The sequence below is a fragment of the Spirosoma panaciterrae DSM 21099 genome (assembly GCF_000374025.1).
Lineage (GTDB): Bacteria > Bacteroidota > Bacteroidia > Cytophagales > Spirosomataceae > Spirosoma > Spirosoma panaciterrae.
This window is the reverse complement of record NZ_KB893172.1, coordinates 723,563-781,233: the sequence shown is the minus strand read 5'-3', so window position 1 is coordinate 781,233 and position 57,671 is coordinate 723,563. Positions and strand designations below refer to the sequence as shown.

40 protein-coding genes (2 of these 40 running past the window's edge) are annotated in these 57,671 nt (G+C 52.1%); 19 read left to right on the top strand and 21 right to left on the bottom strand.

Annotated features, from left to right (window positions below; translation table 11 throughout):
• Positions 1-146, bottom strand: partial view of a carbohydrate-binding protein gene (locus tag B153_RS0103165; protein ID WP_020595215.1) — the 5' end (the start) only. It extends 466 nt beyond the left edge of the window; 146 of the gene's 612 nt are visible here — the first part of the coding sequence; its start codon is at positions 144-146; its stop codon lies beyond the left edge, outside the window.
• Between the two features lie 2,338 nt (positions 147-2,484).
• On the opposite strand from B153_RS0103165, the gene B153_RS0103155 reads away from it, so the two are divergent.
• Together B153_RS0103155 and B153_RS0103150 are read left to right on the top strand one after the other, a co-directional pair.
• Positions 2,485-3,564 carry a sensor histidine kinase gene (locus B153_RS0103155; RefSeq protein ID WP_020595213.1) on the top strand — a complete coding sequence of 360 codons (1,080 nt, stop codon included), beginning with the start codon at positions 2,485-2,487 and terminating at the stop codon, positions 3,562-3,564.
• 93 nt (positions 3,565-3,657) lie between these two features.
• Complete coding sequence (locus B153_RS0103150) at positions 3,658-3,837, top strand: hypothetical protein (RefSeq protein WP_020595212.1); 180 nt, start codon at positions 3,658-3,660, stop codon at positions 3,835-3,837.
• A gap of 117 nt (positions 3,838-3,954) precedes the next feature.
• On the opposite strand, the gene B153_RS0103145 is transcribed toward B153_RS0103150, so the two are convergent.
• Both B153_RS0103145 and B153_RS38170 read right to left on the bottom strand, forming a co-directional pair.
• Positions 3,955-4,386 carry a hypothetical protein gene (locus B153_RS0103145; RefSeq protein ID WP_020595211.1) on the bottom strand — a complete coding sequence of 144 codons (432 nt, stop codon included), beginning with the start codon at positions 4,384-4,386 and terminating at the stop codon, positions 3,955-3,957.
• Positions 4,383-4,619 carry a hypothetical protein gene (locus tag B153_RS38170; protein WP_020595210.1) on the bottom strand — a complete coding sequence of 79 codons (237 nt, stop codon included), beginning with the start codon at positions 4,617-4,619 and terminating at the stop codon, positions 4,383-4,385. Before B153_RS38170 ends, B153_RS0103145 begins: the two co-directional genes overlap by 4 nt.
• A 351-nt stretch (positions 4,620-4,970) precedes the next feature.
• On the opposite strand from B153_RS38170, the gene B153_RS0103135 reads away from it, so the two are divergent.
• The 6 genes from B153_RS0103135 (at position 4,971) to B153_RS36460 (ending at position 19,169) form a co-directional block, all read left to right on the top strand.
• A complete protein-coding gene (locus B153_RS0103135; protein WP_020595209.1) occupies positions 4,971-6,926 on the top strand; it encodes a helix-turn-helix domain-containing protein in 1,956 nt (651 codons plus the stop codon).
• Between the two features lie 146 nt (positions 6,927-7,072).
• Positions 7,073-7,495, top strand: coding sequence for a nuclear transport factor 2 family protein (locus tag B153_RS0103130; RefSeq protein WP_020595208.1), 423 nt, complete (start codon positions 7,073-7,075; stop codon positions 7,493-7,495).
• Positions 7,496-7,561: 66 nt separating this feature from the next.
• Positions 7,562-10,609: a hypothetical protein gene (locus tag B153_RS38470; protein WP_020595207.1), complete on the top strand. Its 3,048-nt coding sequence runs from the start codon at positions 7,562-7,564 to the stop codon at positions 10,607-10,609.
• Between the two features lie 161 nt (positions 10,610-10,770).
• Positions 10,771-13,191 (top strand): FG-GAP-like repeat-containing protein, encoded by a 2,421-nt coding sequence (locus B153_RS38465; protein ID WP_083928160.1) that lies wholly within the window; start codon positions 10,771-10,773, stop codon positions 13,189-13,191.
• 109 nt (positions 13,192-13,300) lie between these two features.
• The gene (locus B153_RS34545; RefSeq protein WP_020595206.1) at positions 13,301-13,675 is read left to right on the top strand and encodes a LytTR family DNA-binding domain-containing protein; all 375 of its coding nucleotides are present in this window, start codon (positions 13,301-13,303) and stop codon (positions 13,673-13,675) included.
• A 109-nt stretch (positions 13,676-13,784) separates the two neighbouring features.
• Complete coding sequence (locus B153_RS36460) at positions 13,785-19,169, top strand: FG-GAP-like repeat-containing protein (protein WP_051097204.1); 5,385 nt, start codon at positions 13,785-13,787, stop codon at positions 19,167-19,169.
• A gap of 255 nt (positions 19,170-19,424) precedes the next feature.
• Here the strand turns inward: B153_RS36460 and B153_RS36455 are convergent, their stop codons facing one another.
• Positions 19,425-20,171, bottom strand: coding sequence for a hypothetical protein (locus tag B153_RS36455; RefSeq protein WP_020595205.1), 747 nt, complete (start codon positions 20,169-20,171; stop codon positions 19,425-19,427).
• 319 nt (positions 20,172-20,490) lie between these two features.
• On the opposite strand from B153_RS36455, the gene B153_RS0103095 reads away from it, so the two are divergent.
• Positions 20,491-21,825, top strand: a complete 1,335-nt coding sequence (locus tag B153_RS0103095) for a sensor histidine kinase (RefSeq protein WP_020595203.1) — start codon at positions 20,491-20,493, stop codon at positions 21,823-21,825.
• 129 nt (positions 21,826-21,954) lie between these two features.
• Here the strand turns inward: B153_RS0103095 and B153_RS0103090 are convergent, their stop codons facing one another.
• Together B153_RS0103090 and B153_RS0103085 are read right to left on the bottom strand one after the other, a co-directional pair.
• Positions 21,955-22,935: a UDP-glucuronic acid decarboxylase family protein gene (locus B153_RS0103090; protein ID WP_020595202.1), complete on the bottom strand. Its 981-nt coding sequence runs from the start codon at positions 22,933-22,935 to the stop codon at positions 21,955-21,957.
• Between the two features lie 243 nt (positions 22,936-23,178).
• Positions 23,179-24,510, bottom strand: coding sequence for a UDP-glucose dehydrogenase family protein (locus B153_RS0103085; RefSeq protein ID WP_020595201.1), 1,332 nt, complete (start codon positions 24,508-24,510; stop codon positions 23,179-23,181).
• Between the two features lie 363 nt (positions 24,511-24,873).
• Here B153_RS0103085 and B153_RS0103080 point away from each other — a divergent pair, with 363 nt between their 5' ends.
• The gene (locus B153_RS0103080) at positions 24,874-26,013 is read left to right on the top strand and encodes an acyl-CoA dehydrogenase family protein (RefSeq protein WP_020595200.1); all 1,140 of its coding nucleotides are present in this window, start codon (positions 24,874-24,876) and stop codon (positions 26,011-26,013) included.
• Positions 26,014-26,096: 83 nt separating this feature from the next.
• Here B153_RS0103080 and B153_RS0103075 read toward each other — a convergent pair whose 3' ends face one another.
• Both B153_RS0103075 and pgeF read right to left on the bottom strand, forming a co-directional pair.
• On the bottom strand, positions 26,097-26,339 hold the full coding sequence (locus B153_RS0103075) for a GlsB/YeaQ/YmgE family stress response membrane protein (RefSeq protein ID WP_020595199.1): 243 nt from the start codon (positions 26,337-26,339) through the stop codon (positions 26,097-26,099).
• 51 nt (positions 26,340-26,390) lie between these two features.
• Positions 26,391-27,179, bottom strand: a complete 789-nt coding sequence (gene pgeF, locus B153_RS0103070) for a peptidoglycan editing factor PgeF (protein WP_020595198.1) — start codon at positions 27,177-27,179, stop codon at positions 26,391-26,393.
• Between the two features lie 214 nt (positions 27,180-27,393).
• Between pgeF and B153_RS0103065 the strand changes: the two genes are divergently transcribed.
• Positions 27,394-27,792, top strand: coding sequence for a T9SS type A sorting domain-containing protein (locus tag B153_RS0103065; RefSeq protein WP_020595197.1), 399 nt, complete (start codon positions 27,394-27,396; stop codon positions 27,790-27,792).
• Between the two features lie 103 nt (positions 27,793-27,895).
• On the opposite strand, the gene B153_RS0103060 is transcribed toward B153_RS0103065, so the two are convergent.
• Positions 27,896-29,626 carry a hypothetical protein gene (locus tag B153_RS0103060; protein ID WP_020595196.1) on the bottom strand — a complete coding sequence of 577 codons (1,731 nt, stop codon included), beginning with the start codon at positions 29,624-29,626 and terminating at the stop codon, positions 27,896-27,898.
• 464 nt (positions 29,627-30,090) lie between these two features.
• Here B153_RS0103060 and B153_RS0103055 point away from each other — a divergent pair, with 464 nt between their 5' ends.
• Both B153_RS0103055 and B153_RS0103050 read left to right on the top strand, forming a co-directional pair.
• Positions 30,091-31,779: a helix-turn-helix transcriptional regulator gene (locus B153_RS0103055; protein ID WP_157634554.1), complete on the top strand. Its 1,689-nt coding sequence runs from the start codon at positions 30,091-30,093 to the stop codon at positions 31,777-31,779.
• 193 nt (positions 31,780-31,972) lie between these two features.
• Positions 31,973-35,545, top strand: a complete 3,573-nt coding sequence (locus B153_RS0103050) for an immunoglobulin domain-containing protein (protein WP_020595194.1) — start codon at positions 31,973-31,975, stop codon at positions 35,543-35,545.
• A gap of 113 nt (positions 35,546-35,658) precedes the next feature.
• Here the strand turns inward: B153_RS0103050 and B153_RS0103045 are convergent, their stop codons facing one another.
• The 3 genes from B153_RS0103045 to B153_RS0103035 form a co-directional block, all read right to left on the bottom strand.
• Positions 35,659-36,543, bottom strand: coding sequence for an NAD(P)H-binding protein (locus B153_RS0103045; protein ID WP_020595193.1), 885 nt, complete (start codon positions 36,541-36,543; stop codon positions 35,659-35,661).
• Between the two features lie 99 nt (positions 36,544-36,642).
• Complete coding sequence (locus B153_RS0103040) at positions 36,643-37,569, bottom strand: helix-turn-helix domain-containing protein (RefSeq protein WP_020595192.1); 927 nt, start codon at positions 37,567-37,569, stop codon at positions 36,643-36,645.
• A gap of 155 nt (positions 37,570-37,724) precedes the next feature.
• On the bottom strand, positions 37,725-38,135 hold the full coding sequence (locus tag B153_RS0103035; RefSeq protein ID WP_020595191.1) for a DoxX family protein: 411 nt from the start codon (positions 38,133-38,135) through the stop codon (positions 37,725-37,727).
• 126 nt (positions 38,136-38,261) lie between these two features.
• On the opposite strand from B153_RS0103035, the gene B153_RS0103030 reads away from it, so the two are divergent.
• Both B153_RS0103030 and B153_RS0103025 read left to right on the top strand, forming a co-directional pair.
• A complete protein-coding gene (locus B153_RS0103030) occupies positions 38,262-38,600 on the top strand; it encodes a winged helix-turn-helix transcriptional regulator (protein ID WP_020595190.1) in 339 nt (112 codons plus the stop codon).
• 683 nt (positions 38,601-39,283) lie between these two features.
• Positions 39,284-39,658, top strand: coding sequence for a DUF3244 domain-containing protein (locus tag B153_RS0103025; protein WP_020595189.1), 375 nt, complete (start codon positions 39,284-39,286; stop codon positions 39,656-39,658).
• Positions 39,659-39,709: 51 nt separating this feature from the next.
• Here the strand turns inward: B153_RS0103025 and B153_RS0103020 are convergent, their stop codons facing one another.
• Positions 39,710-40,504, bottom strand: coding sequence for a 3-keto-disaccharide hydrolase (locus B153_RS0103020; protein WP_020595188.1), 795 nt, complete (start codon positions 40,502-40,504; stop codon positions 39,710-39,712).
• A 176-nt stretch (positions 40,505-40,680) separates the two neighbouring features.
• Between B153_RS0103020 and aac(6') the strand changes: the two genes are divergently transcribed.
• Entirely contained in the window at positions 40,681-41,124 is a 444-nt protein-coding gene (gene aac(6'), locus B153_RS0103015) for an aminoglycoside 6'-N-acetyltransferase (RefSeq protein ID WP_020595187.1), read from the top strand.
• Positions 41,125-41,663: 539 nt separating this feature from the next.
• On the opposite strand, the gene B153_RS0103010 is transcribed toward aac(6'), so the two are convergent.
• Both B153_RS0103010 and B153_RS0103000 read right to left on the bottom strand, forming a co-directional pair.
• Complete coding sequence (locus B153_RS0103010) at positions 41,664-42,800, bottom strand: acyltransferase family protein (RefSeq protein WP_020595186.1); 1,137 nt, start codon at positions 42,798-42,800, stop codon at positions 41,664-41,666.
• A gap of 227 nt (positions 42,801-43,027) precedes the next feature.
• Positions 43,028-43,492, bottom strand: a complete 465-nt coding sequence (locus B153_RS0103000; protein ID WP_020595184.1) for a response regulator — start codon at positions 43,490-43,492, stop codon at positions 43,028-43,030.
• Between the two features lie 201 nt (positions 43,493-43,693).
• On the opposite strand from B153_RS0103000, the gene B153_RS37555 reads away from it, so the two are divergent.
• Positions 43,694-43,843 carry a hypothetical protein gene (locus tag B153_RS37555; protein WP_020595183.1) on the top strand — a complete coding sequence of 50 codons (150 nt, stop codon included), beginning with the start codon at positions 43,694-43,696 and terminating at the stop codon, positions 43,841-43,843.
• A gap of 49 nt (positions 43,844-43,892) precedes the next feature.
• Here the strand turns inward: B153_RS37555 and B153_RS0102990 are convergent, their stop codons facing one another.
• Both B153_RS0102990 and B153_RS37550 read right to left on the bottom strand, forming a co-directional pair.
• The gene (locus B153_RS0102990) at positions 43,893-44,918 is read right to left on the bottom strand and encodes a sensor histidine kinase (protein WP_026261875.1); all 1,026 of its coding nucleotides are present in this window, start codon (positions 44,916-44,918) and stop codon (positions 43,893-43,895) included.
• Positions 44,915-45,094, bottom strand: a complete 180-nt coding sequence (locus B153_RS37550) for a hypothetical protein (RefSeq protein ID WP_157634553.1) — start codon at positions 45,092-45,094, stop codon at positions 44,915-44,917. Before B153_RS37550 ends, B153_RS0102990 begins: the two co-directional genes overlap by 4 nt.
• A gap of 301 nt (positions 45,095-45,395) precedes the next feature.
• On the opposite strand from B153_RS37550, the gene B153_RS0102985 reads away from it, so the two are divergent.
• Positions 45,396-46,880: a cellulose synthase family protein gene (locus B153_RS0102985; protein ID WP_020595181.1), complete on the top strand. Its 1,485-nt coding sequence runs from the start codon at positions 45,396-45,398 to the stop codon at positions 46,878-46,880.
• A 36-nt stretch (positions 46,881-46,916) separates the two neighbouring features.
• Here the strand turns inward: B153_RS0102985 and B153_RS0102980 are convergent, their stop codons facing one another.
• The 4 genes from B153_RS0102980 to B153_RS0102965 form a co-directional block, all read right to left on the bottom strand.
• Complete coding sequence (locus B153_RS0102980) at positions 46,917-49,265, bottom strand: mechanosensitive ion channel family protein (RefSeq protein WP_020595180.1); 2,349 nt, start codon at positions 49,263-49,265, stop codon at positions 46,917-46,919.
• A gap of 433 nt (positions 49,266-49,698) precedes the next feature.
• Positions 49,699-51,063 (bottom strand): enolase C-terminal domain-like protein, encoded by a 1,365-nt coding sequence (locus B153_RS0102975; protein ID WP_020595179.1) that lies wholly within the window; start codon positions 51,061-51,063, stop codon positions 49,699-49,701.
• A 105-nt stretch (positions 51,064-51,168) separates the two neighbouring features.
• On the bottom strand, positions 51,169-52,083 hold the full coding sequence (locus tag B153_RS0102970; RefSeq protein ID WP_245564820.1) for a hypothetical protein: 915 nt from the start codon (positions 52,081-52,083) through the stop codon (positions 51,169-51,171).
• Between the two features lie 160 nt (positions 52,084-52,243).
• Entirely contained in the window at positions 52,244-56,470 is a 4,227-nt protein-coding gene (locus B153_RS0102965) for a hybrid sensor histidine kinase/response regulator transcription factor (RefSeq protein ID WP_157634552.1), read from the bottom strand.
• A gap of 638 nt (positions 56,471-57,108) precedes the next feature.
• Between B153_RS0102965 and B153_RS0102960 the strand changes: the two genes are divergently transcribed.
• A protein-coding gene (locus B153_RS0102960; RefSeq protein ID WP_425423139.1) for a SusC/RagA family TonB-linked outer membrane protein crosses the window boundary here: on the top strand, positions 57,109-57,671 show its 5' portion. Its footprint extends 2,611 nt past the window's final position; only the first 563 of its 3,174 coding nucleotides appear in the window; the start codon lies at positions 57,109-57,111; its stop codon lies off the right edge, out of view.

The following is a 57,671-nucleotide window of genomic DNA, read 5'->3' as shown; positions in this document are numbered from 1 at the left end:
CCTCCGGCGCTGGCAGCCGCTTCGAAGGCCGCTTGCCCGGCACTGTTGAGTGGATACACATCGGTGTCGCGTGTGGTGGTTGCCTGATAAATTTCCTGCCCATCGCTGGTGCGACGGATTCGTACTAGCTGCGTACCAATTGCCATAATAAGGTGCTTAATGTAGGTGCTGGTGGATTTGAAACCTGTGCTCTAGACACAGAGGGATTGCGAATAAATTAAAAAAGGAATTGAACGGTGTTGAATAAAGCCAGCTTGCTGCCCTGCAGATTCACCTCAATCATCACATTGGGGACCGGGTTGAGAATCACCGTCTCGTAGCTGTGCTTACCCCGGCTGGGATCGAAGACCCATACGTCGACTGCGTTTTCCTTGATGCGATACATCGCATCGGGACGACCCCGACGAGCATTGGGCGTGTTGACATACGGCCCGTCGAAGGCCGAAGCATGTTCCAGAATGGTGGTGCCGTCGGTCTTGGGTTCGACCCACACCCCACTGTCCTTGAACTGATAGCGGCAGTACTGCCAGGGGGTGCCTTCGGTGCGGGCACACTGGGCGTAGTAGTAGGCGGCTTCGAAGCCCGCATCGTGCCAGCGGCAGGGNTCGGTTGGGTAGCCNGCCGAGGTGATNGGGGCCGGGGTGTTGGCCACTTTGGGCTGCCAGGTCCAGGTGCCACTGGCTGCATTCGGGTCACCTGCTTTCACCTCATTGGGGTTAGTACCGAACTGGTCGTACTGACTTCGGACGTCGAAGACCATGTAGCCGATGGTGCGGCAGAAGCCAATGCAGAAGATGTTGCCTACCTGCCAGTCGTAGTCTACCTGCGGATGTCGGTCAGTTTTTAGCGTTCCTAACGTACCAACCGTACGGCTATACTGATAGCCCGTATGCAAGTTGCCGTCATTGGGGTCCAGGGCTTCAATTTTCCCCCAGTCGAGGTAGATTAGCTTGGAGGGGGCAATGCCGGGTCGGGTCTCATCCATACCCTTGGCCATCACTTCGGCCGCAAACGCTTTGTTGTAATACCGGCTGGCGTAGTCGGGCGTATCGGCATAGTGCTTGATGATGGCCCCCACCCCCTTATTTCTCAAAATGGAGAAATAGCTACAGGTTTGCCGGGCACCATCTACCGACAGGATTTTACTTTTAAAAAGGGGCGCGTTGGGCATGGTGTTGCCTCCTCCAGGCACCTGGTAGTTCCAGGGATCGCCATTGTAGTTGGCCGTACCACCATAAGTACCAAAATCCCGGTAGGGAATGCCCAGCGAGTTGAGGGTAGGATCAGCATATTTTCGTCTGCGGGCTTCGTACCAGGCCGAGTACTGGGGAGCGGTTTCCGGCATACCATAGGCGCCTTCCTGAATCTCGTTGGCCTCAAAGAGGGCGCAGGGAATGGTGTTGCTGGCCCGGTTGATGTCGTCGGTGCTGAGGCTTTTTCCGGGGTAGGATCCGGCTTCGGTTCCGGTATAGGGTCCGGGGGCACCGGGGATGGCCAGGTTGATGCTGTGTGTCCAGTTTACCCGTTGACTACCGCCAACATTCGTATCCATGGCAGCGACCACGCCCCCCCTGCGCGCAGACACGACACTATCGGAAGTTGTATCGAAGCGTTTGCGCACAATTGTAAAGATCCGGTTATCGGGTATGGTAAATGAAGGCGCATCTTTCGAACCGCGCGACTGCCAGATGTCGGTTGGGGCCAGCCAGGATGGTCGTGTCACCCGATAGGGCAAAATGGACGAATCGGTGGGAGACGGATCGGTACCCAGAAACAATTGTACGAACGCTCTTCGTGTCCAATTGAAGGGATGGTCGGTATTCCACGCAATAGCCAGTTGAATCGAGATACTATCTCCCGGCCTGAAGTCATAGGTGGTGGGCAGGCTCTTAACAGCGGGCATTCCCCCTATAAAGTAAAACGTAGACTCGCCAGGATTCAGCGAAAACTGGGCTGCATTTACGATACGGGCTTTGCCGTTGTTCCATTCAACAACTGGCGTAAACAGACTAGGATTGGCGACTATTGTTTGAACCGGAATCGTACCAACGGGTGTAAAATCAGCATTAGCAGCCGACACATAGGTGTCATAAACAATAGATTCGGGGGTAAATTCACTATTTAAAGCTGTTACAGATGTATCATTGGCCATATGTCGTCCTACTATTGAAAAAGAGGTACATCAATCCTGATAACCCTCCAAAAGACAAAAATTAGGCCAAATGCACATTTCCCCATAAACCTCTGATACGCAACCCATTGCCACCACAAACCTTTCTTTTCTGATTGCCGGGCTATACTAGGTGCCAGTTTCTGCCACCAGCCTGCCGGACGAATTGACTCCAACAGCCTGCAAACGGTTCCTGCTTCGTTTTCAACGAGACAGCCCGTATAAACGACACTTCATGCTGAAACCGGGTGTCGTTCTCAAAAAATAGTCTCTATTTGCAAGCCTAACCATCCGATCTGGTTAGTCAGTTGATCATGATTCAGTCCGTTGCGGCTATATATCGTCGTTTACCGCACATTCGTCCCCAGACGCAATGGCATTTTCTGCTGTTATTCCCCTGGTTCATTCCTCTGCTGACCTACTGGGTCATCGGGGAGCAATACTGGTCTGACCTAAGGACGTTTATTACGGCTACGGCCCTCAATCTGACCATTGCAGGCACCTGTCTGTTTACGCTGGATCAGCTTACTCAGCGCGTAATTCGTCGGTATCCCGATCTGGATCAAACCTGGCAGCGAGTCTGGCGCTTGTTAACGGCTTTTATGCTGGTAACCCCCTGTTTTGTTTTTGGTACGATTGGCCTTTACGGCCATTTTCACCTGTTTGGCTACACCTACGATGCTACCGTGTTACCGATTAGCCGAATCGCTCTGATCAACATCCTGGCCAATCTGTTGTCGGTAAGTATTGACGAAAGCACCTATTCACTGAAAAAATGGCGGGAGAATACATTCGAAAAGGAACAGTTGAAGAAAATCAATATTCAGAGTCAGTTGGAAAGCCTGAAGAGCCAGGTAAATCCTCATTTTCTGTTCAATAGCCTGAATACCCTGTCGTCGCTGATTGACGACGATCCCGAAAAAGCGGAAGAATTTGTTGATCAGATGGCGAATGTATATCGGTATCTGCTCCAGACCAACGCTGGTTCACTAACGACGCTGCAAACGGAACTGGCGTTTATTCAGTCCTACTTCCACCTGCTCAAAACCCGCTACGGAGCCGGTATTTTTTTAAGCATCGATGTCGCTGCCCAATACACCAGCTTTATGCTTCCTCCGCTTACGCTGCAGATGCTGGTCGAAAATGCCGTCAAACACAATGTGATTCTGGCCAGTAAACCCTTGGCCATCAGCATCAAAACCACCGATGATGGGCAACTTCTGGTTTTGAACAACCTTCAGCGAAAAACCGGCCGGGTACTCTCCAATCAGGTTGGCCTGTCGAACATAACCGCCAAATACCGGCTCCTTACGCACACCTCCCCCGTTGTTTCCGACGATGGCCATTACTTCATGGTGCGTCTGCCCCTACTCAGCCCGGCAAGAACGGTCTAGCCTGACCGGAACCTTACCGAATTATCCCTGATGCCCACCCAACAAAACCGTTTGAAGTGGGTTATCCCGTACACAACAAAACAACCATGAAGTATGCCAAGAGGAGACAAATCGGCTTATACCGACAAGCAAAAACGGCAGGCCGAACACATCGAAGAAGGGTATGAAGATCGGGGCGTATCGCCCGAAGAAGCCGAACGCCGGGCCTGGGCAACAGTCAACAAAACATCGGGCGGAGGCAAGAAAAGCGGATCAGGACGCGGCCATCACTAAACGGCTTTCAAACAGTACCTTTTTATGAAACCAACAACCAGAAAAGCCCCGGCTATCGACTTGCCGGGGCTTTTGCCACTACTACCTTAACGTCCGATGTGGATAGGGTCTTACTGATTATTTCGTTGCCGAGATGGTAAACACTTCACCCGTGCCATCTTCACCTTCCACACTCAGTTTATTTCCGTTTATCTTGGCAATCACGTTGTTGTTGTACTGTAACTCGACGGTTCCGCCATTTTCTACAACCGACACATTGCTGGCGGCATCATCGGCGTATACCGCATTGTTCGATTTCAGCAGCAGGTTCATTTTGATCGATACCGTCGTGGCTGACTGGCGGGTTACGGCAATCGTCCCTTTCAGATTGGTTTCGCTGGCCGGATAGGTTTGTCCACCGGTCGTCAATTCAGAGAAGGTATACGTACCGGCTACGCGAGCACCCAGATCAGGGTTGAGATCGGTACCCGATTTTTTACAGGCCGATAAAGAAGCGACAAACAGAATCGCCAGAATCGTAAAGAAGCGGAAAGAGAATCGTGTGTTCATAGTATTTGTTGTTTTTGGTTATAAGAGGCTTTTATGTGCCGGTTGCTGCCGGTTTGATGATACAAAGGTGGCCGATGGGTAGCGCCTGCCGAAGTAGCTTGTGCATCAACTGTAAAAAGAGGAGTCTCAACAGGAAAAACGGCCGAATGAAGCGAACGAAGAGCAACCGCTTGCTTTTTCAATTTCAGATCGGCAACAGCCAATGCCGGATACGCAACCCGACGCCAAAGCATACGTAACCGAATAACGTATTTTTGAAAATTGCCCCCATAAATTTGTCAACGTCTGTTCGTGTTTCAGCTATAAATCATTAACTTTCCTGACCCGAAAATGAACAGACATTAATTGATAGTGCGTACAACTCGTTTCTACACCGCTTTCCAACATCTTCAACCATTCATTAGCCAATATCTGGCCGATCCTGTCTTTTCGCGGGATCACTTTCTTCCGTCAGTGAGCCGAAGTCGTTCAGTCATAAATCGAGCGACGAAGCACCAGACTGACCTTTCCCACTGGTTCATGGCGCTGCTGGGAACCAATACAGGCAGGTTTGCTGAAACGAACGACCAACGCTGAGCCTGCTTATGAATACTACTGGCTCCGACCTGCTTGATGAACTCAACAAGCTGATTGATCAGCGACTCGAAGATCCGTCATTCTCCCTGGAGACTATTTGTCAGCATCTGGGGGTGAGTCGTTCGCAACTTTACCGGATCATCAAAGATGAGACGCAACTCTCCACGACGCGCTATTTACGAAAACGCAGACTATTAAAAACCAGAGAATTACTCCTCGAAACCGACCTGCGTATTTCGGAAATCTGCGACCGCGTCGGCCTCACAAGTCCACAGAACCTGAGCACCTATTTTGCCGAAGAGTTTGGGCTCTCCCCTACCGAATTCCGAAAAAACCATCGTCCCGAAGCCGCTGAGTTCCTAACGGCTCCTACCGACGTCCCTGCGCCCGATTCGCCCGTACCGACGCTGCCAGACGCTACCCAGGCCCCCATGGGTCGGATCAGAAGCCCCCGCTGGAAGCTATGGCTGGGCGCTGGACTGGGTTTGCTCATCCTGATTGTGCTGGGCATTTACGGACTGAAGCAGACTGACCCAACACCCCTCTCTGAAGGCCCGGCCATCAACTCACTGGCCCTGCTGCCGTTTGTGAACCTGGGCGATGCCGAAAGCGGCCCAGCCTGCGAAGGCGTTATGGACGAAATTTATGCCTCCGTGGCCTTGCTGAAAAACCTGACTGTAATTGCCCGATCTTCGTCGGATCAATACCGTAACACCCCAAAAACGGGCTGGCAGATTGGCGACGAGCTTCACGTGGCCCATTTACTGAAAGGAAGTGTGCTGAAAACGGGCCGTCAACTCCAGGTAAAACTCGAACTCGTTGGCACTCAGGACGACATCCGGGAGTGGCAGAAGGTGTATAAGGGCGACTATGCCACGCTGTTTTCGATGACCGATCAGATGGTGCGGGACGTGACCGCCCAACTGAACCAGCTAGTTGGTTCAGCCCGGCCTCCATCGGTTGGGGCCTCCTCTGCCGACTCGCTGACTGGAAGTGTTGCGCTGGCCCGCCAACCGGCCCGAACCCGCAATCTGGCGGCCTATAACCTGTTTTTGCAGGGCCGTCAGTTGGTAGTCGAACGCACCCATTCGGGGCTGACCCAAAGCCTCAAACGCTTTGATGAAGCCCTGCAACTGGACTCGACCTTTGCCGAGGCTTATGCCTACAAAGCCACCGCCTATATGTTGCTGTGGGTTCTGAACTATGCCGATGCCAAAGCTACGTATGGCCCCGCCGAGCAGGCTGCCCTGACGGCCATTCGGCTCGACCCTTCCAACAGCACCGCTTACGGAGCCCTGGGGTCACTCTATCACAACAGCTACCAGTGGAAAGCCGCCGAAAATGCCTTTCGGATCGGGCTTCAGCATAGCCCCAACGACGCCCAGCTTTTATACTGGTACGGTTTGCTACTGCGGTCGGTAGGTCGCCTGCCCGAAGCCGTGCGCTATAGCCAGCGGGCCATTGAACTGGACCCCTTGTACCCGGTTATGCTAACAGGCCATATCATCAATTGTGTTTTTCTGGGGGATAAAGCCAAAGCGCAGGCGGCTATACGCAGTGGCGAAGGCTTCTTCGACAAAGCCTTTATCTATTACCTGGGTAAAGGGTACTATTACCTCGGTCAGGGCGATTACAGCCAGGCCTATGCCAACTTCAACACCCTGCACCAGCTTAATCCGGCCTACAAAAACTACGAATCCGCAGCTATGTTTTGCCAGGCCCGGCAAGGCAAGCGCACCGAGGCCCTGGCCTGGTTAACCCATCTTCCCAACACACCCCGCGCCGATTATGACCGGGCGGTCGTGTTTGCCGGTCTGGCCGAGAAGGATAGCTGCCTGCACTACCTCAAAAAAGCCGCCGACGGAGGCTTCTATCACCGGGACATGAAACTGAGTCCACTCTTTAAACCCTACCGAAATCACCCCATCTTCCGGGCTATCCTGCACCAGTACCAACTCAACTAAGCAGTCTATTTGGTACACAAATGCACCAATACACGAAGTTTTTTTCGGGTATGCACCAATACTAAACGTTTTTGAACGAATAGCTAACGCCTTTTTTTTCTCCCCCCCCGAATTTGGCAGCACCCAATTAGCCCATCGTTGCTGCCATGTCACTTCGCTTTTTGACTCCCTTTTTACTAGCTCTGGGGCTAACGGCCTGTGGTGAGTTAGCCCCGCCCGACCTGCGCCGGGCACAGACCATTAACCTCCAGCTCACCCGCTCCGTACACGCCTGCATCAACCGGCAAGACTGGCCGAGTCTGGATAAACTCTTTGCCCCCCGGATACGCTACCGGGGCCGGGCGCTGGGGGCCGCCGAACAGGAAATGCCCCGCTCCAACTTTCTCACTCAGTACCGTCAGGTATTACGGATCAACCAACCGGGTCAATTTACCCTGCGGCAACTCTATTCGGCCGGGGCCTACCATGTGGTTGTCGAAGGGTTGACCACCAAGCCTGATACGGCTTATCCCATTTGCCTGATCTATACCATCGAACACCACCAGATCAGCCGGGTGTGTGCTTACTAAACGGACCCGCGTTCACGACTGATTTTACTCTTATTTCTAATTACTTACCAATTCCCAACTACTCGCATGAACACGTTACAATCGGTTTGTCAAAGAGCCCTGTTTTGTCTGGCCTTCTGCCTACTTGGTTTCTTTTTTTCGACGCGCACGGCCCGAAGTCAGGTCCTGCAACTAACAGCTACCACGACCAGCCAGACGGGTACTGTCGGCAGCTATACCGTCCCTTCTGGTGGGCTATACAAGTATCGTATCACCGCCAAAGGTGCTCAGGGTGGAAACTCATTTTCGTATAGTGGTGGTAAGGGAGCAACTATGCAGGGGGATTTTGTGTTGCAATCGGACCAGATAATCCAGGCTAATGCAGGGGCACCAGGAGGGAATACTAAGGCTCTATATTCAATGGGAGGAGGAGGAGGAGGAGGGTCTGGTGCTAAACTACAAGATGGTGCTGTACTGCTGGTTGCTGGTGCTGGTGGAGGAGCTGGGAGGTCTATTGGTGGCAGTGGCACTGTAAGTAATAACGGTAGTGGTGGAGGAAGTGGGTTTGCTCCTGGTGGGGGTGGGTTTAGTGGCAGTGGTAGTGGTTATGATAGTCCTGGAGGAGGGGGTGGTTTTAATGGCTTTGGTGGTAGTGGTGTTGGTAGTGGTGGCGGTAATGGGGGGGGTGGTTTTGGTGGTGGTGGTGGTGGCGATAGCGATAGAGGAGGTGGTGGCGGTGGGGGCTATAGTGGTGGTACCGGTGGCGGTTATGGTAGTAGCGGTAATGGGGGTGGCTCCATCAACTACGGCACCAATCAGGCTAACACGGGCGGAGCTAATGATGCCGGAGGGCAGGTTCTGATCGAACTCATCGGTCCAGCAGCCGCTTTTGCCCCCACCCTCACCGCTACCCAGCCCGCCTGTGGTTCCTTCACCGGTAGGCTCAGCATCGATCTGACGGGCGATTTCAATAACAGCACTAATAGTGTGGAGTACGCGATCGTGACGGGTGATTCGTTCAGTGGTAGCCCAGCCTTTACTACCATCACTTCCGAACCTCTTGCCGTCACCAGTGGTACCGGCATCTCGGCCGCTCCCGGTGGCAGCACCTACACCGTTCGGGTTCGGCTTATCTACAACCCCACTATTTTCTACGACTATACGTATATACTAACTCCTCCGCCCACTCGCCTGTACGTAAACGCCAATGCCAGTGGCAACAATACCGGCCTGAGCTGGAACAACGCCTTCACCGACCTGCAAAGTGCCCTCAGATACACCAACAACCAATGCCTGACCGAAATCTGGGTGGCCCAGGGCATCTACAAACCGGATAGTTTCTTCCGGATGCTAAACGGGGTGGCCATCTACGGCGGATTTGGCGGCTATGAAAACAACCTCTCCGACCGACCCAATGTCAACCCGGTGAGCGGAAGCCCGGCCAACTCGACGCTTGTGGGCGCCACTGGCTCCATCATCTTTAACTCCGATGGCACTACCAGCTCCGCCGTCCTGGATGGATTCGTCATTACTGGTGGAAAGGCTACTTTCGGGGGCGCCATGTACAATCAAGCCACTGCCGCCGGACAGGTCTGTAGCCCCACCATCCGCAACTGTGCCTTTCTGAATAACTCAGCCGATCAGGGTGGGGCCATCCACAATTACGGCTCAGGCAACAGTAGTCCCACCCTGGTCAATTGTCTGTTTCAGAACAACTCGGCCTCGAACCAGGGCGGGGCCATCTATAATCTTGGTTTGGGCAACAGCAGTCCCTCACTCATCAACTGCCTGTTTCTTAGCAACTCGGCCTCCGAACAAGGCGGGGCTATCTACAATAATGGGGCTCTAGGCACTAGCAGCCCTACCCTGACCAACTGTAGCTTCGTGGCTAATTCCGCCAAGGGGGGCGGGGCCATCTATAATTTTGGCACCAGCGGCAACAGCAGTCCCCTACTGACCAACTGCTCGTTTCTCCAAAACGCAAGCACCAGCGACGGGGGAGCGATCGTGAATTATGGCCTGGCAGGCAAAAGCAGCCCGGTGCTGACCAACTGCTCGTTTCTGTCCAATTCGGCCACGAGCCAGGGGGGCGCCCTGATCACCTATGGCACTGCAGGGGTAGCGACCCCCAGCCTGACCAACTGTGTGCTATTTGGCAATGGCGGCAGCAAGTCGATCTACAATGAGAGCGGCTCCCTGACGGCCAGCTACAGTCTGTTGGACAACACGGTCACCGGCTACAGCAATGGGGGCAATAATCTCACCACCACCACCTCGCCCTTTGCCTCCACCACCAGCGTGGCCCTGAGTGCCTGCTCACCCGCCATCGATGCGGGGCTCAACTCGGCCAGTGGCCTGAGCGGAATCACCACCGACCTGGACGGCAAGCCCCGCTTTTACAACAATGGTCGCATCGACATGGGGGCGGTGGAATTTCAGGGGGCCCCCTTCGCCGTGTCGGCGGGCTCATCCCTACCCCAGGCCAATGTGGGGGTGACCGTGAGCCTGACGGCCAGTGGAGCCACATCCTACCAGTGGACAGCCCCAGCCACCGCACCCCTCACCGGCCCCGCCAACGCGTCGATCACTTCATCCAGCCTCACCACCGCTGGTCTCCAGACCTTTACCGTCGTGGGTACCTCGGGCGTCTGCTCCCAGACCGCCCTCGTCAGCCTCACCGCCCTGACCGGACCCGACCTCTCCCCCCTGCTCCAACTGCCCAGCGGGGGCTTCGCTCCCAATCAGACCAAAGCCCTGCTCGTCCAGATCCAGGAAGTCAATGGGGGCACGGCCAGCGGTCCCATCCTGATCACCATCACCGTGCCCAGTGGCTACTCCATCAGCTTCGACAACACCCTGACCAGCATCGANCTNGGGGGNAGCCCCACCCCCGTGCTCAACGCCAAATGGCAGATCAGCAGCTCGGNGGGCAGCCAGCAGNTGCGGCTGAGTCTGACNAGTGGGGAGTCGGTGAGCCCCCATTCGACGATGAATCTGGGGGTGTGGGTCAGTCGNACCACGGCCAATACGGGCAGTTTTTCCAACATCACGGTGAATGTGGCNGATGACAGCAGTGGCAGCTATGATGTGAACCGACTCAACAACATCTACGCCCGCATCATCAACGGCCTGTAAGCCAGCGGGAGGGGTCGCAGACGATGGGATCCTGGCTTGTAGATCCTAAACCGTACGCTTCGGGTATGCACCCCTACCAAACGCTTTTGACCCAATAGCTAACGCCTTTCCTGGTGGCTGCGGCCAATTTAGTGGCATCCAATAAGCCCCTTGTTACGACCATGTCTTCTCAGTGTTCAACGCGCTTGTCAACCGTATCCAATCCATCTTATCTGCTTATGTTCTTTCAACGCTTTACTTCCATCCTCCCATCGACTCAGGCCCAGCCGTGGACGACTCCCGGGCCGCTTTCTAATGACCGATCCGCCCTGGCCCGCTGGCTGGGCAGCCTTTTACTGGTACTAGCCCTGGTGATACTGGCGGTTCCAACCGCAAGGGGCCAATGTTTCACCACCGCCACCAATTTCGCGGTAGGCGACAGGCCTTATTCGGTAGCGGTGGGGGATTTCAACGCCGACGGCAAGCCCGACCTGGCCGTCGCTAATCGGGAATCCAACACCGTTTCGGTGCTGCTGGGTCAGGGTAACGGGAGCTTTGCTACCGCCACCAACTTCGACGTAGGTAGTAAGCCGCATTCGGTAGCGGTGGGGGATTTCAACGCCGATGGCAAACCCGACCTGGCCGTCGCCAATAATATTTCCTCTACCGTTTCGGTGCTACTGGGCCAGGGTAACGGGAGCTTTGCGGCTGCCACCAACTTTTCGGTGGGCAGTGGTCCTCAATCGGTAGCGGTGGGGGATTTCAACGCCGACGGCAAGCCCGACCTGGCCACTGCTAATCAGTCTTCTAGCAATGTCTCGGTGCTGCTGGGTCAGGGTAACGGGAGCTTTGCGGCCGCCACCAACTTTTTGGTGGACAGCAGTAGGCCTAATTCAGTAGCGGTGGGGGATTTCAACGCCGACGGCAAGGCAGACCTGGCCACCGCTAATTACGGCTCCAACGACGTCTCGGTGCTGCTGGGCCAGGGCAACGGCAGCTTTGCGGCCGCCACCAAATTCACGGTGGGCAGTTTTCCTTATTCAGTAGCGGTGGGGGATTTCAATGCCGACGGCAAGCCCGACCTGGCCGTCGCTAATATTTTTTCCAGCAAGGTTTCGGTGATACTGGGCCAGGGTAACGGGAGCTTTGGGGCTGCCACCAATTTCGCGGTGGGCAATACTCCTGAATCGGTAGCGGTGGGGGATTTCAACGCCGACGGCAAGCCCGATCTGGCCGTCGCTAATTACGGTTCCAATAACGTCTCGGTGCTGCTGGGCCAGGGCAACGGCAGCTTTGCGGCCGCCACCAACTTCGACGTAGACAGTGGTCCTTCTTCGGTAGCAGTGGGCGACTTCAACGCCGATGGCCAGCCCGATCTGGCCACCGCTAATAACGTTTCCGATAATGTCTCGGTGCTGACCAACACGCTGGTGTCGGTGGTAAGCCAGCCCCCCAGCAGCTCAGCGGTCTGCGTAGGCAGTCCCGTCAGTGCGTCCGTCAGCGTATCGGGATCCGTCACCAGCTATCAGTGGTACAAAGATGGCGCCGTGCTCGCCAGCCAGACCTCGGCCACTCTGAGCTTATCGGCCGTCCAGACCACCGATCAGGGCAGCTACTCCGTGGTGGTCACCGGAGCCTGCAACAGCCTGACCAGCACGACCTTCAGCCTGACCGTCAGCTCACCCCCTTCGGTGAGCCTGACCAACAATGGCCCCCTCACCTGTAGCCAGCCCTCGATCACCCTCTCCGCTACCCCTGGAGCCGCCACCTACCAGTTTGGATCAGGCGCTACTCAGCAGGGAGGCAACGCAGGCAACTCCGCCACCGTAGCCACACCAGGCATCTACTCCCTGACCGCTCTCAGCAGCAGCGGCTGTTCGGCCACGGCCGCCACCACCGTCACCTCCACGGCCAACCTCTCCCTCGCAGCCGGGGCCTCCCTGCCCCAGGCCAATGTGGGAGTCACCCTCAGCCTGACGGCCTCTGGGGCCACCGCCTACCAGTGGACTGCCCCCTCCTCCGCACCCCTCACCGGCCCCGCCAACGCAGCCATCACCTCGGCCAGCCTCACCACCGCGGGCATCCAGACCTTTACCGTGGTGGGTACCTCGGGCGTCTGCTCCCAGACTGCCCTCGTCAGCCTCACCGCCCTGACCGGACCCGACCTATCCCCCCTGCTCCAACTGCCCAGCGGGGGCTTCGCCACCGACCAGACCAAAGCCCTGCTCGTTCAGATCCAGGAAGTCAATGGGGGCACGGCCAGCGGCCCCATCCTGATCACCATCACCGTGCCCAGTGGCTACTCCATCAGCTTCGACAACACCCTGACCAGCATCGANCTGGGGGGAAGCCCCACCCCCGTGCTCAACGCCAAATGGCAGATCAGCAGCTCGGCGGGCCCCCAGCAGCTGCGGCTGAGTCTGATTAGTGGGGAGTCGGTGAGCCCCCATTCGACGATGAATCTGGGGGTGTGGGTCAGTCGCACCACGGCCAATACGGGCAGTTTTTCCAACATCACCGTGAATGTGGCTGATGACAGCGGGGGCAGCTATGATGTGAACCGACTCAACAACATCTACGCCCGCATCATCAACGGACTCTAACTACCGATGTACCTATACCCCTGCCTGCTACCAACCGCCCAGCCGATCATGGTAGCAGGCAACCCGTACCCAGCCCATGACCTGCACAACCCGTCTTAACGCTTAAGCGATGAAACCCAATGTATACCGCTCCGCCAAAGGAGCCCAGTTCCGAACCGCGCCCGCTAAAATTCTGTACCTGATGGGCGACATTAACTATTGCCGGATTTATCTCAACAACGGCCAAACGGTGCTTATGTCGCGTACCCTCAAATGGTACGCAGCCCGCTTGCCGGGCTTCACCCGCATTCATAAGCGCGCCCTGATCAACCCCACCTATGCCCGCGCTCTGCAGCTATCGGTGCCCGTCAGCCGCTATGGCTATGTGTGCATGGACGATCAGGCGGTGCTGCCCATTGCCCGTCGTCGGCTCGCCCTAATTCAGCAAGAGTTGGCGCATCTGCCCGTCCAGAAACTAGCCTATCGCTTGACCACCAATCGCTAAGCCCCGCTTTTCACCGAACCCATACACTCATAACCTGCCCCACCAACCCGACCTCTTTCCTACTGACTATATCCTTTAATCAACCGGACCCAATCCATCTCGTCTGCTTATGTTCTTTCAACGCTTTCCTTCCATGATCCCATCGGCTCAGGCCCAGCCGTGGACGACTCCCGGGCCGCTTTCTTATGGCCGATCCCCTCTGGCCCATTGGCTGGGTAGCCTTTTGTTGGTATTAGCCCTGGGGATGCTGGCGGTTCCGGCCGCCCAAGCCCAATGTTTCGCTCCTTCTACTACCCTGACGGTGGGAAGTAATGCTTATTCAGTAGCGGTGGGGGATTTCAACGCCGACGGCAAGCCCGACCTGGCCGTTGCTAATTCTGGTTCCAACAATGTCTCGGTGCTGCTAGGCCAGGGCAACGGCAGCTTTGCCGTCGCCACCAACTTCGCGGTGGGCACGAGGCCTAGTTCGGTAGCGGTGGGGGATTTCAACGCCGACGGCAAGCCCGACCTGGCCACCGTTAATAACGGTTCCGACAACGTCTCGGTGCTGCTAGGCCAGGGTAACGGCAGCTTTGCGGCCGCCACCAACTTCGCCGTAAGCAATCTACCTCAATCGGTAGCGGTGGGCGATTTTAACGCCGACGGCAAGCCCGACCTGGCCACTGCTAATCAGTCTTCTAGCAATGTCTCGGTGTTGCTGGGTCAGGGTAACGGTAGCTTTGCGGCCGCCACCAACTTTTTGGTGGACAGCAGTATTCCTCGTTCGGTAGCGGTGGGGGATTTCAACGCCGACGGCAAGGCAGACCTGGCCACCGCGAATTACGGTTCCAACGACGTCTCGGTGCTGCTGGGCCAGGGTAACGGCAGCTTTGCGGCCGCCACCAAATTCACGGTGGGCAGTTTTCCTTATTCAGTAGTGGTGGGGGATTTCAATGCCGACGGCAAGCCGGATCTGGCCGTCGCTAATTACTTTTCCAGCAAGGTTTCGGTGATACTGGGCCAGGGCAACGGGAGCTTTGCGGCCGCCACCAATTTCGCGGTGGGCAATACTCCTTCTTCGGTAGCGGTGGGGGATTTCAACGCCGACGGCAAGCCCGATCTAGCCACCGCGAATAACGGTTCCAATAACGTCTCGGTGCTGCTGGGCCAGGGCAACGGGAGCTTTGCGGCCGCCACCAACTTCGCCGTAGGCAATCTACCTCAATCGGTAGCGGTGGGCGACTTCAACGCCGACGGCCAGCCCGATCTGGCCACCGCTAATCTTCTCTCCAGCAACGTTTCGGTGCTGATTAACACGCTGGTGTCGGTGGTAAGCCAGCCCCCCAGCAGCTCAGCGGTCTGCGTAGGCAGCCCCGTCAGTGCGTCCGTCAGCGTATCGGGATCTGTCAGTAGCTATCAGTGGTACAAAGATGGCGCCGTGCTCGCCAGCCAGACCTCGGCCACCCTGAGCTTATCGGCCGCTCAGACCACCGATCAGGGCAGCTACTCCCTGGTGGTCACCGGAGCCTGCAACAGTCTGACCAGTACGGCCTTCAGCCTGACCGTCAACGTTCCAGCAAGTGCCACTATCGCTTATGCAGGTTCACCGTTCTTTACCAACCATGGGCCCGTAGCGGTTACCCAGACGGGTACCGCTAGCGGCACCTATACCGCCAGTCCGTCCGGCTTGAGCCTCAATGCGAATACAGGCCAGATCACGCCCACCAGCAGTACACCTGGTAATTATACAGTCACCTACACCCTCCCTGCCGTGGAGGGATGCCCACAGTTTACCACGACAGCTAGTGTCAGAATTCAGCAGCAACTACCTGATTCCGATGGCGATGGAGTTCCTGATGCGTCTGATAACTGTCCGTCCGTTGCCAACCCATTGCAGGAAGACGCTGATGGAGATGGGGTTGGGGATGTCTGCGATAACTGTCCTTCAGTTGCCAATCGCAATCAGGCGGATTCCGATCATGATGGCATCGGTGATGTTTGTGATCTATGTCCTAATGGCCCGGTTTCGTTGACCATTGGAACCATACCTGCCATTTGTGCCAGTACCAGGGTAACCATACCCTATAGCAATGCCCAGCAAAGCCCCAATCAATACTCGGTTCGGGTAGGCTCAAGTCAGGCCATGCCGAATTTTGTAGCTATTACCAATGCCACATTGGGACCAAACTCGTTTTCTATCAGCATCCCGGCCAATACCAGTCCGGGTACCTATAATTTTATATTGACGGTTCAGAACGGCAGTTGTACATCGGCTGATTTGCCCTTTTCGCTGACGATAAATGCATCGGTAGGGAGCATCGTCCAGCCTATTTCAGGTACGACTGTGTGCGTGGGCGGAGCCGCCACCGCCAGTATCAGCGTATCGGGCAGCGTCAGTAGCTATCAGTGGTACAAAGATGGCGCTTTAGTGAGCGGTCAGACCTCAGCCACCCTGAGCTTATCGGCCGCTCAGACCACCGATCAGGGCAGCTACTCCGTGGTGGTCACCGGAGCCTGCAACAGCCTGACCAGTACAGCCTTCAGCCTAACGGTCAGCTCGCCCCCCTCGGTGAGCCTGACCAACAATGGCCCCCTCACCTGTAGCCAGCCCTCGGTCACCCTCTCCGCTACCCCTGGAGCCGCCACCTACCAGTTTGGACCAGGCGCTTCTCAGCAGGGAGGCAACTCAGGCAACTCCGCCACGGTCAACACACCGGGCATCTACTCCCTGACCGCTCTCAGCAGCAGCGGCTGTTCGGCCCTGGCCTCCACCACCGTCACCAGCGACACGGACCCGCCCTCGGCCAACATCAGCCCCAGTTCAGCCATACTGACCTGTGCCACGCCCAGTGTGAGCCTGACAGCGACGGGTACTGGCACCTACCGATGGGAGGATAACTCCAGTAATGCCGTGCGTACGGTGAGCAGTCCGGGAACTTACTCGGTGAGGGTGACGGGCAGCAACGGCTGTACGGCTACGGCCAGCACCACTGTTAGCAGCAACACCGATCTGACTCCCCCTACCTTACGGGCCAGCGCCACATCCAGCGTCAACCAGCCCATCTCCGTGACGGCCAGTGGCTGCTCAGGCACCCTCAACTGGAATATCCAGGGCGGCAGTGGCTCGGCCAGTGGGACGGTCTATACCCTCTCGGCGGTGGGCAGCTATACCCTGGCCGCCAGTTGCACCCTCAACAGTTGCACCAGCCCCGCCAGCAGCCCACTCAGCCTGACCATTCTGGCTCCGGCTGCGGTGAGCGGCACCAAAACCGTTTTGGGCGAGTTCACCCCCGGCAGCCTCGTCACCTACACCCTGACCCTGAACAACACCGGGGCAAGTACCCAGAACGACAACCCCGGCGATGAACTGACCGACACCCTGCCAGCCTCGCTCAGCCTGCTTTCGGCCAGTGCCACCAGCGGCAGTGTCCAGCCTACTCCCACCACCAACACGGTCACCTGGAACGGTAGCCTGGGGCCCGGCGGCTCGGTCTCCATTACCATCACTGCCCGTATTCTTACCGGTACGGCTGGCCAAACCGTCTCCAATCAGGCCCGCATCGCTTACGACAGCGACGGCAACAATACCAACGACGCTTCGGCCAAAACCGATGATCCGGGGGTGGGAGGCAGCGCCGATGCCACGAGTTTCGTGGTGGGTTGCCCCCCGCTGTCGGTGAGTCTTGGGCAAAACGGACCCTTGACCTGCACCCAGACCAGTGTTACCCTGACGGCCAGCTCAGGGGGCGATACATACCAGTTCAGTGCAGGAGCTAGTCAGCCTGGGGGTAGTTCAGCTAACGCGGCTACGGTCAGCAGTCCGGGGGTCTACACCGTCACACTCATCACCAGTAGCGGCTGTTCGGCTACGGCCAGCACCACTGTTAGCAGCAACACCGAGCTGACTCCCCCTACCTTACGGGCCAGCGCCACATCCAGCGTCAACCAGCCCATCTCCGTGACGGCCACCGGCTGCTCGGGCACCCTCAACTGGAATATCCAGGGCGGCAGTGGCTCGGCCAGTGGGGCGGTCTATACCCTCTCGGCAGTGGGCAGCTATACCCTGGCCGTCAGTTGCACCCTCAACAGTTGCACCAGCCCCGCCAGCAGCCCACTCAGCCTGACCATTCTGGCTCCCTCACCCACCTTTGCCATTACCGGCGTCAATCTGATCAGTTGCCAACCCACCCCTAACGGGCAGCGGATGATCACATTCAACCCTGTGTACAGTGGACTCACTGGCGAAAAGATCGTGCTGGCCATCGCCTACGACAACTTTATCTCCCTTCAGCCCGGGCCCTACACCCTGACGGTGCCCACCACCCAGCCCATCCTGACGCTCATCGCTCAGCAGGGTGGCAAGACGGCCTTCTTCAACTACCGCTGGCTGGAGGCCTGCCAGGCTGGACCCTCCAACCAGCCGCCCACCACCACGGGCATTTCCCCCCAGAACGCCCTGAAAGGGCAAGCCTATACCCTGAGTCTGACCAGCTACTTCGCCGACCCCCAAGCCCAGCCGCTTTCCTTTCAGAGTTCACCCCTGCCAGCGGGCCTGAGCCGCACGGGTGGGGTCATCAGTGGGGTGCCCTCCATGACAGGCAGCTTCCCCCTGTCGGTGACGGCCAGCGATCCCCAGGGCCAGTGGGTCAGCAGCAGCTTTGTTCTCACCATCACCGATCCGACCCAGCCCAACCGGGCTCCCACCACCACCGGCATTGGCTCTCGCACAGTCGTGGTGGGGCAGCCATTCAGCTTAGGGCTGCCCCCCTACTTTGCCGACCCGGATGGGGAGTCGCTGGTGTATCGGGTGGCGGGTTTGCCTGCCACCCTGAGCCTGACGGGCGGGATCATCAGCGGGGTGCCCTCCACCACGGGCAGCTATCCGGTGAGCGTGACGGCAGTGGACCCCGGTGGCTTGTTTGTGGTGACGGGTTTCGGGCTGACGGTTCGCAGCACCGCGCCGGTGACTCAGCCCTTTGCCCTGGTGAGTGTGAGCACCCAGGGGTGTCAGAATCTGGGGGGTACCCAGCGCCGGGTGACATTCCTACCCCAGTATACGGGGCTCACCGGGGAGGGGATCGTGCTGGCCATGACCAACGGCTACATCACCAGTCAGGCGGGCCCCTACAGTCAGGTTCTCTCGACGGATCAGCCCTTGCTAACCCTGATTGCCAGGCAGGGAAGTGTGACCTCGGTTTACAATTACAACTGGGTCTCGGCCTGTAGTGGAGGGGGGCGAGTTGGGGCCCTGGACGCGGGGGACGGCCTGCAGGTGCTGGTGCTGGGCAACCCGGTGGAGAGCGATCAGGTGGCGTTGCAGATCCGGGGCATTAGCGGTAGCTGGGTAGCGGTCGTTCTGCTGGACACGCAGGGTAAAACGCACCACCAGCAACGCCTGGACAATCCCAATCCAGTCGAACAGCTACGGGTGGACTTGCCAGCGGGCAAAGGCTTACAGTTGATTCAGGTGCGCACCCCTACCCAGCACCAGACCGTCAAAGTGATCCGAAACTAAAGCCTGTCCATCGTATCTGCCGACAAGGGGAGCGGGTTACCAGACCCCTGATCAGGCATCTGGTAAGCCGCTCCCCTTGTCGTTCCAGCTTCTATCGGCCCGTGGTGAAGCTGGAGGTCCGCCGGGTTGGGCGGATTACGGTCGTCTCCATACCCAGCAATCGGGAGCGCTGGGCGCTGAAAATTGTGCGAAGTTGTCGTGTTGTTGTCATGGTCTTTGTTGTTTTTGGTTTTTAGAGGAAGGTAAACGAAGTGATTAAAATTTAGCGGTTAAGCCCAGTTTTACAGCTGATACACCATAACCGACTTCAGCAAATGCACCAACTTTGGGGCTGAACATAAAGCGGGAACCCAAATGCAGGCCTACCCAAACGCCACTGTTGTAGCCGCCATAGTAATAGTAATCGGAGTAGCCTGAACCCGCATACCGGAATCCGAGCGATGCGCCAATATACGGATCGAAGCTGCTGGACTGTACATTCAGGGCTTCGCCGAGGTGATACGACCCACGGGCCCCGAAATACACGAAGTTATACCCGCTGGAGTAGTAGTAATTGTAGTGGTAGTAATCGATGGAGCCGCCAATCGAAAAGTTGTTTTTCACATCGGCTTCAACCGATACGCCCACCGGAAAACCACCCCCGTAGTAGGTTGCCAGTCCGAGCCCCAGGTTCACATACACGTTCTTGTGTCCACGTGAGTAGGTGGTGCGGGGTCGTACCGGAGCCGAGTGCGCTACGGGTTGGGGGCGTGTTTCGGCGGGTCGAGCGACCGGGGCTTCCTGTGCAGGGGCAGCCGCCTGTACGGGTTGTTGCTGGGGGCGGGCCGTTGCCGGGGCAGCGGCTGGCCGGGTTGCCGGGCTGCTGGCTGGGCGGCTGGCCGACGAATACGGACGCGCTGCCGGTTTGGTAGCTGTACGGCGAACGGGCTGCTGAGCCAGTACCGAAGAAGCCGAAAGGAGAATAGCCAGGGCCAGGCTGGCCAATTGAGTAGTCGTTTTCATGAGTCGTTGTTGTTTATGATTTTCTCTGAGGAACGATACAAACCTACAACCGCCCACCCCTGCCTGCCAGCGTCTACTGCCTGAACTGCGAAAAGAGCCCCCTGAACTGTACCGGAAGGTCTTTGAAGCGGTCTCGCTCCCGATGTGTTTATGCCGAAGCGGTTCGGCCTTTTGCCCGCAAAACAGGCAACCATTCATCGTAGCGTTTGGGCATATTTAGCCCTCTTCTTGTGCCTGCAACCGATCAATAGTTGAGATTAAATGAATACAGGTTGGTTTTCGTATCTTTGTTTACCCTCTTGAGAACCAACTAGAATCAATGACATACGAAGCCTGGTCTCCGCTCTTTCTGGGCATGGTACTCGCCATGCTTTTGGCCAATTCGGTGCAATGGTTTATGTACCGGGAGCGTATCTACGGCATTTATTCGGTATACACGCTGATCTGGGCAGTCTACTTCACCATCAACCACTTCTCGCTGCCGTACAATATTTCCAACTTTTATAAGCTGATTCTCTCCTACTCTGGCTACATCCTTTACCTGGAGTTGGCTAAGATCTTTCTCAATCTGAAAGATCGGCCTAAATTTCTCCGGTGGGTTGTGGTTGTTCAGGGAATGCTGGTGGCCTACTGCGTCGTAAAAACCTACATTTATCTGTTTACGAATTTCTGGCAGACCAAACTTCATACGATTCTGCTTCAGCCCGTTCGCTTTGCCCTGCTATCGGTTGGCGCGTATATCGTGTACTCGTTTTTCCGGTCAAAAGATGTTGTGGCCCGTTTTTTTGTAGCCGGTACGGCTTCTCTCCTGGTGAACCACGCCATTACAACGTTGTTGCTGATCCGTTCGCCCAATATTAGTGTCGACCTGCCCTTCTGGCAACATCCTGATCTGTTTATTCAGACGGGCGTTGTGCTTGATTTAATCTTTTTTTCGTTAGGGATTTCGTATCGGCACCGACGGGAAGCCGTCAATAAAGCCGTTCTGGAAAAAGATCTGGAACGAGAGCGGGAACAACACCACCGCGAATTTCTGGAGGCCGACCTGGCGCTGCGGAAAATGCAGCAGGAAAAAACGGAGATGCAAATGCGGGCTCTGCAAAGCCAGATCAACCCGCACTTTCTGTTCAATGGGCTCAATACACTTTCTTCGCTGATCGATGAAAACCCGGGTCAGGCGGGTGAATTTGTCGATGAACTTTCGAAGGTATATCGCTATTTATTGCGCAGTAACGAGGCTGAACTGACTACGCTGGGCGTTGAACTGAGTTTTATCAACTCGTATTTCCACCTGCTCAAAACGCGGTTTGGCGGTTCTGTGCATCTGGATGTTGCGATTCAGGAAACGTACAATGACGCCCTGCTCCCTCCTCTTACGTTACAGCTCTTGGTCGAAAACGCGGTCAAGCATAATGTTGTGCTTCGCCAAACACCCCTGCATATCCGCATCCGCACAACCACAGACCAACAACTGATCGTAGAAAACACGTTGCAACGGAAAACCATCCGGGTCGAATCGAACGGGGTGGGTCTGTCCAATATTGCCGATAAGTATAAGCTACTAAACCAGCCTGCGCCACGCATTGAAGAGCAGAATGGCTGGTTTCGGGTTACACTCCCGTTGCTGATGCCGCAATCCGTTATCGAATCCTGAAAAAAAAACCTGCGCGCAAAGGCCCGCAGGTTTTTATTAGACAGCTAAAGGTGTACTGCCAAAGCAGTTACTCAAGTAAAAGTACGTATTTTTTCCTGGACTGCCAAAGAATCATCGGCGCCCTGCGGTTTACTTCTTCACAAACTCACGGTGGTATGCAGCCCGGTATAATTCTTCTTCGGGCAGGCTTTTGAAATAATCGTATGTAATACGTAACCCCTCTGCCCGTGACACCTTTGGCTCCCATCCCAGAATGGCTTTTGCCTTGGTAATATCGGGCTGGCGCTGCTTCGGATCATCTTTCGGTAAGTCTTTAAAGATGAGTTGCTGGTTGGTTCCGGTTAGCTTGATAATTTCCTCGCCAAACTCCCGGATGGTAATTTCGGAGGGGTTTCCGATGTTGACCGGATAGGCATAGTCGCTCAGCAGCAATCGGTAAATTCCTTCGACCAGATCATCAACATAGCAGAAGGAACGCGTCTGACTACCATCGCCGAAAACGGTCAGATCTTCCCCGCGCAATGCCTGCCCGATAAATGCCGGTAACACCCGCCCGTCGTTCAGGCGCATACGTGGCCCATAGGTGTTGAAAATCCGAACAATACGGGTTTCCAGTCCGTGGTATGTATGGTAAGCCATGGTCATGGCTTCCTGAAACCGCTTCGCTTCGTCGTACACCCCCCGAGGACCGACCGGGTTCACATTACCCCAGTATTCTTCATTCTGGGGGTGCACCGTAGGGTCGCCGTAAACTTCCGAAGTGGAGGCAATCAGCACCCGGGCATTTTTTACCCGCGCCAACCCTAAACAGTTGTGAATACCCAGCGATCCCACTTTCAGGGTCTGAATGGGAATTTTAAGGTAATCAATGGGGCTGGCTGGCGAAGCAAAATGCAGAATGTAGTCCAGTTGACCCGGTACGTGGATGAACTTGGATACATCGTGGTGATAGAACTCGAAATTGGGCAGGTGAAACAGATGCTCGATGTTGCGGATGTCCCCGGTGATGAGGTTATCCATGGCAATCACATGATAGCCTTCCTTAATAAACCGATCGCAAAGGTGCGATCCCAGAAATCCGGCCCCGCCGGTGATCAGTACACGCTTCATTAAAGTTTGGTTTGTGAAATGAGTGGATAGATCCATATCGGCAGATTTCCCGCAGACGCTGATTTACCAGCACACAACTACTTTAAACTCGTATGTTAAAAACTCAGACTACGTAAAACGGAAATACCCAATTGATCCCCAACGACACGCGTTTGGTCCAAATTGTGGTACAAAAATAGAATACATCGCATACGATTGAGTACAAATACTACCGTATGCGATGTATAAATAATGAAATAGTCGTTAAACCTTCTGCTCGACCGGCGCCAGGATCGGCTCGCGCCCTACGGAATAATAGGTGTAATTCTGCTCCCGAATCTGGTCAAGCTCATACACGTTCCGTCCGTCGAAAATCACTTTATTTTTCAGAAGCAGGTTCATCTTCTCGAAATCGGGGGTGCGGAACAGCGGCCATTCGGTAATAATGACGAGCGCATCGGCATCGTCGAGGGCCGCGTATTGGGTATGTGCATAGGTAACCGCATTACCGATCTGCTCGCGGACGTTGTCCATTGCTTCAGGGTCATACACCGTAACTTTAGCCCCTGCCTCCAGCAAAGCCCGAATGTTATCCAGCGCGGGCGCTTCCCGAATATCATCGGTATACGGTTTGAAGGCCAGCCCCCAAACGGCAATGGTCTTTCCTTTCAGATCCCCACCAAAGTGATTCAGAATGAGCGGCACTAACTTCGTTTTCTGTAGGTAGTTCACCTCCATAACCGATTTCAACACCTTGAAATCGTAGTCGAAATCCTTAGCGGTTTTGGCCAGTGCCTGCACATCTTTAGGGAAGCAGCTACCGCCATAACCGATACCGGCAAACAGGAAGCGCTTACCAATCCGGCTGTCGGTACCGATGCCTCGACGAATATCATCGACATTGGCCCCGGCCCGTTCGCACAGGTTCGCAATTTCATTCATGAAGGTAATTTTCGTAGCCAGAAACGCGTTGGCCGCGTATTTGGTCATTTCGGCCGACCGCTCGTCCATAAAAATAACGGGGTTGCCCTGACGCACCAGAGGTGCATACAGCTTATTCATGACCGCTTTCGCCCGCTCCGATTTCGTACCGATCACGACCCGATCGGGCTTCATAAAGTCTTCTACGGCAACGCCTTCCCGCAGGAATTCGGGGTTCGAAACGACATCGAAATCAACCTTGGCGTTATCGGCAATATGAGCGTGCACTTTCTCGGCTGTTCCTACGGGTACCGTACTCTTATCAACAATAACCGCATATTGACTCAGGATTGGCCCTAAATCGCTGGCCACTTTCAGAATATACTTCAGATCGGCCGAACCATCTTCGCCCGGAGGGGTTGGCAGCGCCAGGAAGATCACTTCAGCCCCTTTTATGCCTTCTTCCAGGTCCGTAGTGAACGACAGGCGTCCTTCTTCAACGTTGCGGTGAAATAACGTTTCCAAGCCCGGTTCATAAATAGGGACAATGCCGTTATTCAACTTCTCGACTTTTCTACTATCAATGTCAACACAAGTAACCTGATTGCCGGTTTCAGCAAAACATGTTCCGGTAACAAGACCTACGTATCCGGTTCCTACAACTGCTAATTTCATAAAGTATAGTTAGCTAATTTTTGACAATGCTTTATAGACGTTTTGTTGATGTCTGTTGTCACAAAAATAGGAGTTTTTCAATAACTGACCCTACTCTTTGCCTAATAGTGATTAATCGGCAAATCAGCGACCCAGAACCAACGGCCTCCCAAAGGCTCATTTCTTGAATTGTCAATTTGACACTATAAAAAAATAAAAAGTATCCATTAGTATACGAATATATGTTTTCATAAATCAATTTACGTAAAAATAAAGAATATATAACTATAAGGTAACATATAGGGTAATTCTTAAAAAGACTTGGAATTGTGCCATATTGTCCCTAAATTTCTACTTAATCGCTTCATCAGGCGACTTTTATTTATGACGAACGAAATTGTAGAAAATCAAGAATTAATATCCCAATCCATCCGTGAACTGAGCGAGCGACTTATTCGCCCCAACAGTCGCCAGTGGGACGAAGATCAGCATTTTCCGGCCGATCTGTTTCGTCAACTGGGCGATCAGGGACTCATGGGCATGCTGGTGCCCGAGTTATACGGTGGAGCCGGACTGGGCTATCGTGACTATGTAACGGCCATTGTTGAGCTATCGCGTGTCGATGGAGCCGTTGGGTTATCGATGGCTGCTCACAACTCGCTGTGCACGAATCATATCCTGTTGTTTGGCAACGAAACCCAGAAACAAACTTATCTACCTCGTCTGGCCACCGGCGAATGGCTTGGTGCCTGGGGGCTAACCGAACCCAATACGGGTTCTGATGCGGCCAATATGCGCACAACGGCCGTCCAGGATGGCGATCATTGGATACTGAACGGGGCCAAAAACTTTATCACGCACGGCAAAAGCAGTGATGTCGCCGTAGTGATAGCGCGTACAGGTTCGCCAAATACCCAGCATAATGCAACAGCCTTTGTGGTAGAGCGAGGTACGCCCGGTTTTTCGGGTGGTCGTAAAGAGGATAAGCTGGGCATGCGTGCTTCCGAAACCGCCGAGATGCTGTTTGAGGATTGCCGCATTCCCGACAGTCAGCGGCTAGGCGACGTAGGCGACGGGTTTGTTCAGTCGCTGAAAGTGCTGGATGGTGGCCGAATTTCCATTGCAGCGCTGAGTTTGGGAATTGCTATAGGTGCCTACGAAGCAGCGCTGACCTATGCCAAAGAGCGCGAACAATTTGGGCAACCCATTGCTAATTTTCAGGGAATAAGTTTTAAACTGGCTGATATGGCTACCGACATCGAAGCGGCCAAATTACTCACCTATCAGGCTGCCGATCTGAAAGATTCCGGAAAACCCGTCACCAAAGAGTCGGCTATGGCCAAGCTATTTGCGTCGGAAACGGCCGTACGGGTGGCCAACGAAGCCGTACAGATTTTTGGTGGGTATGGTTATACAAAAGATTTTCCGGTGGAGAAATTTTACCGGGATGCCAAACTATGCACCATTGGCGAAGGTACCAGCGAAATACAAAAAATCGTGATTTCGAGGCAGATCCTAAAATAAGGAAAGGGAGAAGGGACGAACGGAGAAAGGCATGCAGTAGCAAAATCCTTTTTGTGTTCGTCCCTTCTCCCTTTTCCGTCTATCTAGACCGTACTGCTCCGGCCCTTAATCAAGGCAGCAATACCCAGAATAATCACAGCGCCTACGAAGGCCGTCAGAATCTGATCGATAATACCACCATCGCGGCCAAATATCCAGCCACCGACAAATCCCCCGGCGATACCGAGCAGGATTTCAGCAAATAATGAAAACGAAAACCGTCTGAACACGAGGTCGGCCAGCCACCCGGCTACCGCACCGACTAAAATTGACACTAAGATTCCCATGACTTTTATCGTTGAGTGAACACTAGTAGTTTGTAAAAACAGCTATATAACTCACCCCTCAACAATTTGTTCATATTTCAACCCAATCACGGCCAGCATTCGGCCAGTAGTACCGTTTTCGACCCGGTAAGAAAAGTAATCCCGATTGTCGATAACAGTTGAGAATGAGGATGTTTCGACCTGTTTTTCCGGGACACCGAAATTGACCAGTAAGTGTGCATTGGCCTTTTTCAGATCGATAAAACTTTTTCCGGTATTCGCGTCTTCCCGCTTGAACGCTGACTCAAACTGTTCAGCTACTTCCGGACCGACTTCAAAGGAACATTCGTCGATGCATGTTCCGATATAGGCAAAACAATCAGTGGCTCTGGTCCCAAACTGGTCCTGCATACGGGTCAGGGTTCTGGATACAATTTTTCCTGCCGTACCGCGCCACCCTGCATGAACAGCCGCAACAGCCTTCTGCCTGGCATCGTAAATCAGAATAGGTACACAATCGGCAACGGTTACGCCAACCAGAAGCCCTGGCTTATTCGTGATGAGGGCATCATAGCCTTCGTATCGTCCGGCCTCAGTAGCATACAGGATTTCTGTGCCATGTACCTGATACGACGACGCAAATGGATAGGTACTGGCCCCAATTGCAGCGAAGAAACGGCGTCGGTTTTCTTCCACATTGGCGGGTTCATCGGCGGTATTGATGCCCAGGTTGAGCGACGAAAAGGGAGCCGGACTAACACCCCCATGCCGGGTACTTTCGGCAGCAATGAGGTCTTCAAATCCGGTAAATAAAGCAGGTACGCGGCAGGGAGCTTCAGAATTCAAGAGTGATGAGGCCATATACAAACAGATTGCCAAACAAAATTGCAAGCTAACCACCAGCAATCCAACAGGGCCGTTTGCTCAATGCCCCCCATTTTCCAACCACTCATCCAATCGGGCAACCGTTCCAGTAGTTTGCATTACATAGTACCATCCACAGCCTATATCTTTGTTTCACCAATCGGGAATAACCCCGACCTGCTTAGAACAACAACATAAACAACATACTACTATGAAAACGCTCGTTAAAACCTTCGCTTTAGCCCTTTCGCTGGGTCTTGTTTCTACAGTTGCTACGTTTGCCGAAACCAATCCGGGCACAAAAGCGACTCAGGCAGCTACGTTCAAAACCGGCATTTACACGACGGTAAGCGGCAAACTCAATGTGGCCCTCGACAAAGAAAAAGGGGGACCTGTCGACATTCGCCTGAAAAGCGCCGATGGCCGTGTCCTGTATAACTACCGCTTGGGCAAAAAAGAAGAATCGTATCGGACTCAATTAAATCTGAATGATCTGGAAGACGGCGTATACCAACTGGAAGTGACCAACGGCGTGGAAACCACAACCCAGACGGTCAAACTATCAACCCACAAACCATCTATTGTGAACCGGGTCGTTGCTGTACAATAATCCCCCTCATCAGCATTCAGATAGACAATAGCCCTCATCAGAAGAGTTAGCTTCTTCTGATGAGGGCTATCCTTTACAGATGATACTGCCATTTGTGGAGCCGCTACAAGCCACTCAACATCTTCGCTTTAATATCCCGATCGGCCCATGCTGACGCCTGCACCAATACCACCTGCGTTTGCTGTGCTTGCGTCGTTAATCGTTGACTTACCTGTGCCTTATGCAAGCCCGCCAATGCCCAGGCATTACGTGGAAATACCGTTAGGTCGGCCCGATAAACGGCTTCGGCTTCCGGGTATCGTTTTGCTTTCAGCAACATAGCGCCCAGGTTATGCCGTACCGAAAAGAACCAGTCGGGTGGCTCGTTATAATTCAGCCTATCCTCCAGCGTAACGGCTTCACGGAGTAAAGCTATGGCTGGTGTCAGTTGCCCTTCGGTCGCCAGGATTTCGCCCTTCAGTACCCGATGGGCAATTGCCAGAATAGCACTCATCTGGTTGATACCTCCCGTTGTGAGCTTTGGTATATCAGGATCAGCAGTTGCTTTCTCAAACTGTTGAAGTTCAGTTTTCGCCTGCATAAGCTGCTGTTTACCAAGCAGAGCCATTCCCCGTGCGTAATGCCGAATGGCAGTAGGATACGGTAACCGGATCGTATCGGTCTGGCTCATTTTCAGCACATCGTCCCAGTCGGTAAACTTAAGTGCTACATGGTACGGAATGGTGTAATAATGCTGAAGCATACTCCAGCCCGAATCGGCCATGAGTGATTTCTTTGTGTACTCAGCCATCTTTTGTGCCGAACGCATGGCCCATTTACGGTTTCCTTCCAGCGTGGCCGTAGCCACCAGCAAATGGTAATTATGCGGAAAATACGACAGCGGGAAAATACCCTGTGCATAGCACCCTCTCAAATACGCACTATCTACAGCTACGGCTTTCTGATTACTGACGGAGCCTTCATGATACTTGCCCGTGCGGATGTAAATATGCGAAGGCATATGCACCAGATGGCTGGACCTGGGCGCTACTTTACTCAGAATTGCTGCGCTTTTCAGCGCGCGCTCTGGGGTTTGCGAGGCCTCAACCGCGTGAATGTATAAGTGATGGAGTGTGCTGTGGTCGGGATAACGAGCCAGCAATCCCTCGAGGCTTGCTACGATCTCGGGCGTCCAGGGTTTAGGTCGACCATCTTTCTCCCACAAATCCCAGGGATGCAGGTCCATTATCGATTCGGCATACAGGGCTGCCACATCAGCATCTTCCTGAAAACGCTCATGCACCTGTTTCATAGCCTGTGAATACGCAACATCGTACGGTCGGCGATCCACGACGGGTTGTGCCGGATAGCGTTTGGCAAGGGCGGCAATCAGTGCTTTTTCTTTCTCGTTACAACCCGTTGCGTAGTTGACAGCCTTTTGGATGGCGGCATAAGCTCGTTCATAATTATCCGATTCCATACCCGCGTTGTAGTTGGGCCCCAGCACATAACTAAACCCCCAGTACGCCATTGCGCAGGAAGAATCAAGGCGGGTAGCTTCGTAGAACGAACGGGCGGCTTCGGCATGGTTGAACCCTCCGGCCAGCATAAGCCCCTGATCGAAATAGCGCTGAACTTCCTTATGCCGGGTTGTAATGGGGAAATGCAGGTTCCCTAACCCTTCGAACAACGGAGCCCTCTTTCCTGAACTATACCAGGCCTTATCGGTTGGGAGCGTTCGGCAGATAACCTGGGCAATCGATTGATTGTCGGTAGCCTTCTGACCAGGCTGGCAAGCCATAATCAGCCTGGTCAGGCCCAGACACACAAGCAGTTCTAATCGGTTTTTATTCATGGTCTGAGGAAAGTGAGGGCAATCGTACTGCGCAATCGGCACTCGGGTCAATACAAATTCCCGAACCGTTTTCCAGTTAGGTTTCAGAAATCACGCCATTTCGTACGGGCATAGAGACTCGTTGAGAACATGACTTCTGATTAGCTGTGCTTCTCTGATTCGGTTAAAGCAACGTCACCTATACCCGGCACTGAGAAAAATTCAGTATCCGTTTACTTACGATCCTTTGCAATCATTTCAATTTATTAAATGAATATGATATTTTAGTCTATTCGTTTCATAAATAGTCATTTACCCAACGTTATAGACCAATTAATACACACCATTTTATGGCAAGAGTATCGTTGAGGTTGTCAAAAAACCTATTCATTCTACTTGTTATAATTACATGTTTTCATCCCGAAAACTCCTATTGTCAAGCCATCCTTCGTCAGCTTGCTCAGACGAACCCCGCCAATCGGGTAGTGATTACCCTAAATTATTTTGATACCTCCTATACGGCGCTTACCAATCAGACAGTTGCTTTCGCCCGGCTGGACCAATTTGATTCGCTTGGGCGGCTGGTACATGATCAGCCGTTGCGACGGTACGTCCGCTTTATCCGGGACACCTACGCCAAAAATGGCGACAAGCTAAGTACCCCCCAGAAAGCCGCACTTTTTGTTCGGGCAGCCAATGAAGCCGAAGAGGAGGGCGACGAGCAGATGACCGGGGTGTGTGAACACTTTGCCGGAGAATATTATTTTTTGGCCGAAACCTATGGGCATGCCTTCGAGTATCTGCTATCAGCCAACAGTCGGTTTCGAAAACTCGGTTATGCAACCGTACCCGCCATTAGCCGCTACCTGTATGAGCTAGGGCTAATTTATTATCATTTCAAGGAGTACGGCAAAGCGATTGAGATGTTTCAGGAATCGGCCCGCTACCCGGCTTTCAATCCGAGTCTGGCCCTCCAGGTCCACAATGCACTAGGCTTGTCGTATCTAAAAATCAGCCAGTTACAAAATTCCACGGATGTTAAACGAGCCGAACTGAGTTTTCAGAAGGCCCTACAGGTTGCCCGAACCCATAAAGACCTAGCCAACCAGGCAAATATCTATGGTAACCTGTCTAAAATTTACCTGCATCAGCGACGACTCTCACCGGCTATTGCAGCCCTGAAATTCGACTATGCGCTACACCTGAACGCCGAAAAAGGTGACCTGCCCGATCAGGCGGCCTTAAGCCTGGCCCGAGCCTATCTACTACAGCATCAACTGGATAGCTGTGCTTATTTTCTGACTGAATCGGCGAATTTTTTTCAACGTAATCAGGGAGCGAATCTGTTTGGCGAAAATCTGAAAAACGAAAACTACCGGCGTATGTACTGCGACATAGCCCGTCAGTATTATCAGAGCGTCAATAACCTGCCGAAAGCCTATTGGTATCTCGATAGCATGGCCCGGCTCGATGAGCAAATCAACAAACGGTATAATTCGGAGCAAATTTCGCTGGTTGAGCAGAAACTATTGATTCAGAAGCATCAACTGGAAGTCGCAGGGATACGGGCCAAGCACGACGAACAGCAATTCCGGGTCTGGGCAATTGCCACGATGCTGGTGATTACCTCGGCTCTGTTTTTTCGGCTCTACCAGCTTACCCAGCGACGGCGACGGCAGGAAGCACTGGCCAATACCGAGCGGGAAAAGCGCTTACAGCTAGAAAAGCAACGGGCCGTTGATGAGCTGGAGCGGGCTCGTACAGATTTAGCAGTTTTTATGGAAAACCTTCGCCAGAAGGACTCGCTCATCGATACCATCAACGCAGACCTGGAACGACTTCCCCAACCAACTGGTAAATCCGGCCAGGTAATGCTCGATCTACAGCACAACCTGATCAATGCCAGCCTGCTTACCAACGAGGACTGGGATGAGTTTCGGCGACGTTTTGAGCGGGTATTTCCGTATTTTTTCACCCAGCTCCACGCGCAATTCAAAAACCTGACCCCGGCCGAAGAACGGTTACTGGCCCTCTCCAGACTTAAGATCGACACCCGTCAGATGAGCCGTATGCTCGGCATTTCGCCCAGCTCGGTACGTACCACTAAGTACCGATTGCGCAAACGCCTGGGCATTGATGGGCAATCGCAACTAGGGGAACTGCTCGACGCCTGAGGTACACCCCAAATAATTATTTTCAACCAACTGACAGACAAACACTTACCTATTTGTCTATGCGTTTGTCTATGCCCTAAAAACGCATGTAGCCGCGTATATGATGCAATTTTAATGAACGTATGTTCCCGAACAGGAGGAACCTACCTCATTGACTTTCCCAAAAACGCCTGCAAGTATCCTATCAATTGTTATGAAAACATACGCTCTACCAACCTTAACCCGCTGGTTTTTCTGTTTTTTTCTGCTTCTCCACACAAGCTTATCGGTCAGTAGCCTGGCGCAGACCGTAACACAATCCTACACCACCACGGGTTACTATTCCTATACCGTTCCGGCAGGTGGCCCCTTTAGTGTAACCCTGACAACCAAGGGGGGCGATGGGGCTGATGGAGGCTCTTATTATATTAACCCTGGAGGAAGTGGCTCCAAAATGGTATCGACCACTACCATTCAGAGTGGAGATCAACTCATTTTTATAGTAGGTGAAAGTGGCTATAATATGAAAAATGGGGGAGCCGGGGGCGGGGGCGGGGGTACAGCCATTGTACTCAACCAGGGCAACATACTAACATTACTAATGGCGAGTGGTGGTGGTGGTGGTGGCAGTTTGGACAGAGACGAACTGGGGGGCGGTGGGCAGGGCCTGGGAGGGCCTGCTGGCGGATTGGGGGGCAATCAGGAAAATGCGCCATACACAATTGGTGGCGGGGGCGGAGGAGGATTTGCCGGGCCTGGCACAGATGGCATAGCTGGAGCTAACAGCTATTACCCTGGGCGTGGGGGTGGTCAGGCGCGTTTAACAGCCATTAGTCCAGGAGGGATTGAAAGGACTGGTAATAGAAATGGAGGCCAAGGCTTTGGCGGAGGGGGATCAGCACATACCTACGGATCATCTGGTGGTGGAGGTGGTGGTTATGGTGGCGGAAATGGCAGTCCATCAACAAGCCAGTCTAACTCAAGGGCTCAGGGTGGTTACTCATATGGCAATGGAACCATTACCCTCGGAGTAGATGGGGGTGGTACGCAAGCAGACGGTTTTGCTACGATTCAGTTTGCAGCCAATTCCATCAAAGCTACTCTCAAGTCAACTCCTATTACCAGTTGCTTGGGGCAAACCGTCTCGATCCCTGGCTCCATTACCGCTACCGGAAACTGGACCCTGCAACTCTCCGACGGCGCTACCGTTTCGGGGACCAATAGCGGCACGTTTGCTGTAGCCGTTTCCCCTACATTATCAACCACTTACACTATCACTTCAGCTGCTTATGCCAATAGCTTAGCACAACCAGCCAACCTCACCGGCAGCACTATCGTCAAGATTGTAGCCCCGGCTAACCGGCTCTATGTGAAAGCCAATGCCACTGGGGCCAATACCGGGTCCTCCTGGACTGACGCCTTTACCAACCTGCAGGATGCGCTCAACTACGGATGTACATCCGCCCTCACCGAAATATGGGTTGCCAGAGGAACCTATAAACCTGGCACCACACGTGCCGCCAGTTTCGCTATGCTACCCGGCGTCAAAATCTACGGAGGCTTCGAGGGTGCAGAATCGGACCTTAGTCAACGACCGGCTATTGACCCCATGAATGGTGCCCCCTCCAGTTCCACCCTCTCCGGCGACCTGGGCCAGGCAGGTAGAGCCTATCATGTTGTGTATAACCCCAGTAGCCTGAGTCTGACCGCTTCGGCTCAGCTTGACGGCTTCGTTATCACCGGTGGCAATGCCAATGGTCAGCTCGACAATCAGTACTATGGAGGAGGAATGTATAACGATGGCAACGGGAGCGGGAAATTCTGTAGCCCGACTATTGCCAACTGTTTGTTTGTCAACAACCAAACCAGTGCATTTGGCGGGGCCATCTACAACGGAGGAACCCTCGGTGGATTGGCCAGCCCTACCCTCATCAATTGTGCCTTCGTTAGCAATACAGCTCAGATGGGTGGCGCCATCTACAACGACGGGGTTCAGGGAGTATCCAGCCCCCGGATTACCAATTGTTTTTTCGGCAATAATCAGGTTTCGGCATTTGGTGGGGCCCTTTACAATGAAGGACGATCCGGAAATTCCAGTCCTGCACTGGTCAACTGCGGATTTCTCAACAACTCGGCAGGTACAGGCAACGGCGGGGCTCTTTCGAATAGTGGAGCATTTGGCGTTTGCCTCCCCACCTTCACCAATTGCTCTTTCCAGGGCAACACGGCGAATTTGGGAGCACTGATGATTAACTCCGGTGTCGACGGTAACTGCACTCCCCAACTCACCAACTGCATTATTTTCAATCAGGGGGGAAGCAACGCTATTTATAACAGCTTTTCCTCTGCCTCGCTGCTCTATTCACTCGTTGAACCAACGGTAACCGGCTATACAACAGACCCCAGTAACCTCACCGTTACCAGCAATCCCTTTAGTTCTACAACTAGCCTGACTCTCAACGCCTGTACACCTGCCATCAATGCCGGGCTCAGTTCGGCGTCAGGTATTAACGGGATCACTACCGATCTGGCCAATAACGCCCGCATCGTGGGAGCGGCTGTCGACATGGGGGCTTATGAGTTTCAGGGTGATCCCAGTTTCCCCATTGCCTTTACCCAACAGCCGCCCTCGGCATCAGCCGTCTGTGCGGGTAGTGCTCTCCGTATTCCGACCAGTCTGACCGGTAGTGAACCCATTACCTATCAGTGGTTTAAGAATGGGGCTTCGTTAGGCAGTGCCCAAATCGCCAGCACTCTTTCGTTAACCAGTCTGCAAACCACTGATGCGGGGAGTTACTCGCTGGTCGCCATCGGGGTTTGCAACTCCCTCACCAGTAGTACCTTCAGCCTGACAGTGAATACCATTACGGCTGCTATTCTCAATCCGGGGCCGGGAAGTTTGACCCTCTCGTGTGGCAGCTCTACCGTCAGTCTGACAGCCACAGGCGGTACTACTTACCAATGGGACGACGCTTCTACCCAGCCTGTGCGTGTATTCTCGCAGGCCAGTTCGTACTCTGTCATTGTCTCGTCGGCGCTGGGATGCTCGGCTACGGCTTCGGTGACCGTCTTCTTCCGGAATACCCTCAATCCGAGCGCGATGACGTTCACACCGATGGCTCCCGTCGGCTCGGTAATCAATCTGACAGCCTCGGGCGGTAACGCTTACCAGTGGACATCGCCAACCTCCGCTTCCTTTACAACCGCCAACAGCAATGCCAATATATCGGCCCGACTCCTGGCAGCAGGCCCACAGACCTTTACCGTAGTTGTAACCCTGGGAGCCTGTCAGCAAACCCGAACCGTCAGTGTAACGGCCACCAACGGCCCCGACCTATCCCCTATCATTTATCTGCCCGATGCCAACTTTAGTCCCGGTCCGAGTGCCAAACAATTCCTGGTCCGCGTTTATGAAGTCGGCTGGCTTCCCACTGCACCTAGTAGCATTACCATCACCCTGACCGCTCCGTCGGGTTACTCGATGAGTTTTGATGCCAGCCAGACCTCGATCAATGTCTCCGGGGGCGATGCGAATCCGGTAACCGTCAACAATAGTGACTGGGAGATAATCAATACGATCGACAACCAGCAGTTGACGTTACGGGCCCGATCGGGGGTGTATATTCGGGGAGGCAGTCAATCGGTACTGGGCTTAACCTTGGTGCGCACTACGGCCAACACAGGGAGCGTTTCAAATCTGACGGTCAACGTGGCAAACGACAGTAGTGGGCAGTATGATCGACTCAGCACCAACAATATCTACGCCCGCATCCTGAATGGACTTTAGCTTCCTCCAGGCAAGGCAGGCAGCATACTAGCTGTCAAAATCACACCTGGGCAATTTCCTTGTTCAACTAAACATTTTGCGCCAACGAACTCTATTCGTTGGCGCAAAATGAGTTATCCGTTTTGATAAACAGCCGCAAATTCTTTCGCGAAATCGTCCAGTTTGACCTTACCCAACCTTGGCTTGTGCTGGTTGTAATCGTCCATCAAGGCTCCACTGTGCAAGCTCTCCCCTAATTCCACAAAATTTTCGATGATATGCGCAGGCAGCCCCCGTTGCTTCATGCCTTCTTTCATTTGCTCGCTGGTCAGCACGAGCCATGCCAAATCGGGTTTACCAATGGCTGCACCTAATTCCTGCGCAATTTTACTGGCCGTTCGTTCATCGCTGGCTACGTAGCGTATGGCTTGGCCTGTGGCAGGCTTCAGAAGCTCTTCCGCAGCAACAGCTGCAATATCAACTGGCGAAACCAGTGCCATCGTGTCGTCACCACCGTAGTTGGCTCCTATGTATCCGGCTCCTTTTATCATGCCGATAAAACTGAACAGATTGTAATAGAAATACCCTGCCCGCAAATGCGTAATGGCAACGTCTGCCAGTTGATTCAGTATAATTTCGGCATGGTGAGCACCAAGAATAAATCCTGTGTCTTTCGTCAGATGCGCTCCATAACTACTCAGCAGCACCACTCGTTTTATGCCCGTATGCTGAATAGCCTGTGCGTAGTTCTGGCTGACCCGGCGATAATAGGCTACCACATCTGTCTCGGCATAGTTGGGCGGTATCATCGCAAATACGGCATCGGCTCCTGTAAAGGTTGTTTTCAGGAAATCGACATCGTCTACAGAGCCAATAGCGGCCTTTGCTCCCAGCGTTTCGATGGTTTCCTGTCTGTCGGGTTGGCTACTGATTACCGTTACGACATGCCCTTTCTGGACTAACTCTTCGGTCAATGGTTTGCCGATATGACCCAGCGAACCGGTTATGACAATGTTCATTTTTTTGTGCTTTTGTTTCTACACAAAAGTCGAACTAACCCAACCGGGTCTTGTAGCCGAATCTTAGGTTGTTGTAGCCATTTCATTCAGGGTGAAGGCTCAGTTGAACGATTGGCGAAATTCTAATGGGGAAAGGGTTGTTTTGTTCTTGAACAATTTGCTGAACGACTGCGAATGCTCGAATCCTAATTCGAAGGCAATTTCACTAACCGACAAATCAGTTGTCGACAGTTTTTCTTTGGCTTTTTCAATCAGCCTGTTGTGGATATGCTGCTGCGTACTCTGCCCGGTCAGTACTTTCAGCAACGTACTCAGGTAATTGGGCGATACGTTCAACGCGTCGGAAATGGCCTGAACGGTGGGCAAGCCCTTTGTAATCAACGCATCACTATTAAAATAGTCGATCAGAAGACTTTCCAGCCGATCGAGCAGTTTGTGGTTCGTAATTTTTCGGGTGATAAACTGCCGATGATAAAACCGATCGGCATACGACAGCAGGAGTTCGAGCTGAGCAATGATGATGCTCTGGCTGAACTGGTCAATATTGGCATGATACTCCTGCTGAATATTTTGCAGAATACCAGCAATGATCAGTTCTTCTTTTTCCGAAAGGAATAGGGCTTCATTGACCGAATAATCGAAGTATTCGTACTGCCTGATCGTTTTGGCCAAGGACGTATTCCATAAAAAGTCGGGATGAATAAGTAACAGCAAGCCCGATTGGAGCAGAGTTCCGTTACCATCTTTACCCGCGTCGATGCTAAACACCTGACCGGGCGACATAAAGGTCATTAACCCCTCATCAAAATCATATTCCTGCTGCCCGTATTTCATCTTACCATTGAAATTCCGTTTTAGCGCAATGGAATAAAAATCAAATACTAAACTAGTGGGTTCGTAGGCATGCAGTTGTTTTAATAAGGCAACATCAACCACACTGATCAGGGGATGCTCTGGCTTGGGCAATCCCCTAAACTGATGAAATTCAGCAATCGTTTTAATTCGACACAGTCCTGCTTTTACCATAGCTCAATATACTCAATCCCGGCGGCAAACTACTTCGTACCAGCCAATCAACAAAGAAATAAGCTACAGCAGCCAAATCTGTATCCAAATACTGAATTGTTGTAGCCATTTCGTAGGAGAGCCACCGTTAACGCAATAACCAGCAACGTCATCGTTCAAACGGGTGGGATTGGGGCTTTCGACAATCGGCTCCAGGCTACGAATGCGGCCATGAGGGCAAAAACAACATTAGCGCCTATAACCGAACCCTCGCCCCGTACCAGGTGAAAAATACTGGCGCAGACCATTTGAACAACGATTCCACAAGCGGCTACGACTGTAAGGCTCGGCCAGATACGTAGTAAGGAAGGCAAAAGCACCCCTATTGCCCCTAAAAGGTCAAGAACACCGATCGCTTTTACCAGAACTGTTGGAATCTGACCCGTCCAGGGCCACATAGCCGCTAGTTTGTCGATGGGCTGAAACAATTTCATCCAGGCTGCCCAGATAAAACTGGCCGCCAGTACGGTCTGAACGATCCACAGCACGCTGTGAAGGACGCGTGCTGTCTTTTTGGGAGTTACCATGCTACAGAGATTTTATATGAATGGAACAAAAGTATCCTCCCTTACCTTCTGCCTGAAAATGCTATCCCTATCGGCCGTTACTAGCCATCAGGATAGTAACGCAGCAACAGAAACCCCAAAAACGATATGCTGACCGGAGAAGGTTGCCCCAAATCGATACGCTCGATCAACGATACGTTGGAAGCTGTGGAAGGCAAATGGAAACTGATGATATTATTCGCTCTGTCTTCTGGTCCCAAACGGTTTACGCAGTTGGCGAAAGAGGTGACTGGGATTACGGACAAAACCCTGTCAAAAGAATTGAAAAGTCTGGAGGAGAATAAACTCGTAAAACGGGATGTATACGATACCTTCCCGCCCAGGGTCGAATACTCCATCACCGCCCACGGGTTATCGCTCGAAAACGTGGTTGAGGCCCTGCATTACTGGGGGATGGCTCATCGCCGGGAAATTATTGGTAAATGATAAAGGCTATGTGTGGCGCAGGCGCCTACGGGTTTTCCCAGTGTTTCGAAGGCTACAGGTCTAATTTATTGGTAGTTAGTTTATCTGCTAATTACTTATTTTTCAAGAAAATCCACCGTTTAATCAATCTTTTACGGTGAATTTTCGTTACCTATTAATACAGCCTTTCTACTGATCTGGCGGTCGGTCAGAAAGGTCTTATCTTATGGGTAATTGAAAAATGCTGGCTCTAGTTAGAGTCAGCGTTTTTTGTTTGTGAAGGGTGCTATCAGGGCCATTTGCTCTCCAAATTGCGCTGGGATCTCATTGGAGCGATATGGGCATAACAAACCCCTTACCAGAAAATCTGATAAGGGGATTTTGATTACTAGGGGCTTTAAAACTCGTATTGGTATTACAAATGTAGCCGCTGAAAGAGGGGGCGAAATAACCAATGTCATGCCCTGGGCTGATTATCATCAGTGTTGGTCAGCAGCCATGGCCTTGCAAAGGATTTTCGATCATGAGGATCTGTCCACTTTGTCCGGCAGCGAACAGCCTTTGTCCACAAGCGGACAGAAGTGAAAAATGGCACAAAGCCTAACATTCTGATTATCAGAAACATCTTCTAATTGGCACAGGCTTTGGATTAAATAGGGCATACCAGTAAACAACATCCTTAAACGCTAAACACAGCAACTACCATGTTACCACTACTGAATACCCTGACCGCTTCTATCCTATTGAGTGCTTCTACTCTGTTCAACCCAACCACGCCCAAAACGCTCTCGTTCGACGCCAGCGCCTACGTGACCGTCAACCATGAAATTCGGGTGGCTGTCCAGAAATCGACCGATATGCCGGTAGTCGTCCTGCTTAAGAACAAGAACAACAAAGTGCTCTATGAGCAAAGCATTGGCCGGAAAGAAGCTAAATATGCCATCAAACTGAATGTGGATGAGCTGGCCGATGGCGAGTATGAACTGGAAATCAAATCGTCGGAAGGCAGCATCACCAAACAGGTCAATGTATCGACTCAGGCTGTTCAGCAAACCGGCCGCACTATTGCCATGCAATAAGTGCCGACAACCCGACGTATCCTGGAACCCGGCGCAAGTCGGGTTTTATGTTTACCGACGGTTCTGTAGCTGTCGCAGTACGGCTCGTAATTCATTGGGCTTACGCATGTAGGGCGACAGGTCGAATAAGGCAACTTTACGAAATTCGACCGGATGGCTTTCGCTTTGCAAGGAAATAGAACCTTCGCGGATAAGTTGTCCATCTTTTTTGACAGCCGAATCGTAATGGATCACATTGCCCCCGCCAATCTGCGGCTTTTCGTACGAGAGTACGGTATCTCCCTCAACGATGTGCTTCACGAGCGAATCGCCCAATACCAGCGCTTCGGCATGAACCCATTGATCCCCGGCATAGGTTTTTGAGTTTGAATCGATGCAATGGGGCGTAAATAATTTTCCATTCATCACCACATTCGTACCAGGCGTACATAAGTTTGCGGTGTGCCGCTCGTGCTTTCCATCGCCCCCCAAAAGTTGCATTTCCAGCGAGATCGGAAAATCCTGCTTTAGCCCCATCGTTTCGGGAGCCTGCCCGTGCAGCATAGCCCCGCTATTGCGAATTGCCCAGCCAGGGCCACCTTTCACCTGATCGCCCACGAACCGATATTCGACCACCAATAGGTACGCCGAAAAAGGTTTTTTATAAAAAATGTGGCCATATTGTTCATCAAAAGCCGTATACTGGTCATACCGAACAACCAGTTTACCCTCTTCGACCCGAAAGGTATTGCCATAGTTGTCGTTCAGCGGGTGGCCAGCTATTTTCACAGACCAGTCTGTCAGGTCTTTTCCGTTGAAGAGCTGAATCCAGCGATCAGCCAGTTTGGTTTTGGCAGACTGAGCCATACACCCAGTGGCCATGAGCCATATACAAATCGGGAAGAGTACTTGTCGCATAGGCGCTTTGTTCGGTTCGTACAAACGATTCCTGTCCAAAAAAGAACAAGGTAGACGAAATTGTCTGGTTTTTTCCATAAAATAATCATGAACCTGGTAATCCCTTTTAGTTGATCAACTACACTATGACTTTTCAACGCGCAACGCTCAACGATCTGGACGAATGGCTACAACTGGCTCTGGCGCTCTGGCCTGATTCTGATTCGGATGAGATGCGGTGGCTATTGACCACCATTCAGCAATCAGCGAAAGAAGACGGCTTTCTGGTACGGAATGACCAGGGGTTAGCTATTGGCTTTATGAATCTGTCTTTACGAAACGACTACGTACCGGGGGCGACCCAAACACCCGTTGCCTTCTTGGAAGGCATTTATGTAGAGCCTGCGTATCAGCATCAGGGAATTGGTCAACTGCTTATTCAACAGGCGGAACAGTGGGCCAAGGAGAAGGGCTGTACCGAACTCGCTTCCGACGTACAACTTTCAAATTCGACTGGCGAAGCGTTTCACATCAAAGCTGGTTTTGAGGAAGTAGAACGCGTCATTCAGTTCATCAAAACACTACAATAGCTTTCGCATCGATCGAACCATAGTCCTGCCAGCGTGGAATGCTGCCGAAACGGAGTTATCAGGTGTCTGAAACAGTACGCTCGCTTCGCATTAGCTACGGTCTGTATCGATAAAAGTGTTTTTCCTGAAAAACCCTGAATCGCTCATGAGGCCATCAACTGTTCATGGTTCATTATGATGGGTTCAACCGTTAAAAATAGCGGTTGGCTCTATCGGCCCATCGACACCATTCGGCCACAAATTACCTTTGTATCAACCAATTACAAACAACACATACCAATGAAAACGAACTTATTACATATCAACCGTCCTCCTCGTCCCCGAATCGTTGAAGTAGGCGGGCCAGTCGTTGGGTTACGCGGACGTACTGTGTATCGGATGCGTGTCCGCTAAATGTCAACCTACCTCAAACCTGAACGCACCGCAGGGCCACCGACGCCGAAGTAGACCAAAAGCAACTATTGACTTTGGTCTGCTTCGGCGTTTCTACGGATTCAGCCAGTACTGTTCCGTATTTATGATTGTAAACGGAGTAGGAACTACTGTTTTGCGCGTAAAAGGCGCTTCATCAAAAACGTACGGACAGGTTCGTCATACCGTTTTAAGCATACATAAGCCAATAGCACAGACCCTACCACAAGCCCTGCGGCACCGGGTAACGATTGTTCGAAAGTGAGGTGTTTGTTCTTTACCCAGGCATAGTACAGATAGATAAAAGGATAATGGACCATGTATAGCGGGTAAGAAATGTCGCCTAAAAAGGTACAGAACCGGGTAGCTACTTTGTCCATCGCCTTTCCCGACGCCCCCAGATAAACCAGTGCCGGAAAAATAAGAACCACACAGAGGGCGTCATATATACCGTTCTGCCACAGGATATCGCTACCACCGATTCGGGGCATGGCCGACACGCTAACAATAGCCAGACTACCGATCCAGAACGCCCCTTTTACAGGAACAGGTCTGAACAGGCGGGATAGCAGAAGCCCGGCTGGAAAAGAAAATAGAAGACGCAGCGACCCACCAATCATATTTTCTTCGGTCAGTGAAAACCCAACGCAGATGTCGCCAAGTGGCCCCCAAATGGCAAAGGCAGCCAATCCGCAGCCAGCCAGTAAAACAACCCGCGCAAGAGCCGTGGTCGACAGTTTGCGGAGATAGAACGCATAAAGAATATTGCCGATGTATTCAAAGAACAACGACCAGCTCGGCCCATTCAGCGGGTACATTTCACCAACGCCCCGAATCTCAACGTCCGGCGTGGCCGGAATCAACAGAGCATTCAGGATGGTAGCTGACAATAACCCAGTTATCGATACTTTTGAAACGTCCCAGGCATCGCACCCCTGAAAATAGAACATACCGGCCCCGATCAGCGCGCCCATCACAACCATCGGATGCAGGCGAATAAACCGACGTTTAATAAAATCGCCAATCGTCATTGTATTCCAGCGGTCGTCGTACGCGTAGCCGACAACAAAACCAGACAGGATAAAGAAAAAATCGACAGCCAGATAGCCGTGGTTGATTCGCTGATCTACATGACTGGTGGCAAAGGCTTCAAATACATGAAAACAGACAACGGTTAAGGCCGCCACACCCCGTAATCCGTCGAGTATGGGGTAATGCGGTTTGGAATCCGCCAATGCAGCGATTGAGGCTTGGGCTTTTACCATTAATGATCAATAAATCGTAGCAAATAGTCAGGAAAAGGTGCGGGGCTGTGGCACCTTCAGGTTGATTGCCGGCTGGGTCAATGTAGCCGCAAATCCGGCCAGCTGTTGCGAGCCAGAATTCCGCGTAGGCTCTTCCATTATTCAACATGCGCCCTCTACGAATCAGACGCCAGGGAACAACCGTTGACCCGTCGGTGACAGCCGAAAATTACCCTGGCAAGTAGGCATTAGTAGCTTAACGGCAAAAACGAGTCGGGCCCTTGCCGGAATCGAATCTGAGGAATTGTTACCGTTTCATACCAGTACGACCGTAGCTGCTCAACATACGTTTTCCAGGCGGCATAGGTAAACGGTTTATTGGTAAATGCATTCGCTCCCCGCAGATACGACTCCCGTGCCTTCGTCTCTTCCAGACTGGCCGACAGGACAATCACTGGTACGAGTTGCCCGAAAGGTTGTTCGCGCAGCAGGGATAGAAAATCAAAGCCTGTGGAATCTGTTTTAAGGTCAATATCCAGCAATACCAACCGAAACACTTCCTTATCTACGTTGGCAAGAAAGGCAACGGCCTCCGTGTAATTACGGGCATGGGCTATGGTAGCCTCTGGGAAAACACGCTCAGCAACACGCTTTAAGATATCAGCAATTGCAGCGTCGTCGTCAACTAAAAGAATTGGGAATGAAACGAACATACACAGGCTTATAAAAGCAAAAATAACAAATAAAATAGTTATACCAGAATGTATAACAACGACTACACCGTATTGCCTATGGATTATCACTTCTGTTACGTCTACTCTGACGGCTCGCTTCGGGATGATTTTAGTCAATATGCGCTCCGAATAAACTGGCTTTCACTAGCTTAGATCGTTATTCACGAATCTATTACTGCCATGCGCACAAACCGGGTACGCTATCCCAATCCCTGGCCCTTTATGCTGCTGCTTTTCTTTGCGCTGCTCCTGATGACCTCTAAAAAAATCTGGAATTACCGGGGCACCTACCGGACGATTTATCAATCCGCTTCGGCGCGTTCTTACTGATTTTTCTCAGTGGTCAGCTACCATCCTGGCGAACCAGCCGATCCGATCACTAGGGGAGTAAGGGTAATAAGACCGTAAAAAACTCCTCTTCTTCCCGGATTTCGATTTCGGTTTGCGTCAGCATTCGGTACTTGGCCGAGATGTTGGCTAACCCGACGCCATTGCTGGCGTTACGCACATTTTTACGCTGAAGATTATTACGTACCCGCAGGTGTCCGTTTTGAGTTGTGTCGATTTCAATCAGTAAAGGGCGGCTAGATAATACTACATTATGTTTCACCGCATTTTCGACCAGCAATTGAAGCGTCAGAGGAGGAAGTGAGTGGTCGAGGTAGTCTTGTGGTACCTGCGTACGAATCGAAAGCCCCTCTCCATGCCGCGTTTGAAGCAGGTGTGCGTACGACTCAATGAAGGCCAGCTCGGTGCTTAATAAAACCAGTTCGCGTTCGTTGGCCTGGAGCAGGTACCGATACATACTCGACAGTTCATCGACAAACTGGCTCGCCTGCACCGGCGACTCTTCAATCAGGGCCGACAAGGCATTCAGGGAATTAAATAAAAAATGGGGATTGACCTGGCTTTTCAGTGAGTTGAATCGAGTTTGCCACTGTATCTTAATCAGTTCTTCTTTTTCCCGCTGGATGTGCCGCCATTGATCCAGAATGTACCAGCCTTCATATATGCTGAAATAAACGCCGTGATAAAATAACTGAATCCCGAACGAATTAAGATAATCGACCGTACCCAGCCACCAGCCTGGCCGTGAGCCCAGCAGTATATGTAAACCGTACCGTGAAAATACCGCTGCGTTTACCATCACAGGCGTCAGCAACAACCACAGCCACAGGCGCTGTCGGGTGCGTTCCAGCCCAGGCAGGCGCTCCTGCGTTTCGGTAATAACCCATCGGTTCAACTGCCAGAAAGCCCAGCCTGCTCCTAACCCAACCAGAGTCGACTGAATGAGCGCTGTGGTGTTTGATGTTAACCAGAATGATGATCGGAAAAAGAGGTTTCCGAACATAAACAAACCAATCGGACCAAGCCATCGCAGTTGGGTGTCCTTTACCGATGTCATGCTCCCAGGCCCTCCCGGACCATCTTACCCTTCCGGAACGAATGTCCATTATCCAGAATCCATTCCCGATCCCACCACCCTGATGCAGAGCCTCGCTCGTTTGAGGCATAGAGAAAGAAGCGGGTTCGTGCCGATGCCGTAACCGAACAGGTAGATTTAGGTAGCAGAGGGTTCATATTCATGAAAGGCACAGCAAACTAATGAGTAATCTTCTCTCCACCAAGATCATACACCCGTAAATCCCGAATTGCTTATTAACCGTAACAAATTGGTTTAGCAGGGCTGACTCTCAAAGAAATCTTACAATATACAAACAAAATAGTATACGAACATACATCACATACTTCTTCCCAATGGCCAGCCGCCAGCAGGACAGTAAAAGAACTTTTAGGCGCTTGACCCCCGCTTTGCTTAACCCTTTCCCTGATCAGGCAGTTACTACGCACACAACGTTCGAAAAACTTTTACCTACTCGTCATGGAACTTCTGGTCCTTTTGCTGTACGGACTGGCACTGCTACTCTTGTTTATCTACAATTGTGGCCAGTTGAGCCTGATTTTTATCTATTTGCGGTCGGAGAAAAAGCGTCGGCAGGCTATTTTTCTGAATAAGCCGGGGCCAGTCGACGACCTGCCGCGTGTAACGGTTCAGTTGCCCATCTACAATGAGCTATATGTGGTGGAACGGTTGCTGGATGCGGTGGCCCAACTGCAATATCCCCGGCATAAGCTTGATATTCAACTGCTGGACGACTCTACCGATGAAACGGTTGATCTGGTAGCTCAAAAAGTAGCAAAACTGACCGCCAGCGGGTTCGATGTTCAACAGATACGACGAACCGACCGAACAGGTTTCAAAGCAGGCGCCCTGGCCAACGGACTTGCTACGGCCAAAGGTGAATTCATCGCTATTTTCGATGCCGACTTTGTACCTGACCCGGACTTTCTGCTGAAAACGATACCGCACTTCCAGGATCCTCAGGTAGCCATTGTACAAACCCGGTGGGAACATCTCAATGAAGAGTTTTCGCTGATGACTCAGTTGCAGGCATTCGGACTCAATGCCCACTTCACCGTCGAGCAAAGCGGCCGTGATGCGGCTGGTTTACTGGCCAACTTCAACGGGACCGGAGGGGTATGGCGCAAACTGGCTATTATCGATGCCGGAGGCTGGCAAAGCGATACGCTTACGGAAGATCTGGACCTGAGCTACCGAGCGCAACTGAAAGGCTGGAAGTTCGTATATCGTGAAGATATTGGCTCACCGGCCGAGCTTCCAGTAGCCATGAATGCCCTCAAATCGCAACAGTACCGCTGGATGAAAGGAGCCGCCGAGTGTGCCCGAAAACTGATTGGCCGGGTTCTGCGAAGCCCGGATTTGTCCCTTTGGATAAAACTACACGCTCTCTTTCACCTTTTTAGCAGCGCTACCTTCATTCTGGTGCTTCTATTGAGCGTTCTGAGTGTACCCCTGCTTTACATTCGTAGCCAGCACCCTGAGTGGGAGCAGGTCTTTTTCATCATCGGCCTGTTTCAGGTAAGTCTGCTTATTCTGATTACGTTCTATGGCATCCCATTCTGGTTGCTCAAACCAACGGCCCGCGCCAAATTTTTCTGGTATTTCCCGATGTATTCATCCCTGATGATGGGCCTCTCCCTTCACAATACCATTGCCGTCATCGAAGGATACATGGGCCGAAAGACACCGTTCGTACGTACACCCAAATTCAATGTTCGTCATGCAACAGATGGCTGGAAAAAGAATAAATACCTGAACCGACAACTAAGCTGGCTGACACTGGCTGAAGGCGCTTTGGCCATTTATTTCCTGACCGGCCTGGCACTGGGCATTTACACCGCCGACTTTCGCATGTTTTTTCTGCACATACTGCTTGTCATGGGCTTTGGTATGGTCTTCTTGTATTCTTTATCGCAGGCTGGTCGTCGCCCTAAACCCATTTAGCGCCAGCGTTTTTCTCGCCACAAACCATATCGCGCATTACATCAGCTTGATCGTAGCCTCTTTAAACAGACTGATTAACTGCTGCAATAATTTGCTTTTCACATCCGCTTCGGTATAAATACTTTTGATCCATACCCGAACCGTTAATTCGACGGTATCGCCCCCAACAGCTGTAACCAGTAGTTCTGGCGGACGGTTCGGAATGGTGCCCTCCTGCTGCGCTACAGCTTTGGTCACGATTTCGCTAACGGCTTTCAGGTCGGTTTCCAGATTCACTTTCAGCGTAAATTCGGTTTTCAGATAGGTATCGCTGGATGTCCAGTTAACGAGCCGGTTTGACAGCAGATCCCCGTTGGGAATTACAACCTCCGAACCTTGCACAGTAATCATTTTACTCGATCGAATCCCAATATCGCGGATACGGCCTTTTTTGTCTGCTATTTCGATATAATCGCCGATCTGAAAGGGCTTTTCGAAAATCAGAATAATGCCCGATACAAAATTGCTGACGATGTTTTGCATACCCAACCCAATCCCAACACTCAGCGCTCCGAGTACCACCGTCAGTTTATCGACCGATAGGCCCGAAGCCGCAAAAGCCAGCAGGACCCCGGCAATGACAATTACCAGACGGGTTAAGGCGAGTACCGAACTAACCTGATCAAGCTGTCCATCTGAATTGGGGAGCTTACTCTCGCCAAAGAAAAGGCCGATGTTTTTTTGCAACAGGCTGGATAGGTAGATAATCAGCGCAAACGAAAGTACACTACTGAGGGTAAAGGTGATGCTCCCAAACGTGCGCGGACGGGTCAGTATATGGCTAAAGAAGTTATAAATACTGTCGGCAATGCCCAGATTGATACAAAACACAAGCAGCCATAAGCCCACAGCCAGCACAACCAGCCCTTTTTTGAACGACCGGCGCGTATGACTCACATTGACCCGTGAGAAAATTCCACCTGAACAGGCACTCAGCTTAATCTGGAGTTCGAGTGCTTCCAGCACTACGTTGATAAAAACACCCAGCCCCGTAATCTGAACCAGTCCTATAACGCCTGTAATGCTAAACAACTTGGCCAGACTGATCCGGCCAAACACGTTGAGCAAAATGGCCAACCCCTGCAATACCAGATATAGTTTCACGACCGGCCGGATAATGCGTTCACTCAGGTAACGCCGATGCAGCCGCCTGGAGAAGACGATACCAACGTACAAAAAGGTAGCATTCAATACAATGAGCCAAAGCCGCATAAACAACGTGTCGCCAATGAGGGTGCTGGAAATGAGCAGCAACACATAAAGCGTAGCGTTCAGGAGCCACATACTAAGATCATGCCCTGAGAATCGCTTCCAGAGATGAATGGTTAGCACAATCAGCAGCAAAAACTGCGTAATTTCAATGTAGATAGCAGGCGATTCCGGTTCAAAGAGCGGGGTTAGATTGAGCAGTACAATCAGTGAGGCTACCAGAGGCACTGGCATCAGGTTATCGAACTGCATCGGTCCGATCTTCTGGCGCATCAACGATGTATTGGCTTTTTTGTAATTCGTAAAAACCCAGGCAAAAAACAGGCCCGTCAGCAGGAGCAGCAAAAACCGATTATCCCAGGTTGAGGCAAAAAAATACTTCAGGATTTTATCCTGTCCCTGATAGCTCGATTTCAGGATCGCCTGCACATTCCCGATTGTAAACGTAGCGGGCGCATCCCACAGATACGGTGACTCCTTCAGTAGCGCATTTTCATTCGATTTCTGCCAACGGTCGTTGATAGACGTCTGCAAGTTGCTGATGTTCAGGTAAGTACCTGATACATCTGCCAATAGGCGGCTCACCGTATCGAGCCGGATGGTTGTACGCGTACCGGCTTCCTGAAGCTGTAGCCGGATATCGGTCAACTGCCCCACATATAATTTTTTGTCGGTCGAATCATTGGCGGCCACCACCAGTAACGAATCACTACTCAGCCCCAGGACCTGATCGAGTCGGTTTTGCAAATCATTGTTCGACTTGGAAAGGGAGGTCCGCCAGGTAGCCAGTCGGTCCATCGCACCATTCAGGATCAGGCTATAATTGGCTAGGGTCTTGGCATCAACGGTATTTCTGTGGTTGCGCAAATCGGCAGCAATCGGCGCAATATTTCCTTTTACATCGTCAAGTCCTGCCCGTATACGGGCAATGCCATAGCCTTTTTTATCGGCCGCCCGTATCTCTGTGATAATCGACTGAGCCCGCTGGATTTTAAATAATAAGGTATCCGGTATGGTTTGGACTGGCGTAGCTTCCTGTGTACGGGCAGAATCCTGTGCAGGCAAAACAGATACGCTGGCAACAACATACAGGCTTACCAGCAACAGCCTGTTCAGAACATTTACGACTCTTTTCATACAGTACTATTCATCGTCGATTTCCGCTAGGTGGCACCTGGTTTCGACGATTATGGGCTTCATTCAACCAGATGCTCTTGTTTTATTAACCCGATAAATCGATTCCTGTTCGATCAGAGTCGTACACCCTCTCTTTTACAGCCTTCCGGATTGCCACGCGTTTTCGAAGCATGGATCAGCCCGAGAGCCGTAGGCAAGCGATCTGTATTGGGAGCGATTCACGTCTGGCAGAAAGCGATTCCTCTAGTAGGGTGTAGCAGGTTCAGGAACCGGGCGACGTACATTCCGGATATACAAAAGAGGCTGTGAAATAACCTGCAATTTATGCTGCGGATTGTATAGAGTATCCCCATTTCCCCTACTACCATTGGGAGAAATGGGGATACTCTATACAATCCATCTGTACTTCGCGTCTCTGGGGTTAACAATCAGGTTATGGCTTTAAAATCGTACCGTCGTTCTTACGGACCGTCCAGCGCGACTTGGTGCCGATGGGGTACTTGGCGGCTTCTTTTTCGTTAATGTCAATTCCCAGTCCCGGCGTTTCGTTGATCTGGTAATACCCATTTTTAATCGTTGGGCAACCCGGAAACACCTCCTTCACCTTATCGCTGAACATCTGCGACTCCTGAATCCCGAAATTCCAGACGGCGATGTCGATGTTGTTGTTGGCGGCATGCCCTACAGGTGAGGTATCGCCGGGACCATGCCACGCTGTGCGCACATTGAACCATTCGCCCAACCGAGCCACTTTCATGGCGGGTGTAATGCCCCCAATCTGCGAAATGTGGATGCGAATAAAGTCGAACAGGTGGTTGGCCATCGGCTCTTTGAACTCGTTGATGTTGTTGAACAACTCGCCCATTGCAATCGGTACAGCCGTCGTCTGCCGCAGTTGCTTAAACCAGTTCATATTTTCGGGCGAGAATGGATCTTCAATGAAATAAGGCCGATATTCTTCCAGCCCTTTGATCATATTGATGGCATCAATGGGTTCAGTCAGCTCATGCATATCGTGGAGGAGTTGTACATCGTCACCACAACGTTTGCGCACGACGTCGAACATCTTGGGGACCCGTTTTAGATAGGTTTTCTGATCCGAGAAATCGTCCGTTTCGCGGCCATAGCCAGCCGTTTTGAAATCGGGCTTTAATTCCTGCATAGCCCCTACCCCCCCGTATCCCCCCTGCTGAATGCGAACATGCCGGAACCCCATCGCCATATATTCCTGCACTTTATCGGCAATTGCCTCGGGGGTAGGGCCGCTGGCATGGGTGTAGGTATCGACCGCAATCCGGCTCTTTCCGCCCAGTAGCTGATAAACCGGCATGTTGGCCCGTTTGCCTTTGATGTCCCAGAGCGCCTGATCGAGTCCAGAGAGGGCGTTGTTCAGTACCGGGCCGTTTCGCCAGTAGGAACTTACGTAGGCCGACTGCCACATATCCTCAATGTTGTCAACATCCTTACCCACGCAAAACTCATTCAGGTAGATATTGACGGCCGGAATCACGACATGCGCGCGCTGGGTAAATGTAGCACAGCCTACCCCATACAAACCCGGCTCCGACGTTTCGACCTTCACAATCACCAGATTCGGCCCACCGGGCGCGGTTGTAATAGCCCGGACGTTTTTGATGGTGACGGGGGCAACGCCTTTGGCATAGGTAGGGGTTTGGTAGGTTTCGGCTCGGGCCTGGGGGCTATCGAACAGGCCCAGAATCCCAGCTGCCGACCCTAATCCAGCCAGCTTTAATGCATTCCGTCGGCTGGTTTCCAACGCTTTCTCTGATTGATTCATATTGGCGATATAGTTAAGGGGATGGTTTGAACAACGTATGCCCAATTGCTCCGGGCCGAACGTCACTATGTTTTTCTCAGTATCAGCGGGGCTTCTGGGTTCCGATTAGTTGACGTAATACTGATAGGCGATTTGCCAACTGAACGTCTGACCGGGTTCAATTTTGATGGTAATATACGGTTCAGGGCTTACCGTAGTCGATGATGACCAATATACCATGCGGGAGATTTCCCGGTCACCGACCACATTTACACCAGCACCCGTTTTGGTATTGTCGACCGTGATGTTGTACCGCATCGATTGCCCATTTGTCAGGTTCGGATAATAAACACTTTCGCCTTTGGCCAACTCATTCAGGTACAGAAGTTGCCCGTCCTGAAAGTGAACTCGGTCCGTAACCCCTTTACCCCCATCGGACGATAACGCTGAAATCGGGAATTTGACGGTGTACCCCGGCCCTGTTGGCTGCTGATCGATGACAAAAAAATTGTGGTTGTACGTCGTGGTTTCGATGGGGCGTTTACCTGTATTTTTCAGGCTATGCGCAATAATGAGTTCCGGCTTATTTCTGGTTAGTTTCAGGGTCTTCCGGTATTCGTAAGCGTAGGCTGTATCGGCCAGATTATGAACAAACTGCACCTGATCGGTTTTCCGGGTTATGGTCCACGTTCCCGGATTCGCAATTGGGTAATAGACAAATGGATTATATGGTTTTTCGTCGGGTCGGGTCAGACTTCCAACGCCAATTTTAACGAATGTACCTTCTGGTTTTGCAGCGGCATAGCCCAACGGGCCAAACTCTTCAACAGGGCCCATAATGGCATCGTGCAGCGTAGGCGTATAGGTATCGAACCACTTGCCATGATAGGTATGTCCTTTATATTCCAGGGTTTCCACTACCCCCGCCCAGTCGAAGCGCGTTCCCCGATAGTACCCCTTATCGGCATCGGGCAGGTAGAGCTTCGCCCGTACCAATCCATTGCTGATTTCTGCTTTGGGAACGTCGATTGCAGGACGCATACCGATCGATAAAACGCCCATCAAACAGCAAAGTGTGAACGAGTACCGCAACGGCCGTCGAATGCGTGCCGCAACAGATACAGAACGGGTGATCTTCATAATAATCCGGCTCTATTTCCCGGAAAAAGGACGAAATTCGGCCGACTTACTTATGAGCGGTTTAGCAAACTTCCGCCTGTATGTCGCGTTCGGTTCTATGCTTCCGGGCGTATTCGGATGGTGATACCCCATGAACCTGCTGAAAGGACTTTCGGAAATACTTGACATCTTCCAGCCCAACCAAGGCGCATACTTCTGAAATGCGAAGCTGGCTCGAAGCAAGCAACTGAGCGGCCCGTTTCATCCGAACATCGTTGATAAACTCCACTACCGACTGGCCCGTAATGCTTTTGATGCGTCGATAAAACACGGATCGGCTCATGGCCATTTCCTTGACTAACTCCAGTACCGAAAATTCAGGTTCGGCCAGATTCTTTTCAACGATGCTCATGGCCGTTTCCAGAAATACCTTGTCGGCATCAGGAATCAACACTTCGGTAGGCTCCAGCAGGATTTTCTGCTGATAGTACTGGCGCAGTTTCAGCCGATTATGCACCAGCGTATTCACTTTGGCAATGAGCAGATCAGGGTTGAACGGCTTACTGATGTATTCGTCGGCGCCGGTTTCCAACCCTTCAATTTCATGCACAACCGCCACCCGTGCCGTGAGCAACACGACCGGAATATGCAGCGTTTTCGGATGCTGTTTAATTTTTTTGCAAAGATCCAGGCCGTCGCTGCGCGGCATCATAATATCGCTGATAATTACATCCGGCATCAGTTGCAGGGCCTGCTCCCAGCCATCAATGCCATCGACAGCCGTAAATACCTCAAATTTAGCAGCAAACAAATGGTTGATATACTGCCGCACATCACTGTTATCTTCTACAACCAGCAAACGCAATGGCGCGGATACCAGATTGGTCGTTGCGATGGCGACATCATCGATAAACGACTCAGGATGTACCGATAAGGCTGGGACTGGCGCATCCTGAGCCAGGTCGGAAGTCGCCAGGTGGTCTTTACCAAATGGCAGTCGGATAACAAATGTGGTCCCCTGCCCTACCTGACTGGTCAGCGACACTTCACCCCCATGGCGTTCGATAAACTGTTTTACCAGCGATAAGCCAATACCTGTTCCAACTACCCGCATATTGGCCGTATGCGACGCCTGATAATACAGATCAAAAATACGGCTGAGTTCTTCTGGCTTGATGCCGATTCCTTCGTCACGAACAGTGATGTTCAGGTAATTGGTCTGAAGTTTCTGTTGTTGAAAACGGGCGGGTTGATTCACATCACCCACAACCTGAATGCTCAAATGGACCCTATTCCCCGCCGACGTATATTTCAGAGCGTTAGAGAGTACATTAATGACCGCCACTTCGAGTTTGCTCCGGTCGAAGTAGAGCAGGACGGGTTCGGGGAGGGTGTCGATGGTGTAGTGAATCTGCTGCTCTTCAGCTTTAAGCTTAAACATCAGGAATAGTTCGACCAGAAACGAAACCGCATCGCTTCTGACTGCCTGAAGCGGTATATGCTGCGATTCCATTTTGCGGAAATCCAGCAATTGATTGATTAACGACAGCAATCGGCGGGTTTGCTGATGCACCAGCAGGACCTTATCTTTCATTCCATTGAATTTCCAGGCCGATGCCGCCAGTTCTTCCATCGGCCCCAGAATCAGTGTCAGGGGCGTACGTAGCTCGTGCGATACGTTGGTAAAAAATTCCAGTTTCAGATCGCTCAGTTCTTTCTCTTTTTCGTACTGGAAGTGTTCGAAAGCAATCTTGTTTTTCAGGGCCTGCTGCTGCAACAGAACCCGTCGGGCCAGTAGCAATGCTCCACCGATTAGCAGGGTATACAACGAATATGCCCACCAGGTTTTCCACCAGGGCGGCAAAATGGTCAACCGAAGGGTAGCCGGATGGTGCGTCCATTGCCCTTCGCCATTTTCGGCCTTCACCTGGAAGAGATAACTCCCGGCAGGCAGGTTGGCAAAACTGGCCGTTCGCTGACCCGGAGCGAGTTGTACCCAATTGTCGTTATACCCAACCAGTTGATAAGCATAGCGGTGCTTTTTAGGGTTGGCAAAGTTTAACCCAACAAACGAAATGGAGAAGTCGTTTTCAGCCGCTTTTATCTGAAGGGTTTGGGCCTTGTTGAGCGGTTTCTGAATCAGAACCCGTCCGTTGACAGGCTCTCCTACCCCAATCGGCTGATTAGCAATCGACAATCCGGTAATCCGAACAAAAGGCGGATATGGATTAGCCTGAATAGCCCGGGGTTGCAGGTAAGTGATGCCGTTGATACCGCCGAAATAAAGCGTCTCATCTTTCGATTTACAGGCAGCTCCTACTTTGAATGAATTGCTCTGTACGCCATCCACAACGTTGTATCGAATAACCTGATGCGTTTCTGGCTTCACGCGAATCAGTCCTTCGCTGCCCAGCCACAGGTTCCCCTGGCTATCTTCGATGATACTCTCTACATCACTATCGGGTAGCCAGGCCGTACAGGGTCGAATCTCTTCTTTCCCCGATTTGGTTTTCACAATCTGATGAAGTCCCCCGCCAATAGTCCCTACCCATAAGACGCCCCGCCGGTCTTTCAGTAAAGGCCAGGCATAATTTACCCGTAGGCTGGCCGCATTGCGCGTATCGTGTTTGAACTGGTGCAGTAACTCCAACCGATCGGGCCACACGCGCAGTTTCAGCACTCCGGCATCCTGCGTACTGGCCCAAAGCACATTTTCATCAGAGTCATACAGCAAAAATGTAAACCGATCGGTAGGAAGCGGGCTATTCCGCTGCGTATACCGGGCCACTATCTGCCCATCGGGGTTCATTCGGCTAAGGCCATCTGTAAACGAAGCCATCCACAGTGTACCGAATTTATCTTCCGTAATACTTTCTATCTGATGGTAAAACCCATCATGATGCGGGTAGCTTTTGATCATCTCCTGCCCATTCTGTCGACGGATTGAAATTAACCCTTCGTAACGAGCGCTAAACCAAAGTGTGCCCTTCGAATCCTGAAAAATGCAGGACACGTCCATTCCGGTAACATTGCCTGGCAAATGCCGATCAAAATAATTTCGGTAGGTTTTGGCCTTCAGGTCATAACTGGAAATTCCATTGCGTGTGGTAATCCAGAGCAAACCTTTATCGTCTTCTTTATACAGCGCATTGATGTAATTATTGGCCAGCGTGGGGTGTTCACTTAACCGCCGACTCAGATGGCCGAACGGTTTTTGACGAAGGTCGATCTTGTTTAAGCCTCCTGCCGATGCCGCCAGCCAAAGCACCTGAAACCGATCTTCGAAAATGCAGTGGACCCGCCCCGAGTTGATACTGTTCGGCTCAGCATCCATCGGCAGATAGGTCGTAACTGCTTCTGTGAAGACGGGGGCCTTACCCGCCGAAAGCTGAACCGGAACCATGGAAAGACCAAAGTCGCTCCCTACCCACAACCGACCAAACGAATCTTTATGCAGACAGCCAATGCTCCGAAAGGTTTGGGGCAGCACATAGGGTTTAGCCAGATGTTTCGTGCGCAGACTATCACTCGAAACCCAAAGAACATGCGTATTGGTACCTATCCACAGGCCATCCGTATGGTCGAGCGCTAAAGCCAGCACATGAGCGTTGGTAAAGGGGTTGGCCAGCGCAGCAGTCGCTGTCGGTTGATTGATGGACGTGACAAAAAGGCCCTCATTGTAGGTAGCAATCCAGACGTGCCCAGCCGGATCGATGGTCAGGTCAGTAATCTCAGTTCGTACGGATTTGACATCCCTTAGCTTAACCCGGCTTAACCCCTGCAACTGTCCTTCCTGATTGGCCCGGAGAACAAATAAGCCGTGCTGTTGGGTACCCACCCAGATTGCTCCCCTGCGATCAGCGGCCAAAGCGGTTATTTCCGACTGATTCAACGTTTGTACCAATGAGCGGCTGGCTGGTGGTATTAATTCAGACGTCAACCGTACAAACCGATCCTGATTTGGATTGTACACATTGAGTCCTCCCCCTTCGGTCCCGGCCCACAGCACGCCCTGAGGACTCACATGCAACGTTCGGACCCGATTATTCGACAAGCCATTCTCGTTATCGATCGGGAGCAGATAATGCTTTATTTCATAACCATCATACCGATTCACCCCTTTATTGGTGGCAATCCAGATAAAGCCCTGCTGATCCTGCACAACAGCCATAGCATCGCTATGGGATAAGCCCTCATTGACGGTTAGGTGTTCAAAACGAAAAGGGCTCGGGTCGGTCTGGGCATACCCGGACGGCCCAAGAACGAGATTAAAAAAGGTGGTAATCAGGATAAAGTAAAGTCCTTTCATAACCATCAGGGGTGTATCAGTTTGGGGGATAATACTTAATCGGCAAAAGCTAGAACGAGTATACGCAACGTGTGCCTCGTCGCACAAAAGTATTGAGCAATAAAGCGAAAAATGCTACTTTTTCTATAATTAATCAACCAATTACGAAAGCGCCATATGTTACTGATAGTGTAAATCTTTTTCTAAAAAGACGAGTACCCGACCAATTTACCCCCCTATTTCGAACAATCAGCCCCCTATTAATTGTGTTTTGCCAACATATTTTTGCAATACGATCATTTCAACGGCAAACTGAACATAGCTGAGCAAAATTATTCCAGTCAACTATCTATTCTGCTTCCAGTTAGACCACATTCCTTTCGCGAGTAAGCGAAAGTTTCATGACTCACTATTCATAAGCAATACTAATAAGCTTTACTAAAGAGGGCAATTCTGCTTACTATAGGCACCCTGATCGCAGACCGTTACACCATCACTCTATCCGCTATATTAACCAGTTTACATTATCCATTTTTTAATTAAAATTTATGCAAAAACCATGTACACGCCAGAAGGTCTTCTTAGTACGAAGGAGTACCTTCCAAAGGAACGCGGCATTAACCCTACGCCCTGCGTTTCGTTCTCTGCTTCTGTTCTGTATGCTTTTGTCTACCGCAGCCTTTGCTCAAACAAGAGTAAGCGGAAAGGTCACTGATGCACAGGGGTTAGCTTTGCCAGGGGTAAGTATTGTGGTAAAAGGAACAACGACAGGTACTGTTTCAGCAGCCGATGGAGCCTATTCGCTGAATGTCCCTAACAGGACCGCAACACTGGTATTTTCCTACATTGGTTTTGTAAGTCAGGAAATACCGCTTAACAACCGGAGCGAAATCAGTATCAGCATGGCCTCCGACGACAAAATGCTGAACGAAGTCGTTGTGGTAGGGTATGGCGAACAAAAGAAAGAGACCGTCACGGGGTCTGTAGCCACTGTAAAAGGCAATGATCTGGTTAAATCACCGGCGGTCAACCTAACCAACTCGATTGCTGGCCGGATGCCGGGCGTTATTGCCACCAACGCCAGCGGGGAACCGGGATATGACGGCTCAACCATTCGGATTCGTGGTACAAACTCGCTCGGAAACAACGATGCCTTGATCGTTATCGACGGTGTACCTGCCCGGGCGGGTGGTATTGACCGAATAAACCCTGCCGACATCGA

Bases quoted from the DNA above. Each gene is read 5' to 3' on its own strand.
- B153_RS0103155 (WP_020595213.1), top strand. From the start codon at position 2,485: ATGATTCAGTCCGTTGCGGCTATATATCGTCGTTTACCGCACATTCGT.
- B153_RS0103150 (WP_020595212.1), top strand. From the start codon at position 3,658: ATGCCAAGAGGAGACAAATCGGCTTATACCGACAAGCAAAAACGGCAG.
- B153_RS0103145 (WP_020595211.1), bottom strand. From the start codon at position 4,386: ATGAACACACGATTCTCTTTCCGCTTCTTTACGATTCTGGCGATTCTG.
- B153_RS38170 (WP_020595210.1), bottom strand. From the start codon at position 4,619: ATGCTTTGGCGTCGGGTTGCGTATCCGGCATTGGCTGTTGCCGATCTG.
- B153_RS0103135 (WP_020595209.1), top strand. From the start codon at position 4,971: ATGAATACTACTGGCTCCGACCTGCTTGATGAACTCAACAAGCTGATT.
- B153_RS0103130 (WP_020595208.1), top strand. From the start codon at position 7,073: ATGTCACTTCGCTTTTTGACTCCCTTTTTACTAGCTCTGGGGCTAACG.
- B153_RS34545 (WP_020595206.1), top strand. From the start codon at position 13,301: ATGAAACCCAATGTATACCGCTCCGCCAAAGGAGCCCAGTTCCGAACC.
- B153_RS36460 (WP_051097204.1), top strand. From the start codon at position 13,785: ATGTTCTTTCAACGCTTTCCTTCCATGATCCCATCGGCTCAGGCCCAG.
- B153_RS36455 (WP_020595205.1), bottom strand. From the start codon at position 20,171: ATGAAAACGACTACTCAATTGGCCAGCCTGGCCCTGGCTATTCTCCTT.
- B153_RS0103095 (WP_020595203.1), top strand. From the start codon at position 20,491: ATGACATACGAAGCCTGGTCTCCGCTCTTTCTGGGCATGGTACTCGCC.
- B153_RS0103090 (WP_020595202.1), bottom strand. From the start codon at position 22,935: ATGAAGCGTGTACTGATCACCGGCGGGGCCGGATTTCTGGGATCGCAC.
- B153_RS0103085 (WP_020595201.1), bottom strand. From the start codon at position 24,510: ATGAAATTAGCAGTTGTAGGAACCGGATACGTAGGTCTTGTTACCGGA.
- B153_RS0103080 (WP_020595200.1), top strand. From the start codon at position 24,874: ATGACGAACGAAATTGTAGAAAATCAAGAATTAATATCCCAATCCATC.
- B153_RS0103075 (WP_020595199.1), bottom strand. From the start codon at position 26,339: ATGGGAATCTTAGTGTCAATTTTAGTCGGTGCGGTAGCCGGGTGGCTG.
- pgeF (WP_020595198.1), bottom strand. From the start codon at position 27,179: ATGGCCTCATCACTCTTGAATTCTGAAGCTCCCTGCCGCGTACCTGCT.
- B153_RS0103065 (WP_020595197.1), top strand. From the start codon at position 27,394: ATGAAAACGCTCGTTAAAACCTTCGCTTTAGCCCTTTCGCTGGGTCTT.
- B153_RS0103060 (WP_020595196.1), bottom strand. From the start codon at position 29,626: ATGAATAAAAACCGATTAGAACTGCTTGTGTGTCTGGGCCTGACCAGG.
- B153_RS0103050 (WP_020595194.1), top strand. From the start codon at position 31,973: ATGAAAACATACGCTCTACCAACCTTAACCCGCTGGTTTTTCTGTTTT.
- B153_RS0103045 (WP_020595193.1), bottom strand. From the start codon at position 36,543: ATGAACATTGTCATAACCGGTTCGCTGGGTCATATCGGCAAACCATTG.
- B153_RS0103040 (WP_020595192.1), bottom strand. From the start codon at position 37,569: ATGGTAAAAGCAGGACTGTGTCGAATTAAAACGATTGCTGAATTTCAT.
- B153_RS0103035 (WP_020595191.1), bottom strand. From the start codon at position 38,135: ATGGTAACTCCCAAAAAGACAGCACGCGTCCTTCACAGCGTGCTGTGG.
- B153_RS0103030 (WP_020595190.1), top strand. From the start codon at position 38,262: ATGCTGACCGGAGAAGGTTGCCCCAAATCGATACGCTCGATCAACGAT.
- B153_RS0103025 (WP_020595189.1), top strand. From the start codon at position 39,284: ATGTTACCACTACTGAATACCCTGACCGCTTCTATCCTATTGAGTGCT.
- B153_RS0103020 (WP_020595188.1), bottom strand. From the start codon at position 40,504: ATGGCTCAGTCTGCCAAAACCAAACTGGCTGATCGCTGGATTCAGCTC.
- B153_RS0103010 (WP_020595186.1), bottom strand. From the start codon at position 42,800: ATGGTAAAAGCCCAAGCCTCAATCGCTGCATTGGCGGATTCCAAACCG.
- B153_RS0103000 (WP_020595184.1), bottom strand. From the start codon at position 43,492: ATGTTCGTTTCATTCCCAATTCTTTTAGTTGACGACGACGCTGCAATT.
- B153_RS37555 (WP_020595183.1), top strand. From the start codon at position 43,694: ATGCGCACAAACCGGGTACGCTATCCCAATCCCTGGCCCTTTATGCTG.
- B153_RS0102990 (WP_026261875.1), bottom strand. From the start codon at position 44,918: ATGACATCGGTAAAGGACACCCAACTGCGATGGCTTGGTCCGATTGGT.
- B153_RS37550 (WP_157634553.1), bottom strand. From the start codon at position 45,094: ATGAACCCTCTGCTACCTAAATCTACCTGTTCGGTTACGGCATCGGCA.
- B153_RS0102985 (WP_020595181.1), top strand. From the start codon at position 45,396: ATGGAACTTCTGGTCCTTTTGCTGTACGGACTGGCACTGCTACTCTTG.
- B153_RS0102980 (WP_020595180.1), bottom strand. From the start codon at position 49,265: ATGAAAAGAGTCGTAAATGTTCTGAACAGGCTGTTGCTGGTAAGCCTG.
- B153_RS0102975 (WP_020595179.1), bottom strand. From the start codon at position 51,063: ATGAATCAATCAGAGAAAGCGTTGGAAACCAGCCGACGGAATGCATTA.
- B153_RS0102970 (WP_245564820.1), bottom strand. From the start codon at position 52,083: ATGCGTCCTGCAATCGACGTTCCCAAAGCAGAAATCAGCAATGGATTG.
- B153_RS0102965 (WP_157634552.1), bottom strand. From the start codon at position 56,470: ATGAAAGGACTTTACTTTATCCTGATTACCACCTTTTTTAATCTCGTT.